General features: G+C 71.2%; 55 protein-coding genes (1 of these 55 only partly in view). 24 read left to right on the forward strand and 31 right to left on the reverse strand.

What is annotated here, in order from left to right; translation table 11 throughout:
• Positions 1–243 precede the first annotated feature (243 nt).
• Positions 244–1134 carry an alpha/beta fold hydrolase gene (locus tag ACIHFD_RS51635; RefSeq protein ID WP_397373177.1) on the forward strand — a complete coding sequence of 297 codons (891 nt, stop codon included), beginning with the start codon at positions 244–246 and terminating at the stop codon, positions 1132–1134.
• A 13-nt stretch (positions 1135–1147) separates the two neighbouring features.
• Entirely contained in the window at positions 1148–2059 is a 912-nt protein-coding gene (locus tag ACIHFD_RS51640) for an oxygenase MpaB family protein (protein ID WP_397373178.1), read from the forward strand.
• On the opposite strand, the gene ACIHFD_RS51645 is transcribed toward ACIHFD_RS51640, so the two are convergent.
• The 4 genes from ACIHFD_RS51645 to ACIHFD_RS51660 all read right to left on the reverse strand — a co-directional run bounded on the left by ACIHFD_RS51645 (position 2010) and on the right by ACIHFD_RS51660 (position 5795).
• Positions 2010–3194 carry an MFS transporter gene (locus ACIHFD_RS51645; RefSeq protein ID WP_397373179.1) on the reverse strand — a complete coding sequence of 395 codons (1185 nt, stop codon included), beginning with the start codon at positions 3192–3194 and terminating at the stop codon, positions 2010–2012. The two genes, ACIHFD_RS51640 and ACIHFD_RS51645, sit on opposite strands and share 50 nt — an antisense overlap.
• Before the next feature lie 104 nt (positions 3195–3298).
• Entirely contained in the window at positions 3299–4225 is a 927-nt protein-coding gene (locus tag ACIHFD_RS51650) for a PD-(D/E)XK nuclease family protein (RefSeq protein WP_364241977.1), read from the reverse strand.
• A 148-nt stretch (positions 4226–4373) separates the two neighbouring features.
• The gene (locus tag ACIHFD_RS51655) at positions 4374–5084 is read right to left on the reverse strand and encodes an MBL fold metallo-hydrolase (protein WP_350725460.1); all 711 of its coding nucleotides are present in this window, start codon (positions 5082–5084) and stop codon (positions 4374–4376) included.
• 57 nt (positions 5085–5141) lie between these two features.
• Complete coding sequence (locus ACIHFD_RS51660; protein ID WP_350725461.1) at positions 5142–5795, reverse strand: DUF6758 family protein; 654 nt, start codon at positions 5793–5795, stop codon at positions 5142–5144.
• A 47-nt stretch (positions 5796–5842) separates the two neighbouring features.
• On the opposite strand from ACIHFD_RS51660, the gene ACIHFD_RS51665 reads away from it, so the two are divergent.
• Positions 5843–6238: an NUDIX hydrolase gene (locus ACIHFD_RS51665; protein ID WP_397373180.1), complete on the forward strand. Its 396-nt coding sequence runs from the start codon at positions 5843–5845 to the stop codon at positions 6236–6238.
• Between the two features lie 58 nt (positions 6239–6296).
• Here the strand turns inward: ACIHFD_RS51665 and ACIHFD_RS51670 are convergent, their stop codons facing one another.
• Together ACIHFD_RS51670 and ACIHFD_RS51675 are read right to left on the reverse strand one after the other, a co-directional pair.
• Positions 6297–9056, reverse strand: a complete 2760-nt coding sequence (locus ACIHFD_RS51670) for a hypothetical protein (protein ID WP_397373181.1) — start codon at positions 9054–9056, stop codon at positions 6297–6299.
• Between the two features lie 304 nt (positions 9057–9360).
• Positions 9361–10344 carry a lysostaphin resistance A-like protein gene (locus ACIHFD_RS51675; RefSeq protein ID WP_397373182.1) on the reverse strand — a complete coding sequence of 328 codons (984 nt, stop codon included), beginning with the start codon at positions 10342–10344 and terminating at the stop codon, positions 9361–9363.
• 100 nt (positions 10345–10444) lie between these two features.
• Here ACIHFD_RS51675 and ACIHFD_RS51680 point away from each other — a divergent pair, with 100 nt between their 5' ends.
• The gene (locus tag ACIHFD_RS51680; RefSeq protein WP_397373183.1) at positions 10445–11158 is read left to right on the forward strand and encodes a hypothetical protein; all 714 of its coding nucleotides are present in this window, start codon (positions 10445–10447) and stop codon (positions 11156–11158) included.
• The gene (locus tag ACIHFD_RS51685) at positions 11155–11697 is read left to right on the forward strand and encodes a DUF6529 family protein (protein ID WP_350725471.1); all 543 of its coding nucleotides are present in this window, start codon (positions 11155–11157) and stop codon (positions 11695–11697) included. Before ACIHFD_RS51680 ends, ACIHFD_RS51685 begins: the two co-directional genes overlap by 4 nt.
• Here ACIHFD_RS51685 and ACIHFD_RS51690 read toward each other — a convergent pair.
• Entirely contained in the window at positions 11687–12619 is a 933-nt protein-coding gene (locus tag ACIHFD_RS51690; protein WP_350725473.1) for a CoA ester lyase, read from the reverse strand. The genes ACIHFD_RS51685 and ACIHFD_RS51690 overlap by 11 nt on opposite strands.
• Before the next feature lie 128 nt (positions 12620–12747).
• Between ACIHFD_RS51690 and ACIHFD_RS51695 the strand changes: the two genes are divergently transcribed.
• Positions 12748–13119 carry a hypothetical protein gene (locus ACIHFD_RS51695; protein ID WP_397373184.1) on the forward strand — a complete coding sequence of 124 codons (372 nt, stop codon included), beginning with the start codon at positions 12748–12750 and terminating at the stop codon, positions 13117–13119.
• 60 nt (positions 13120–13179) lie between these two features.
• On the opposite strand, the gene ACIHFD_RS51700 is transcribed toward ACIHFD_RS51695, so the two are convergent.
• Positions 13180–14133 carry an EamA family transporter gene (locus ACIHFD_RS51700; RefSeq protein WP_350725477.1) on the reverse strand — a complete coding sequence of 318 codons (954 nt, stop codon included), beginning with the start codon at positions 14131–14133 and terminating at the stop codon, positions 13180–13182.
• A gap of 96 nt (positions 14134–14229) precedes the next feature.
• Between ACIHFD_RS51700 and ACIHFD_RS51705 the strand changes: the two genes are divergently transcribed.
• Both ACIHFD_RS51705 and ACIHFD_RS51710 read left to right on the forward strand, forming a co-directional pair.
• Positions 14230–15450, forward strand: a complete 1221-nt coding sequence (locus ACIHFD_RS51705; protein ID WP_355197175.1) for a magnesium transporter MgtE N-terminal domain-containing protein — start codon at positions 14230–14232, stop codon at positions 15448–15450.
• Positions 15431–15898: a DUF1003 domain-containing protein gene (locus tag ACIHFD_RS51710; protein WP_355197177.1), complete on the forward strand. Its 468-nt coding sequence runs from the start codon at positions 15431–15433 to the stop codon at positions 15896–15898. The genes ACIHFD_RS51705 and ACIHFD_RS51710 overlap by 20 nt, the downstream gene beginning before the upstream one ends.
• On the opposite strand, the gene ACIHFD_RS51715 is transcribed toward ACIHFD_RS51710, so the two are convergent.
• Positions 15882–16343, reverse strand: coding sequence for a MarR family winged helix-turn-helix transcriptional regulator (locus tag ACIHFD_RS51715; protein WP_397373185.1), 462 nt, complete (start codon positions 16341–16343; stop codon positions 15882–15884). The genes ACIHFD_RS51710 and ACIHFD_RS51715 overlap by 17 nt on opposite strands.
• Before the next feature lie 160 nt (positions 16344–16503).
• On the opposite strand from ACIHFD_RS51715, the gene ACIHFD_RS51720 reads away from it, so the two are divergent.
• A complete protein-coding gene (locus ACIHFD_RS51720) occupies positions 16504–17640 on the forward strand; it encodes an Mrp/NBP35 family ATP-binding protein (RefSeq protein ID WP_397373186.1) in 1137 nt (378 codons plus the stop codon).
• Between the two features lie 522 nt (positions 17641–18162).
• Here ACIHFD_RS51720 and ACIHFD_RS51725 read toward each other — a convergent pair.
• The 4 genes from ACIHFD_RS51725 to sigE form a co-directional block, all read right to left on the reverse strand.
• Positions 18163–18528, reverse strand: a complete 366-nt coding sequence (locus ACIHFD_RS51725) for a sec-independent translocase (RefSeq protein ID WP_364242007.1) — start codon at positions 18526–18528, stop codon at positions 18163–18165.
• A gap of 443 nt (positions 18529–18971) precedes the next feature.
• Complete coding sequence (locus ACIHFD_RS51730; protein WP_397373187.1) at positions 18972–20726, reverse strand: trypsin-like peptidase domain-containing protein; 1755 nt, start codon at positions 20724–20726, stop codon at positions 18972–18974.
• A 179-nt stretch (positions 20727–20905) separates the two neighbouring features.
• The gene (locus tag ACIHFD_RS51735) at positions 20906–21430 is read right to left on the reverse strand and encodes an anti-sigma factor (RefSeq protein ID WP_350725489.1); all 525 of its coding nucleotides are present in this window, start codon (positions 21428–21430) and stop codon (positions 20906–20908) included.
• The gene (gene sigE, locus ACIHFD_RS51740) at positions 21430–22062 is read right to left on the reverse strand and encodes an RNA polymerase sigma factor SigE (RefSeq protein WP_350725491.1); all 633 of its coding nucleotides are present in this window, start codon (positions 22060–22062) and stop codon (positions 21430–21432) included. Before sigE ends, ACIHFD_RS51735 begins: the two co-directional genes overlap by 1 nt.
• 172 nt (positions 22063–22234) lie before the next feature.
• Between sigE and ACIHFD_RS51745 the strand changes: the two genes are divergently transcribed.
• Entirely contained in the window at positions 22235–22873 is a 639-nt protein-coding gene (locus ACIHFD_RS51745) for an O-methyltransferase (RefSeq protein ID WP_350725493.1), read from the forward strand.
• Positions 22874–22957: 84 nt separating this feature from the next.
• Here the strand turns inward: ACIHFD_RS51745 and ACIHFD_RS51750 are convergent, their stop codons facing one another.
• Positions 22958–24361 carry a leucyl aminopeptidase gene (locus ACIHFD_RS51750; RefSeq protein WP_350725495.1) on the reverse strand — a complete coding sequence of 468 codons (1404 nt, stop codon included), beginning with the start codon at positions 24359–24361 and terminating at the stop codon, positions 22958–22960.
• Between the two features lie 78 nt (positions 24362–24439).
• On the reverse strand, positions 24440–24607 hold the full coding sequence (locus ACIHFD_RS51755) for a DUF3117 domain-containing protein (protein WP_020545024.1): 168 nt from the start codon (positions 24605–24607) through the stop codon (positions 24440–24442).
• Between the two features lie 160 nt (positions 24608–24767).
• Here ACIHFD_RS51755 and ACIHFD_RS51760 point away from each other — a divergent pair, with 160 nt between their 5' ends.
• Genes ACIHFD_RS51760 through ACIHFD_RS51770 form a run of 3 tightly spaced genes read left to right on the forward strand, consistent with a single transcriptional unit; the run spans position 24768 to position 28638 of the window.
• Positions 24768–25565 (forward strand): PaaX family transcriptional regulator C-terminal domain-containing protein, encoded by a 798-nt coding sequence (locus tag ACIHFD_RS51760; protein ID WP_355197185.1) that lies wholly within the window; start codon positions 24768–24770, stop codon positions 25563–25565.
• Positions 25562–26338, forward strand: a complete 777-nt coding sequence (locus tag ACIHFD_RS51765; RefSeq protein ID WP_397373189.1) for an enoyl-CoA hydratase-related protein — start codon at positions 25562–25564, stop codon at positions 26336–26338. Before ACIHFD_RS51760 ends, ACIHFD_RS51765 begins: the two co-directional genes overlap by 4 nt.
• A complete protein-coding gene (locus tag ACIHFD_RS51770) occupies positions 26335–28638 on the forward strand; it encodes a polysaccharide lyase 8 family protein (protein ID WP_397373190.1) in 2304 nt (767 codons plus the stop codon). Before ACIHFD_RS51765 ends, ACIHFD_RS51770 begins: the two co-directional genes overlap by 4 nt.
• Here the strand turns inward: ACIHFD_RS51770 and ACIHFD_RS51775 are convergent.
• The 6 genes from ACIHFD_RS51775 to ACIHFD_RS51800 form a co-directional block, all read right to left on the reverse strand.
• Positions 28598–29119 (reverse strand): DNA-3-methyladenine glycosylase I, encoded by a 522-nt coding sequence (locus tag ACIHFD_RS51775; RefSeq protein WP_397373245.1) that lies wholly within the window; start codon positions 29117–29119, stop codon positions 28598–28600. The genes ACIHFD_RS51770 and ACIHFD_RS51775 overlap by 41 nt on opposite strands.
• A 29-nt stretch (positions 29120–29148) precedes the next feature.
• On the reverse strand, positions 29149–29919 hold the full coding sequence (locus ACIHFD_RS51780) for a hypothetical protein (RefSeq protein WP_397373191.1): 771 nt from the start codon (positions 29917–29919) through the stop codon (positions 29149–29151).
• 82 nt (positions 29920–30001) lie between these two features.
• Positions 30002–30586 carry a TIGR00730 family Rossman fold protein gene (locus tag ACIHFD_RS51785; protein WP_350725504.1) on the reverse strand — a complete coding sequence of 195 codons (585 nt, stop codon included), beginning with the start codon at positions 30584–30586 and terminating at the stop codon, positions 30002–30004.
• An 11-nt stretch (positions 30587–30597) separates the two neighbouring features.
• Positions 30598–31395, reverse strand: a complete 798-nt coding sequence (locus ACIHFD_RS51790) for a TIGR00730 family Rossman fold protein (protein WP_397373192.1) — start codon at positions 31393–31395, stop codon at positions 30598–30600.
• A 201-nt stretch (positions 31396–31596) separates the two neighbouring features.
• Positions 31597–32652, reverse strand: coding sequence for a succinyl-diaminopimelate desuccinylase (gene dapE, locus ACIHFD_RS51795; RefSeq protein WP_397373193.1), 1056 nt, complete (start codon positions 32650–32652; stop codon positions 31597–31599).
• Positions 32652–33485 (reverse strand): 2,3,4,5-tetrahydropyridine-2,6-dicarboxylate N-succinyltransferase, encoded by an 834-nt coding sequence (locus ACIHFD_RS51800; RefSeq protein WP_319709156.1) that lies wholly within the window; start codon positions 33483–33485, stop codon positions 32652–32654. The genes dapE and ACIHFD_RS51800 overlap by 1 nt, the downstream gene beginning before the upstream one ends.
• Before the next feature lie 38 nt (positions 33486–33523).
• Between ACIHFD_RS51800 and ACIHFD_RS51805 the strand changes: the two genes are divergently transcribed.
• Positions 33524–34345, forward strand: a complete 822-nt coding sequence (locus ACIHFD_RS51805; RefSeq protein WP_397373195.1) for a hypothetical protein — start codon at positions 33524–33526, stop codon at positions 34343–34345.
• 6 nt (positions 34346–34351) lie between these two features.
• Here the strand turns inward: ACIHFD_RS51805 and ACIHFD_RS51810 are convergent, their stop codons facing one another.
• From ACIHFD_RS51810 to fdxA, 3 genes are all read right to left on the reverse strand, one after another.
• Positions 34352–35008, reverse strand: coding sequence for a DUF4178 domain-containing protein (locus ACIHFD_RS51810; RefSeq protein ID WP_397373196.1), 657 nt, complete (start codon positions 35006–35008; stop codon positions 34352–34354).
• 91 nt (positions 35009–35099) lie between these two features.
• Complete coding sequence (dapC, locus tag ACIHFD_RS51815) at positions 35100–36170, reverse strand: succinyldiaminopimelate transaminase (RefSeq protein ID WP_350725514.1); 1071 nt, start codon at positions 36168–36170, stop codon at positions 35100–35102.
• A 208-nt stretch (positions 36171–36378) separates the two neighbouring features.
• On the reverse strand, positions 36379–36705 hold the full coding sequence (gene fdxA, locus ACIHFD_RS51820; protein WP_080047500.1) for a ferredoxin: 327 nt from the start codon (positions 36703–36705) through the stop codon (positions 36379–36381).
• 105 nt (positions 36706–36810) lie between these two features.
• On the opposite strand from fdxA, the gene ACIHFD_RS51825 reads away from it, so the two are divergent.
• The 7 genes from ACIHFD_RS51825 to cysS all read left to right on the forward strand — a co-directional run bounded on the left by ACIHFD_RS51825 (position 36811) and on the right by cysS (position 46482).
• Complete coding sequence (locus tag ACIHFD_RS51825) at positions 36811–37041, forward strand: hypothetical protein (protein WP_364242039.1); 231 nt, start codon at positions 36811–36813, stop codon at positions 37039–37041.
• 17 nt (positions 37042–37058) lie between these two features.
• The gene (locus ACIHFD_RS51830) at positions 37059–38129 is read left to right on the forward strand and encodes an ABC transporter substrate-binding protein (protein WP_397373197.1); all 1071 of its coding nucleotides are present in this window, start codon (positions 37059–37061) and stop codon (positions 38127–38129) included.
• Between the two features lie 102 nt (positions 38130–38231).
• A complete protein-coding gene (locus tag ACIHFD_RS51835) occupies positions 38232–39008 on the forward strand; it encodes a methyltransferase domain-containing protein (RefSeq protein ID WP_355197206.1) in 777 nt (258 codons plus the stop codon).
• A gap of 115 nt (positions 39009–39123) precedes the next feature.
• Positions 39124–41391, forward strand: a complete 2268-nt coding sequence (locus ACIHFD_RS51840; RefSeq protein WP_397373198.1) for a hypothetical protein — start codon at positions 39124–39126, stop codon at positions 41389–41391.
• Between the two features lie 4 nt (positions 41392–41395).
• The gene (locus tag ACIHFD_RS51845) at positions 41396–43213 is read left to right on the forward strand and encodes a UvrD-helicase domain-containing protein (RefSeq protein ID WP_397373199.1); all 1818 of its coding nucleotides are present in this window, start codon (positions 41396–41398) and stop codon (positions 43211–43213) included.
• Positions 43214–43263: 50 nt separating this feature from the next.
• On the forward strand, positions 43264–45108 hold the full coding sequence (locus ACIHFD_RS51850) for a sigma factor-like helix-turn-helix DNA-binding protein (RefSeq protein ID WP_397373200.1): 1845 nt from the start codon (positions 43264–43266) through the stop codon (positions 45106–45108).
• 18 nt (positions 45109–45126) lie between these two features.
• On the forward strand, positions 45127–46482 hold the full coding sequence (cysS, locus tag ACIHFD_RS51855; protein ID WP_397373201.1) for a cysteine--tRNA ligase: 1356 nt from the start codon (positions 45127–45129) through the stop codon (positions 46480–46482).
• 74 nt (positions 46483–46556) lie between these two features.
• On the opposite strand, the gene ACIHFD_RS51860 is transcribed toward cysS, so the two are convergent.
• Positions 46557–47789, reverse strand: a complete 1233-nt coding sequence (locus tag ACIHFD_RS51860; RefSeq protein ID WP_397373202.1) for a serine hydrolase domain-containing protein — start codon at positions 47787–47789, stop codon at positions 46557–46559.
• Positions 47790–48102: 313 nt separating this feature from the next.
• On the opposite strand from ACIHFD_RS51860, the gene ACIHFD_RS51865 reads away from it, so the two are divergent.
• Together ACIHFD_RS51865 and ACIHFD_RS51870 are read left to right on the forward strand one after the other, a co-directional pair.
• Positions 48103–50589, forward strand: coding sequence for a penicillin acylase family protein (locus tag ACIHFD_RS51865; RefSeq protein WP_397373246.1), 2487 nt, complete (start codon positions 48103–48105; stop codon positions 50587–50589).
• Positions 50590–50676: 87 nt separating this feature from the next.
• On the forward strand, positions 50677–51528 hold the full coding sequence (locus ACIHFD_RS51870; RefSeq protein ID WP_397373203.1) for a hypothetical protein: 852 nt from the start codon (positions 50677–50679) through the stop codon (positions 51526–51528).
• 71 nt (positions 51529–51599) lie between these two features.
• Here ACIHFD_RS51870 and ACIHFD_RS51875 read toward each other — a convergent pair whose 3' ends face one another.
• The 6 genes from ACIHFD_RS51875 to mshB all read right to left on the reverse strand — a co-directional run bounded on the left by ACIHFD_RS51875 (position 51600) and on the right by mshB (position 54967).
• Positions 51600–52022: a hypothetical protein gene (locus ACIHFD_RS51875; RefSeq protein WP_364242060.1), complete on the reverse strand. Its 423-nt coding sequence runs from the start codon at positions 52020–52022 to the stop codon at positions 51600–51602.
• Between the two features lie 314 nt (positions 52023–52336).
• Positions 52337–52603: a hypothetical protein gene (locus ACIHFD_RS51880; RefSeq protein ID WP_397373204.1), complete on the reverse strand. Its 267-nt coding sequence runs from the start codon at positions 52601–52603 to the stop codon at positions 52337–52339.
• 3 nt (positions 52604–52606) lie between these two features.
• Positions 52607–53026 (reverse strand): hypothetical protein, encoded by a 420-nt coding sequence (locus ACIHFD_RS51885; RefSeq protein ID WP_397373205.1) that lies wholly within the window; start codon positions 53024–53026, stop codon positions 52607–52609.
• An 85-nt stretch (positions 53027–53111) separates the two neighbouring features.
• Positions 53112–53594, reverse strand: coding sequence for a flavin reductase family protein (locus ACIHFD_RS51890; RefSeq protein ID WP_397373206.1), 483 nt, complete (start codon positions 53592–53594; stop codon positions 53112–53114).
• Between the two features lie 39 nt (positions 53595–53633).
• Positions 53634–54050, reverse strand: coding sequence for a DUF6113 family protein (locus ACIHFD_RS51895; protein WP_397373207.1), 417 nt, complete (start codon positions 54048–54050; stop codon positions 53634–53636).
• A gap of 11 nt (positions 54051–54061) precedes the next feature.
• A complete protein-coding gene (gene mshB / locus ACIHFD_RS51900; protein ID WP_397373208.1) occupies positions 54062–54967 on the reverse strand; it encodes an N-acetyl-1-D-myo-inositol-2-amino-2-deoxy-alpha-D-glucopyranoside deacetylase in 906 nt (301 codons plus the stop codon).
• A gap of 72 nt (positions 54968–55039) precedes the next feature.
• Between mshB and ACIHFD_RS51905 the strand changes: the two genes are divergently transcribed.
• Positions 55040–56547 carry the 5' portion of a prolyl oligopeptidase family serine peptidase gene (locus ACIHFD_RS51905; protein ID WP_397373209.1) on the forward strand. The gene runs 556 nt beyond the window's last position, so 1508 of the gene's 2064 nt are visible here — the first part of the coding sequence; the start codon lies at positions 55040–55042; its stop codon lies off the right edge, out of view.

Below are 56547 nucleotides of genomic sequence, written 5' to 3' on the forward strand. Positions count from 1 at the left end.
GCCGCCGCGGCCGGGGGGGGGGGGGGGGGGGGCGCCGGGGGGGCCGGGGGGGGGGGGGGGGGGCGCCCCGGGCGGGCCCCCCCCCCCCCCCCGGGCGCCCCCCCCCCTTCTGGGTAAGAGGCCCGCGGGCCCTCCTGAGGCGCTCTGGGCGCGTCCGGGGGGCTTCCGGCGAGGAGCCGCATTTGCCCTGCGTGATGCCCATGACGGTGTCGAGCCGCTGACCTCTGGGTATTGTTGCCTCACGTGAGTACGCCGCGATTCCTCGATCTGCCTCCTGGCGTCGCACCACAGAAGATCGAAACGCCACAGGGCACGTTCGCGGTCCTGGAGGCCCTCCCGGTCAGTGGTGTGATTGAGCGCTGGCCCGCCCTCCTGGTCCCCGGCCTGACAGGCAGCAAGGAGGACTTCCTCGCGGTGCTGATGACCCTGGCCCACTCGGGACGCAGGGTGATCGCCGTCGATCTGCGCGGCCAGTACGAGACACCGGGCCCCGACGACCCCGCCGCCTACACCTGCCCCGCGCTCGGCGCCGACGTCGACGCGCTCGCCCAGATCATCGGCGGCGGCGACCCCGTTCACCTGGTGGGCCACTCGTTCGGCGGCCTGGTGGCCAGGGAGGCGGTGATCGACGGGCGCACGAGGTTCGCGTCGTTCACGCTGATGGGGTCCGGGCCCTCGGGCATCGAGGGCAAGCGGGCGGTCAACGGCCGCAAGATCATGGAAGAGGTCCAGGCGTTCGGCCTGGAGCACGTGTGGCACCACCGGCTGGAGCCAGAGGCGCTGTCCAACGACGTGTCCGACGAGATCCTGGCGTTCCTGCGCAAGCGCCTGCTCACCAACTCGCCGACCGCGCTGGCCTGCATGGCCGAGCAGGTGCTGGGCATGCACGACCGCACCGACGAGCTGCGCCAGGTCGAGGTGCCCACGCTGGTGCTGTACGGCGAGCACGACGACGGGTGGCCGCCCGACGCGCAGTCGGAGATGGCGGCCAGGCTCGGGGCCGAGTCCGTGGTCGTGCCCGGCGCCGTCCACTCGCCCGCCGTCGAGGCGCCGGAGACGACGGCGGCGGCGCTGGTGAGGTTCTGGAACGCGGCCGAGAAACACTATTTGGACACCAGGTCCAATGCCATGTAATTCTTTACTTACTATGGCGAACATCGAGGACATCGTCGCGCAGCCACCGCAGAGCGCGACGTGGCAGGTGCATCTCGACCGGTCGATGTGGGTGGGTGGCGTACGCGGTCTCATGCTGCAGGCGCTGCACCCGCTGGCCATGCGCGGTGTCTGGCAGAACTCCAACTTCCAGGAGGACCCGTTCGGGCGGCTGCGCCGCACGGCCGACTTCGTGGGGCGGGTGACGTTCGGCAGCCCGGAACAGGCCGACGAGATCGGCAGGCGGGTGCGCGGCATCCACAAGGCGCTGCGCATCCACGATCCCGACACCGGCCGGACCCATCGGGTGGACGATCCCGAACTGCTGCTGTGGGTGCACTGCGCGGAGGTGTCGTCGTACCTGGAGGTGGCCAGGCGCGGCGGGCTGGGCCTCACCGAGCGCCAGGCCGACCGCTACCTCTACGAGCAGCGCAAGAGCGCCGCGTACGTCGGCCTGCACCCCGAGGACGTGCCCGGCTCGTGCGCGGAGATGGACGCCTACTTCAAGCAGGCGCGCGCCGGTCTGCGCGTCACGGAGGAGGCGGCCTCGGCCGTGCGCTTCCTGATGTGGCCGAGGCTGCCGCACGAGCTCAGGCTCCTGTCGGCGGGCAAGCCCGCCTACTTCCCGTTCGGCGCGCTGTGCTACTACACGCTGCCGGACTGGGCCAGGCGGATGTACGGGGCGCTGCCGGAGGTGCCGCGCGCGACGGTCACGGCCGCGCTGAGGGCGTTCAGGCTGGGGATGAACTCGCTGCCGGAGCCGGTGCACGACCACGCGTTCATGCCGGCCACGAGGGAGATGCTGCGGGCCGCCAGGGGGCGTCTCGGCGCGGCCGGGTACGACGTGAGCAAGGGGCTCAAGGGCCTGACCGATCCCCGCCGGTGGCCGCGGGAGCCGGCCGCCTGACCGGCAGGAGCGTGCCGCCCACCAGCACGACCGCCGACACGGCGGCCATCGTCCATCCGCTGCGGCCCATGCCCCCGCCGTCGAACAGCACGCCGAGCAGGGTAGACGCTGTTGCGGCGCCCACGTACCTGGACGACTGGAAGAACCCCACGGCGACCCCGGTCTCGCTCCTGTCCGCGTGCACGAAGACCAGCGAGTTGAGCCCGAACTGGCTGAGCGCCGACGCCACCCCCAGCAGCCCCGCCGCCACCAGCACCAGCCAGACGGGGCCGACGGCGGGGACCAGGCAGGAGCCGGCGAGCAGCAGCGCCGCGCTGGCCACCAGCACGGTCCGCATCCCCGCCCGCGCGGCCAGCGCCACCGCGACCGGCGTCATGACGATCGCCAGCCCGGCCATGGGGAGGACCAGCAGGCCGGCGATGTGGGCGGGCAGTCCCGCCGAGCGCTGCGCCCACAGCGGCACCACGAAGAACGCCGAGTAGAACACCACGTTGACCAGGGAGAACTGGCCGCAGGTGGCCAGCAGCCCGGGCCTCAGCCGGGGCAGCAGGGCGTGTTTGGCGCCGTCCACGCGGACCTTGGGCAGCCAGCGCAGCGCCGCGGTGAGCGCGATCGCCGCGAGCGGGACGTTGACCAGGAAGATCGCCCGCCAGCCCCACAACGAGACCAGGAATCCGCCGAGCACCGGACCGGCGGCGGCGCTGGCGGTGAGCACCATGGAGATCGTCGCGATCACGCGCGGCGGCGGCCTCCCGTCCTCGCCCGGCATCACGGCCTGCACGATCGCCATCCCGGCGGGCATCGTCGCGCAGCTCCCGAACGCCTGCAGCAGCCTGATCCCGACCAGCGCCGGGTACGAGGGGGCCAGCGCGGCCAGCACGCCCGTGACGGCCATCGTCACCAGCCCGGCGCAGAACACCAGCCTCGGGCCCAGCCTGTCGGCCAGCGTGCCCATCACGGGCGGGACGAGGATGCCGGCCAGGTAGAACCCGGCGGCCAGCCACGTCACGGCCGCGATGCCCACGTGGAACTCGGCCTCGATGCTGGCCAGGGCCACGGCGATCATGGACGAGTTCAGGGGATTGAAGAGTGTGCCCAGCGCCACTGCCGCGGGTAACCGCCCGATAGGTGCCACTTTCCCGTCATTACCACTGTTCTCTGCGGGAAACTGGGCATCCCTCGGCAAAAGCCATCAGCCGAGGCGAGCGGTCCCCTCCGCCGCTCGCCCCGGCAGGCGGGTCACTCGGCGAGGCCGTCCCACGCGTTGCGGTCGGGGGCCGCCGACCGGCCCTCCGGGCAGTGGCGGCGGAAGTCGCACCAGGAGCAGATCGGGCCGGGGCTCGGCGCGAACAGCTCGTCGATCTCGTCCGGCACCGCCGCCGGTCCGACGGACGGCCGCTCTCCCGAAGCGGTGCGCGAAGCGGCGGAACCCTTTTTGGCGGGCGCGGGCACGAGCGCGCGGTAGCGCTCGTCGGCCGCCGACGCCTCCGTGGCGACGTCCTCGGCGCGCCCGATGTGGCGGGCCAGCGACTCCTCGGTGTGCCGCCACTCCAGGATCTCGCCGGTCGGCAGGTGGTGGAGCTCGACCGTACGACAGGGCGTGCGCATCATCGTGGAGGCCGCGACCGCGTACACGGCCAGGGCGAGGGACGAGCGGGCGTCGTCCTCGGTGAGCGGCCGGCGGCCGGTCTTGTAGTCGACCACGACCAGCTCGTCACCGCGCCGGTCGAGCCGGTCGATGCGGCCGGAGAGGGCCATGACCTTGGTACGGGTCGCGACCGTGCGCTCGACGCCCACCGGATCGTCACCGGGATCCAAGGTCGCGACGTATCCGGAGACGAGGTCGCGGGCCCGGCCCAGCCAGTGGGCCGACTGCTCGACGTCCCTGAACCCCTCGGCGATCCACCCGTTCGTGACCAGGATGGCGGCGGTCAGCGGGGTCCTGCGGTCGTACGGCTCCCGCCACCACCCCGCCAGCGCGTTGTGCACGCTCGCCCCGACGCTGTTGTGCGCCCACGCGGGGCCCTTGGACGGCTGCGGCCGGTCCAGGTAGCTGAACCGGTAGCGGCGGCGGCAGTCGAGCCACGCGTTCAACCGCGACGGCGTGCACGAGTAGAGCCGCCGCGGCATCCCGTCCAGCGGAAGCTGCCCCTGAGCCGCGCTCATGGCCTCCACCTCGTGAAGGCGCTCCGCGTGTTCATGGCCTCCACTCCGTGGAGGCGGGCTCGGTCGCTGGGGAGCCGCCGCCTTCCCTCGTCGCTCTGGTCGCTACGCTCCCGCCGCTCCTCAGTCCAGGCGGCGGCGCTCCCTCGCGTCACTCGTCGTCGGGGTCGAGCTTGATCCCGGAGAGCTTGGTCCCGTCGGTCAGGGGGCCGTCGTCGGCGCTTTCCGTACGGGTCAGCGAGCCCGACACCCAGTCGTCGAAGTGCGGCTCGAGGTCGCCGATCGTGACCTCGTCGCCGTGGGCGGCCAGCACCCGCGTGTCGGCCGGCAGCGTGAACAGCCGCCCGCCGATCGAGGTCAGCTGGTCGGGCAGGGCGGGGTATTCGCCGCCCAGCTTGCCGGGCCCGTCGGCCTGCAGGGCCTTGCCGGTGAAGACGGCCCCGAGCCCCTCGCAGTAGAGCGACACTCCGCCGGGTGAGATGCCGGGCGTCTCCATGACGTCGAGCTGGACGTCGGCCACACCGAAGATGCCGTCGTCCTCCATGTCGATGTCGGGCCAGGTCTCCCGCCAGGTCTCCCGCCACAGCGGCTTGTCCTTGGGGTGCAGGGCGACCACGGCCTCGTCCCGGCTGGCCACCTCGATGGCCGCGGAGACGTGGTCGGGCAGGCCCGCCGTGCAGATGACGGCCAGCACTTCCCGCTCGCCCACCTGCTCAAGGATCTTCTCGGCGTCACGCGCCGCGTCGATGACGATGACTTCGTCGTCGTCACCGATGATCCAGGTGTTGTTCTCGACCTTGTGCTCGGTGCCGTCGATGTCGACGACGCCCTCGGTCACCACTCGCTCGATACGCGCTGTCACGCCTCCGAACTCTAGCCCGTCTGCATCAGAGCGCGAATCAGGAGCGTGAAAGCGCGCCTAATCCTCGAGCCGGGGCGAGAACGCACCGAACGGCACGTCCAGCTCGTGATCGCGGACGTCGAGCAACGACAGCTCGGCGAGCGCGATCATGCAGCCGGCGTCGGCCGGCCACGCGATGGCCCACAGCCAGTTGCCGAGCGCCTCGCCCGCGTAGACGGCCCGGTCGTCGGCCCCGTCCACGCACCACAGCGCGGTGGGATGCCCGAGCACGCCGATCTTGGCGTTCGGCGGCCCCGAGTCGAACCCCTCGCCCGGGTCGGGGCCGTCCAGCCCGGCGAACGCCGCGCCGAGCCCGATGCCCGGCTCCTCCGCGATGACGAGCAGGTCGGCGGGGCCTTCCGTCAGCGACGGCCCCGTCAGCGCGACCACGCTGGCCCGGGCGCCGGTGCGCTCGTCACCGACCTCTCCGAAGCCGGTCACCAGCCAGCCGGCGGGCAACGGCCACGGCAGCCACACGGGCACCACGGCGCTCTTGCGGATGGCCTCCAGCGCCGTACCGGTCGGCGGCCACGGAGGCTGGTAGGGCAGGACATCACCGTGCGCGTCGCATCGGTAGGCGCTCGACCACGCACTCGGCCCGTGAAGCGGGCCAAAGCACCGTGGACAGGTAGGAGCCGCTCTCACAACTACCCACGGTGCTTTCTCCGGCACCGGCCCGTCAAGGCCGCTTCCCGTTGTCCCGTCGTAATCTTGGTCATGTGCGCGTAAATTGTGTCGGCGCGATTATTTTCGACTCCTCTGACCGGTTGCTCCTTATCAAGCGGGGACGTCCGCCGGGCGAGGGGCTGTGGTCCATCCCCGGTGGCCGCCTGGAGGCCGGGGAGACGGACGCCGATGGCGTGCGGCGCGAGGTGCTGGAGGAGACCGGGCTGCGCGTGGAGGTGGGCCGCCTGGCGGGCACGGTGGACCGCCCCGGCCTCGGCGGGGCCACGTACGTGATCCGCGACTACCTCGCCACCGTGACGGGAGGCCTGCCCGTGGCCGGGGACGACGCCGACGACGTGCGCTGGTGCGGCACGGACGAGCTGGCGCGGCTGCCGCTCACCGCCGGCCTCCTGGAGTCGCTGACCGACTGGGGCGTGCTGCCCCGCTGACACGGCCCCATCCGCCCGGCCCCGGCTGGAGCGGCGCCTGAAGTGGCACCGCTCGGGCCTACCGGTTCGAGGTGAGGCTGGAGGTCCAGAGGATCAGGTGGTCGGCGTTGTACGTGGTGGACCGCCCGAGCGCCACGACCTCCGACCCCGACACGGCCACCGCCGTCAGCCACTGCGCGCCCTGGCCGGCCAGCCGGTCCTTGGTCAGCGCCATGCGGTTCCACGACAGGCCGTCCTGCGAGGTCCAGGCCGCGCTGTCGCCCTCTCCGGGCACGCCGTGCCAGCCCACGGCCACCAGCCCCTCGTCCGCCGCGGCCAGGTCGTACACCGCCGCCGCCTGGTCCGCGGGCAGCCAGGCCGTCTGCCAGGTCGAGCCGTCGTCGTCCGAGACCGCCGCGAAGGCGCGCCGCGAACCTCCCGACACGGCCGTGCCGACGGCCACCAGCTTGTCCTGATAAGTCGTGACCCGTCGTAGCCCGGCCGACGTGGCGTCCGGCGGGACCACACGCTTGCGCGCGCTCCAGTTCACGCCGTCCGAGGAGTGCCAGACCACGCTGCTCTCCTGGTCGGCCCCGCCCGAGCCGCCCACGGCCACGTAGCCGCCGTCCCCGGTGGCGACGGCGTCGTAGATCCGCACCCCGGAGCCGCCCTGCGGCAGCTTCTTCGACCTGGTGAACTTGCGCAGATCGGGGGTGAACCACATGGCGGCGCTCGTCGCGCCCATCTGGTCCTTGGCCTCGCCGGCCAGCACGTAGCCCTCCTTGCCGGCCGTCACGACGTGGGTTTCCAGGGAGGGGGCGTTCGGGTCGCGGGCAAGGTCGCCGGTGACGTTCACCTTCTTCCAGCTCTCCCCGTCGGCGGAGGTGACGAGGAGCGGGTCGGTGAGGGCCACGTTCGTCTCGGTCGAGCCGACGGCCAGCCAGCCGCGGCCGCCGTGCGCCACGTCCTCCAGCGTCTGCTTGCCCGGGCCGCCGAGGCTCATGGACTTCCAGCTCACCCAGTCCCTGATCGTCCACAGGCCCGCGTCGCCGGAGGCCGAGCCGACGGCGACGTACCGGCCGGCGAAGCCGGCCAGCGCGTTGGTCTCGCGGGCGATCCTGGTCAGGCCCTCGACCTGGCCGAGCTGGACGCGCGAGGCGCCGTCGCGCGGGGGCGCGGCCATGAGCACGAGCTGGTTGTCGACGTCGGACACCGCCTGGTCGCCGCCGGCGAACAGGGTGCCGCCGTCGGCGATCGTGAACCCGCGCAGCGTCGCGCCCGGCAGGTTGCCGAGGTCGGTCCGCTTGCTCCACGAGCGCCCGTCGGCGCTGGTCAGCACCGAGTAGCGGCCCAGGCCGGCCTGCGTGATCGCCGCGATGCCCGACGGGTAGGAGATCAACGTCTCCACGCCCGTGCTCTCGCCGCTCAGGCCGCCGATGGAGCCGCACTGCGACCACTGAGCCCCGGTCGGCGAGCAGTAGACGCGCAGGTCACCCGTGAACGTGGGGAAGCGCGTCGGCACCAGCACGAACCTCTTGGGCGACACGGCCACCATCCCGGTGTGCGGCGCGACCTCGGGCAGCTGGAACGCGGTCGCCTGCCAGTCCCGCCCGCCGTCCGCCGATCGGAGCACCCGCGATCCCTCGCCGACCGCGGGGTCTCCGATGGCGACGACCGTGTCGCCCTTGGCGACCACCGCCTTGATCTCGCGTACCTCCAGCTCCCGGGTCTCCACCCGCTCCCAGGTCCGGCCGTCGGCGGAGCGCCAGGCCGCGGGGCCCGAACCGCCGTCGTCTCCCGTCGTGCGTCCCACGGCCACGAAACCGGAGGCGGTCCTGGCGATGTCGTTGATCTGGTCACCGGCCCTGAACGCGGCCAGGCCCGCCGCCTCCACGGCCGTCCAGCTGAACCCGTCGGTGCTGGTCCACAGGCCGCGTTCGCCGGACACGCCGTCGCCGCCGCTGGCCAGCCAGCGGCCGCCGCCGCCGACGACCCGCTGGACCGTGGGGGTGGAGGCGCCGTTCACCTGGCCGAGCTGCCAGGTCTTGCCGCCGTCCGGCGAGAACAGGAAGAGCGGGCGCGGGGTCGGGCTCGTCGTGTCGCTGCCGACCGCCACGACCGCGCGGCCCACGGACGTCATGTCGTTGAGCTTCTGGTTGGCGCCCTCGCCCGCGGCCGGCACGGTGAACAGCTCGTCCCCCGAGCGCCCCGTGCCCGCCTCCAGCCGCAGGCCCGGGGCCTCGTCCGAGGTCCACTGCCACACGAGCACGCCGGCGGCCACCAGGATCGCCACGGCCAGGGTCAGGGCGACGGGGGTGGACCTGTTGCGGCGGCGTACGGGGCTGGACCTGCGGACGGCGGAGGGCGCCGGGCCTCTGTGGTGCCGGCCGCTCGACCCCTGGCGCGCCCCGTCGGTGGCGACGAGGAGGTCCGGCCTCGTGGGGCGGCCCGCCGGCGGGCGCCCGACGCGCCGTACCTCGGGCTCGCCGTCCTGTTCCGGGGCCTCGGGGACCTCTGGGACCTCTGGGGTCTCGTCGTACCCCGTCGGCTCCTCCGCGGGCTCGGCGGGCTCGGGGACGGGATACACCAGCCGGTACGGCGGCGCGGGCCGGGACGACCGCTCGGGGGCGGGCTCCGCGTCCGGCTCGGACCGTTCGGGCGCCTCCCGCGGCGGATGGAGCGGGGTGCCCGCGACGAGCTTGTCCGGGCGGTTGACGACGCGGCGGGGGCGGCGGCGCGGCTCGACCTCGGGCTCGGCCGTCGGCGAGCTGTACGGCCGGCGCCCCTTGGGCGGCTCCTGCGGCTCGTCGTCCGGAATGGGGGCGGCGAACGGCGGCATGCCCCAGGGCGAACTCAGCGGTAAACCCCTGGCCCGATCGTCGGTGGGACCCGGCGGCGAATGGCTGATCCTCGGTTCTTCGGAGGAATGCGGTTCAGAGGCGCCCTCGGGACGAGGTTCGTCGTCTTCCGGCGGTCGCCGTGGCGGTTCGCTGGGGCCGGAGGCCACGCGCCGTACCTCCTATGGGGTCGAACGTCGTACGGGTGGAACGAGGACGCTGGTCCGTTCCACAGGACCAGACCAGCATGACTCAGCCGGAATAGCGAGACCTCTCTAGCGAGATTCCCGGCACCCCAGGACCGATTTATTCCGAGATAGTGTTAATTGACTGTTTTTTGGCTAGATACAACACACCAAACGCATACACCCCGAGCTGCACCACCGTTCCGGACAACGCCTGCCAGGGCACCGGCACCTTTCCCTGGTCCAGCGCGTCGGCCAGATGCCCGGCCGCGGCGGCCTGCCCGAAGGCCAGCAGGTTGTTCAGCACGTGCAGGGAGATCGCCGACTCCAGCCCTCCGGTGCGCACCGTGAGAAAGCCCATCACGACCCCGAACCCGAACACGTCCACGAGCCCCGCCCACGAATAGCCGTGCAGCGACATGAACAGCGCGGAACCGAGCACGATGGACCAGGCCGGATTCCGTATGTGCGCCCCGACCGCCTGCACGAACCAGCCGCGGAAGACGTACTCCTCGGCGGCCGCCTGGAACGGCACCAGCAGCACGATCACGACGAGCGCGGGCAGGAACCCCGACCATCCGCCCCAGCCGAACAGGTCGGCGTCCTCGCCGGCCGCCGTCAGCGCGAGCGCCTGCGCGCCCTGCCCCAGCAGCAGGGCCAGCACCGCCAGGCCCGCGCAGGTCAGCAGCCAGCGCCAGCGCAGCCGCCCGGCCACGGACGAGAGCGTGCCGGGGCGCCTGCGCTGGACGAGCGCCGCGGTGCCGTACACGAGGGGCAGCACGGGCGCGAGCGACAGCAACACCACGACCAGCGAGAACACCGGATCGCCGAACAGCTGCCCCTCGGCCTCCAGCGGCGCGGGGATCCCGAGGAGCAGCGACATCACCACGCCGGCCCACACCACCACCGCGCCGATCACGACGAACCCGGTGGCGACGACCAGCGTGCCCACGATCGCCCGCCAGGGCCGGGTCGCGGCATTCCGCGCCAGGTGGTCGTAACTCGCACCGATGGGCGTCGGCAGGAACCAGGGCGGCGGCTGATACGGATGGACCGGCGGCTGCATGCCGTAGACGGGCGGCTGGTGCCCTGGATTCTCCTGCATCTATCCATTCTGTCCGCGCGATGCGCAATAGTTCACAGACGGCCCACCGATTTAGGCGGATGCTCGGAGACGTACGGCATTTCGACCCTGGGAGCAGTCCATGTCAAGGCTGGGACCTGTCATCACCCTCGCGGCGGGAGCAGTGCTCGCCGTGGGGCTGGGTGTCGCCAGCGTCACCGCGACACCGGCGGCCAACGACGAGGCCGCCAACACCGCCGCGGAGGCACCGTCGGCGGGCGAGACCACCGCGGCCCCGTCACGCTCATCGGAGGCCGAGGCGGACGCCACGCCCTCGCCTCAGCGAACAGAACCGAAGAAGATCGCGAAGGCGGACTACGGAGGCTACGTCAAGGGCAACGGCGGCCTCATCGCGATCTCGATCAGAGACGGCAAGGCCGTCGCCTACTTCTGCGACGGCAAGGCCGAGGCCTGGTTCAAGGGCAGCGAGTCCGACGGCGAGCTGCAACTGACCGGTCTCGGCAGCGCCAAGGTCACCGCCGAGCTGGGCGGCGGCCGGGCCAGGGGCTCGGTCGCGTTCGGCGGCAAGAAGTGGACCTTCGTCGCGCCCACGGTGGTCAAGCCGTCGGGCCTCTACCGCGCCACCGCGCTCGTCAGGGGCGCCAAGCTCCGGGCCGGCTGGATCGTGCTGAAGAACCCGGGAGGCGGCTATACCCAGGTCGGCGCCGCGTTCGAGGGCGACACGCAGGTGCCGATCCCCCAGCTGCGGGACGACCAGCCCACAGCGCCCGTGACCGTCGGCGACACCACGATCCAGCCTGAGGACGTGGACGGCTTCATCGAGGAGATGCAATGACCGCCGTACCCCAGCAGTCCCGCGGCCTGACCCCGCTCCTCGTTCCGCTGCTGGCCGGCGGCCTGGCGGCGCTCGCGCTCGGCGTCTACGGGCGCGTGCACACGCCCACCGGGTTCGCCGTGGGCGTGGCCGGGTTCTCCGGCGCGCTGCCGATGAAGGCGTGGCTGACGACGGGGGCGTTCGTGCTCGCGATCGTGCAGGTCGTCTCGGCCCTGTCGATGTGGGGCAGGCTCGGGGTCACGATCCCGCCCGGCGTGCACCGCTGGTCGGGGCGGATCGCGTTCCTGCTCACGATCCCCGTCGCCTTCCACTGCCTCTACGCCCTGGGCCTGCAGTACGACGTGCCGCGAGTGCTCGCGCACTCGCTGCTCGGCTGCTTCTTCTACGGCGTGTTCACGGCGAAGATGCTGGCCCTGCCCAAGCACGACGCGCCCGGCTGGACGCTGCCGGTGCTCGGCGGGCTGGCGTTCACCGCGCTGATCGGGCTCTGGCTGACGTCGTCGTTCTGGTTCTTCACCGCCATCGGCATCAAGGTGTGAAGCTCTTCGTACGCCTCAGCCCGGCGGCCCGCCCCTTGGCCGCCACGACGAGCGCCATCTTGCGTGAGGCCTCGTCGATCATCTCGTCGCCCAGCATGGCCGCGCCGCGCTTCTCGACCGAGGTGTAGTACTCGTACGCCTCCAGGATGAGCTCGGCGTGGTCATAGTCGTCCTGCGACGGCGAGAAGACCTCGTTGGCCGCGTCCACCTGGGCGGGATGCAGCACCCACTTCCCGTCGAACCCGAGCGCCGCCGACCTCCTGGCGGCCCGTTTGAAGCCCTCGACGTCCTTGATCTGCAGGTAGGGCCCGTCGATGACCTGCAGGTCGTGCATCCTGGCCGCCATGAGCAGCCGCATGAGGATGTAGTGGTAGGCGTCGCCCTCGACGTAGCCGGGCGGCTGCTCACCGACGACGAGCGTCCGCATGTTGATCGACGCCATGAAGTCCGCCGGCCCGAAGACGAGCGCCTCCAGGCGCTTGGACGAGCCGGCGATGGCGTCGGCGTTCACCAGGCCTCGGGCGTTCTCGATCTGCGCCTCGATGCCGATGCGGCCCACCTCGTACCCCATGGTCTTCTCGATCTGGGTGAGCAGCGTGTCGAGCCAGACGACCTCGGTCGGGTCCTGCACCTTGGGCAGGATCAGGCAGTCGAGGAACTCCCCCGCCCCCTCGACGACCTCGATCACGTCCCGGTACGTCCAGTGCGTCGTGAGGTCGTTGACCCTGACCACGCGCGTCTTGCCGGACCAGTCGCCCTCGCGGAGCGCGGTCACGATGTTCTTGCGCGCCTCCTCCTTGGCCAGCGGCGCGACCGCGTCCTCGAGGTCAAGGAAGACCTCGTCGACGGGCAGGGTCTGGGCCTTCTCCAGGAACCTGGGGTTGCTGCCTGGCACGGCGAGCACGGAACGGCGTGAGCGCATGCGCACACGCTACTGGCCCGGCCAGGTCGCTCCCATGCGGGCCTCGATCTCGCGGGAAACCTGGGAGATCGGCTCGTTCGCCTCGGAGCGGCTCGGGTCCTCGCGCTGAACGGACTACAGTCGAAGCTGTGAGCGACGACACCGCGGCCATCGAGGAGGGCGCCAAGAAGTCCGGCATCCTCTGGCTCACCCTCGACCGCCCCCGCCTGGCCTGGCACACCTGGCACGACGGCGCGATCTACCTGGTGACGGGCGGCGAGGAGCAGGCGCTGCCCGGCATCGACGCGCTCGACCGGGTCCACGTCACGCTGCGCAGCAAGGACAACGGCGCCAGGCTGGTGGAGTTCGAGGCCGCGGTCGCGGTCGTCGACCAGGCCGCGGCGGCCGACGCCGTGGCCGCGCTGGCCAAGGAGCGGCTCAACGCCCTCGACAGCGAGCACCTCATCGAGCGCTGGGCCCGCGACTCCACGGTCCTGCGCCTCACCCCCGACCGCCGCTGACGAGGCCGGCTCCTGGCCGCGCCTCGAGGGTCAGCCTCTGACGGCGACGGGCTTCGAGGGTCAGCCTCTGACGGCGACGGGCTCCGCCTCGACCTCCGCCGCCGGTGACGGCGAGGGGCTCGCCGTGGCGGTCTGGGCGAGCAGCGCGCCGGACAGCACGAGCAGGCCGCCCACGATCTGGAAGACGCCCAGCGTCTCGCCGACCAGGGCCCAGGCCACCACCGCGCCGCCGATGACCTCGAGCGAGGCGACCGTGGCCCCCACCGCGGCCGACAGCCGCCGCACGGCGTTCACACCCAGGATGTACGCGATCACGGTCGCGACCAGCACCATCCACAGGTACGCGCCCAGCACGGGCAGCGTCCGGCCGCCCTCCGGCGCGACGGTGGCCGTGAAGGCCGCCCACGGGATGTCCCACGGCCGGGCGAACGGGATCAGCACCACGGCCGCCCCCGCCATCCCCCAGGCGATGAGGCCGAGCGGGTCAACATCGTCGCCGAAGCTATCGTTCATCAGGAAATATCCGGCGCAGCACGCCCCGGCCAGCAGGCCGAGCACCAGGCCCAGCGCGTCCAGTCGCATCCCCTGCCACGCCTCGACCACGATCCCGAGGCCCAGGACCGCGACGACCGCCCCGATGTAGGCCGCCCGCGCGAGCCGTACTTTCCGTACGAACCGCACCCAGGCCACCACCATCACCGGCGCCATGAACTCCAGCAGCAGCGCGATCCCCACCGGCAGCCGCGTGATCGCCACGAAATACAGCGACTGCACCCCGGCCACCGCCATCACCGCGTACAGCCCGAAGAACGGCAGCCTGGACCTGGGGATCCGCAGCGCCTGGGGCTTCACCACGGCCAGCACGGCCAGCAGCAGCAGCCCCGCGCCCGCCATCCGCGTCCAGACGGCCTCGATCGGCGCCAGCCCGGCGGTGATCAGGTACTTGGCCATCGGCCCGGAGAACGCGAAACACCAGGAGGACACGAAGGCCAGCCCGAGCCCCGCGTACCTCATCGCCCACCACCTGGGCAGTAATCACCGTTAAGCACGTTTGATACTGACATGAGAGGCGTCCGGGGCGCAATGGGGCAGCACTGTTAGCCTGGCCACGTGAAGATCTTCGTGGCCCGGCTGCCGGGCACCCCGGTCTTCGACCCCGCGGGCGACCAGATCGGCCGGGTCAGGGACGTGGTGGTCGGCCTGCGCATCGGCCTCCGGCCCAACGTGCACGGCCTGGTGGTGGAGGTGCAGCCGCGCCGCAGGGTGTTCCTGCCCATCACCCGGGTACGCCGCATCGAGACGGGGGCCGTGGTCTTCACCGGGCGGCTCAACATGCGCAGGTTCGAGCAGCGCGCCACCGAGACGCTGGTGATCGGCGAGATGCTGGACCTGGGCGTCACGCATGAGGGCGAGCCCATGACCGTCTACGACGTGGCCATGGAGGAGATCAAGCCGTCCCACTGGGAGATCACCCAGGTGGCCCTCTACAAGGGCAGGCGGCGCGACCCGCGGATCGTCGAGTGGGAAGAGGTCTCCGGGTTCGACAGGCTGCAGAAGGACCAGGGGGCGGCCGGGCTGATCTCCGCGTTCGAGTCGCTGCGGGCCGCCGACATGGCCAGCGCGCTGCACGAGCTGCCGAGCAAGCGGCGCATCGAGATCGCCCGAGCCCTGAACGACGTGCGGCTCGCCGACGTGCTCGAAGAGCTTCCGCCCGACGACCAGATCTCCATCCTCGGCACGCTGGAGCCCGAGCGGGCGGCCGACGTGCTGGAGGAGATGGGCCCCGACGACGCGGCCGACCTGCTGCACGACCTCCCGGAGGACCAGGCGGCCAAGCTGCTGGCCCTGATGGAGCCCGGGGAGGCCGCCCCCGTGCGGCGCCTGCTGACCTACCCTGAGACCAGCGCGGGCGGCGTGATGACCAGCGAACCGGTCATCCTGCCCCCCACCGCCACGGTGGCCGAGGCGCTGGCCCACATCAGGCAGCAGGACCTCACGCCCGCCGTGGCGGCGCAGGTCTACGTGGCCCGGCCGCCCACCGAGACGCCGACGGGCACGTACCTGGGCGTCTCGCACTTCCAGCGGCTGCTGCGCGAGCCGCCGTCGACGCTGCTCGGCGGCGTGATCGACCCGTCGATCGACCCGATCAGGCCGGACTTCACGCTGCGCGCGGTCACCCGCTACCTGGCGAACTACAACCTCGTCGCCGCCCCGGTCGTGGACGAGCTGGGCCGGCTCGTCGGCGCGGTGACGGTGGACGACGTGCTCGACCACATCCTGCCCGAGGACTGGCGTGAGGGGACCGACGATCATGACGACCGAACGGCTTGACGAGCCCCGGGCTCTGCGCCGCTCGCTGCGGCCGCACTACGACCCGGAGGCGTTCGGCCGCCTGTCGGAGCAGATCGCCCGCTTCCTCGGCACCGCGCGCTTCATCGTCTACATGACCGTGGTCGTCGCGATCTGGGTCATCTGGAACGCGTTCACGCCGCCGAACCTCAAGTTCGACCCGTATCCGTTCATCTTCCTGACGCTGATGCTGTCGCTGCAGGCCAGCTACGCCGCGCCGCTGATCCTGCTGGCCCAGAACCGCCAGGGCGACCGGGACCGCATCCAGTACGAGCAGGACCGCGAGACCGCCGACCGCAACCAGGCCGAGATCGAGTATCTGACCCGCGAGATCGCGGGGCTGCGCCTGGCGCTGAACGAGCTGGCCACGCGCGACTACCTGCGCGCCGAGCTCGGACGCCTCGCCGAGGAGCTCAAGGAGAGTCGCTGAGGTCCAGCTTGGCGACCATCGCCCGGACGCGGGTGATCTCCTCCGCGCCCAGCAGGTCGAGGAACTGGGTCCGGACGCCGCGCAGGTAGGTCGGGGTGGCCTCGGCCAGCCGCTCCGCACCGGCGTCCGTCAGCACGGCGAACAGCCCGCGGGCGTCGTTCGCGCAGGCCTCCCGCGACACCAGCCCGTCCCGCTGCAGCCGGTCGATGAGCCTGGTCAGGCCGCTGCGGGAGAGCAGGACACGGCCCGCGAGATCGTTCATGCGCAGCCGCCGCTCCGGCGCCTCGGCCAGTTGCACGAGCACCTCGTACGAGGCCAGCGGCAGGTCGTGGGCGACGAGCAGCTCCGCCTCCAGATGCCGGGTGATGCGCACCTGGGCGCGCTGCATCATCCGCCAGACCGCCAGCTCCTCGGCGGTCAGGCCCTCGTCGCGCAGAAGAGTCACGGAGTAACCTTAGGACGTTGTTGCACAGACATCTAACAGCACGGATTAACTCAGTGGGGCCGCCGGTTCATACCATGGAGGGGCATCCTCACTGGCGTCCTGCGCCTGTCACACATATACCGACAAAGGAGGGACGGCACTCCCTCGTGCCGAGACTTCGATGGCACCTACCCAGGAACAGGTGACGGCGGCTCTCGCCAACGTCATCGACCCCGAGATCCGTCGCCCGATCACGGACCTCGACATGGTCAAGAGCATCGATATCGCTCCCGACGGCGTGGTGCGCGTGGGCATCTTCCTCACCGTGGCGGGCTGTCCGCTGAAGGACACCATCCGCCGCGACGTCACCAACGCCGTCGCCAAGCTCGACGGCGTGGCGGGCGTCCAGATCGAGCTCGATGTCATGAGCACCGAGCAGCGCAAGCAGCTGCAGACCAAGCTGCGGGGCAACCGGGGGCCGGAGAAGGAGATCCCGTTCAACCAGCCGGGCTCGCTGACCCGCGTGTTCGCGGTGGCCAGCGGCAAGGGCGGGGTCGGCAAGTCGTCCGTGACGGTCAACCTGGCCGCCGCGATGGCCTCCAACGGCATGAAGGTCGGCATCGTCGACGCCGACATCTACGGCCACAGCATCCCGCGCATGCTGGGCGCCGCCGAGCGGCCCACCAAGGTCGAAGACATGATCATGCCGCCGGTGGCCCACGACATCAAGGTCATCTCGGTCGGGATGTTCAAGCCGGAGGGCAACACGCCGGTGGTCTGGCGCGGGCCGATGCTCGACCGGGCGCTCCACCAGTTCCTGGCCGACGTCTACTGGGGCGACCTCGACGTCCTCCTCCTCGACCTGCCCCCGGGCACGGGCGACATCGCGATCTCGGTGGCGCAGCGGCTGCCGACGGCGGAGATCCTGGTCGTGACGACGCCGCAGATGGCCGCCGCCGAGGTGGCCGAGCGGGCGGGCTCGATCGCCGCGCAGACGCACCAGCAGATCGCCGGCGTCATCGAGAACATGGCCTGGCTGCCGTGCCCCCACTGCGACGAGCGCATCGCCGTGTTCGGGGAGGGTGGCGGCCAGACGGTCGCCGACGCGCTCACCCGCACGCTGGGCGCCCGCGTCCCGCTCCTGGGCCAGGTCCCGATCGACCTCCGGCTCCGCGAGGGCGGCGACGAGGGCAAGCCGCTGGTCCTGACGGAGCCCGACGCACCGGCGGCGGCCGAACTCCGCAATATCGCCTCCACCCTGAGCAAGCGCTCCACCAGCCTCAAGGGCCTCCAACTCGGCCTCTCCCCCAACCGCTGATTTTCGGCGCTTGCCTGATTTCCGGCGCCCGTCCCCTGGGCGGGCGCCGTTCTCAGTCCCCCTCGGGGTCCTTCACGGCTACGCACGGCGAGCATCCACGCCGTCCTTGAGCTTTGTCCGGCTGCGCACAACGGGCAGCACTCCCGCCGTTTTCAGCGCCCGTCCTTCGGATCCTTTACGGCTGCCACGGCGAACATCATCCGCGCCGCCCTCAGTGCCCGTCCTTCGGGTTCTTTACGGCTGCGCACGGTGGGCGCCACCCACCGACCCGGGTGACCGGCCTTCCAGGGGAACGCTTACCGGCTTCCCCGGCGCGCCTCCGCAACGGGCAGGCGTGACCGGCTGGGTGGTCAAGAGCGTTGACCAGGCGCGCCCGAGAGGGCGCGGAGGACCCTCAGAGGGCCATATGAGCGCTTGTGGGCGACGCCGGCCCCAGGGGACGGGTGGCGGGTTGTTTGAGCCCTCGTGTGCCGTCCGGGAGGCGGCGGGCCGTATGGACGGCGACGAGCCTTCCCCGGCCCGTCAGGTGGCCTCTGAGTCGTAAGGGGGAATCTCCCCGTATCCGAGCTCGTCCACCGGCTCGGGCGAGTACGGAGCCGTCGTGGCGGGCTCCAGCTCCCGAGGCTTGTTGTCGTTCCAGTCGTCCTCGAGGTCGTCGAGCAGGTGCTTGCGGACGAAGTTCCTCGGGTTGAGGTCGGCGGGGTCGAAATTGGCGAACTCCGGGCCCAGCCCGGAACGCAGGTCGTCACGCGCGTTGTTCGCCATCCGGCGCAGGTTGCGCAGCGTCTTGCCGGCCTGAGATGCGGCCTGAGGCAGCTTGTCGGGACCGAAGACGAGCAGCGCGATGACGATCAGCGCTCCGATCTCCATCCACCCGAGTCCGAACACCGTGAGCTCCTACCGCAGTCCAATCACTCCGAGGACAACCCCGGCCTATCCACAGACTAAGGGCTCCCGGGCGTAGGTCGGTCGTCCACCCTCGGTCATATCACCGACATTCCCCGCATACACCCCTTCGGCCCTGGTCAACGCGTCTACCACCCAGCCGGTCGCACCGTCCGTTACGGCGGCGCGGCGGGGAAGCTGGTGAGCGTCTCCCTGGAGGGCCGGTCACCCGGGTCGGCGGGTGGTGCCCGCCGTGCGCAGCCGTAAAAACCCGAAGGACGGATACCAAAGGCGGCGCGGGTCGTCCCACCGTGCGCGGCCTTCAAAACCGAAGGACGGACACCAAACTGCCCGCGCCGCCATGAAGAACCCGAAGGACGGACACCGAACCGCCCGCGCCGCTGTGAAGAAACGCACAGGGCCGCCGCCAAGGACGGCCGGGCGGATCAGGACGGCGTCGGGGTGGGCTCGTCGTCGGCGACCACGGTGAGGGTGGCGGTGCGTTCTTGGCCGGCGCGCTGGTACTTGATGGTGATCTTGGCGCCCGGCGCCTTGCTGCGGATCAGGGCGATCAGCTCGTTCCCGTCCTGCAGGGTCAGCCCGTCGATCTCCAGGATGACGTCGCCCGCCTTCAGCCCGGCCTTGTCCGCCGGCCCGTTGGCGTCCACCGGCTGGCGGCCGCCGCTGGGAGACGACGCGATCTTCACGCCCTGGCCCTTGTAGTCCTTGTCCAGGACGACGCCGATCCTGGGCCGCTTGGCCTTGCCGGTGGTGATCAGCTCTTCGGCCACGCGCCGCGTCTGGTTGACGGGGATCGCGAAGCCCAGGCCGATGCTGCCGCTCTGGCTGTTCACCGAGCGGCCGAGGGTGGCGATGGCCGAGTTCACGCCGACGACCTCGCCCTTGCCGTTCACCAGCGGGCCGCCCGAGTTGCCCGGGTTGATGGCGGCGTCCGTCTGGATGGCGCTGATGTAGGCGGGCTCCTCCGTGCCGGAGCCCGTCTCGTCGCCCGCGATGACCGGACGGTTGAGCGAGCTGACGATGCCCGTCGTCACCGTGCCCGTGAGGCCCAGCGGGGAGCCGATCGCGATGACCGGGTCGCCGACCACGACCTGGTCGGAGTTGCCGAGGGTGATCTCCGGCGTCCCGAACGTGTCCTCGGGCTTGATCACGGCCAGGTCCGAGCCGGGGTCGCGGCCCACGATCTTGCCCGGGGTGGTCTTGCGGTTGTTGAACATGATCCGGATCTCGCCGCCCTTGGCGGCCAGCGCGACGACGTGGTTGTTGGTCACCACGTAGCCGTTCTTGATCAGGAAGCCGGACCCGGTCGCGCCCTCGGTGGTGGTGCCGGCCTCGATCGAGACCACGCTGGGCAGCACCCGCGCGGCCACGCCCGCCACCGATCCGGGCTCCCGGTTGGCGGCGCCGCCGGTCGGCAGGGGGCCGAGGCTGTAGCCGGGGTCGTTGCCGTCACTCGGCTTGGTGAGCAGGTAGGTGCCGACGCTGCCGAGCAGCGAGGCCACCAGGGCGATGGCCACGGCGGTCGAGACGAGCAGGACCGTGCCCGGCCCGCGCCTGCCCCCCGAGGAGCCCGCGTCCGCGCCGGGAGGCGGCGGCGCCCAGCCCGCGCCCAGGGGAAGCGCCTGACGGGGCGGTGGCGGCGGAGTGTTGGCGCCGGTGGGACCGGACGGGGAAGGGCCGCCGAACAGCGGGCTCTCGTAGGCACGCGTCCCGTTGTCCGGCCCGCCGCCATGCGTCGGACCGCTCCCATAGGACGGACCGCTCCCATACGACGGACCGCTCCCGTAGGACGGAGCGCTCCCATACGAGGGGCCGCTTCCGTAGGAGGGGCCGGTGCTCTCGTAGGAAGGGCTTCCGAACGCGGAGCCGCTGTCGTAGGAGGCGCTGAACGACGGGCCGCTGCCCTCGTGACTGTACGAAGGGCTCTCGTAGGAGCTCGGGGAGCCGAACGAGGGACTGGTGAACGTGGGAGCGCCGGAGGTCGGGCCACCGTACGGGGGGACACCCGAAGAGGGGCGACCCGACGGGTCGCCCCAAGAGGTGCCGAACGAGGCGGGCGGCTCAGGCAACCGGCCGGCCTGGTCAGGCGAGTCGTCCGCGGGCAGGAAGTCCGGCCGCCCCTGTGGTTCGGGGTAGTCCGACGGCGTGCGTCCTTCGGTGGGGCGCGTCTCGTCGGTCATCTAAGTCTCACCACTCCTTGGCTCGGCCACCGCAATCCTCGCTCTTGCGGCATACGAGGGTCATAAAGCATTTGTCAGGAATCGCTTGTGACAAATCCCGAACCCAGATCGTATGCCCAGCGCGCTGCCAAGTACGCCAAGTCCAAGTCTCCCAGGCATAACCGGAGGTCAACCCCAGGTCAAGGAGTGGCTGTCGAAGGCGCGCCCGCCGGCGAGGTGCGCGGCTGCTGGAACAGCTCCACCGGCGGCGCCGGGTTGTTCTGTCCGACGCCGGTGGCCGCGAAGAAGGTGCCGAGCGCGACGGCCGCGGAGACCACCCCTACGGCCACGTAGGTCGAACGCCGCCTACCGCCACGACCAGGGCCCGAGGCCCCACCAGTGGCGTCCCTCCGCGGGCGGTTGTCCAGCGGAGCGATGGTGTGCGGCCCAGGGATGGGCACCCCGCCGAAGGTGCGGGACGGAAAAGGGCGCTCCCTCGGCGGCAGCGGGCCGCCCGGCTCCGCCATCCGGAGCAGGGACATCGTCAGATCGGCCGGCATCGCCGGCCCCTCCAGGGAGCGCAGGCGCGACTTCAGCGCCCGCACCGACTCGACCTCTTGCCGACAGTCGGCACAGAAGGTCAGATGAGCCAGCGCGCGCTCGCGCTCGGTGTGGTTGAGTTCGCCGTCCACGAGCGCGGACACGCGTTCTCCAAGATGAGCCATCAGAATTCCTCCCCACGGATCACGGTCGGGGGGAGTTGAGAATTACGGGGGGCTCGATGATCGAGTGCCTCCCGCAACTGCGCCCGGCCACGGTGAATACGGCTTCGGACCGTACCCAGCTTGACGCCGAGCGTGGCCGCGATCTCCTCGTAAGAAAGGCCCTCGATGTCACACAGCACGATCGCGGCCCGGAACTCGGGGGCGAGCGCGTCGAGGGCGGCCTGGATGTCGGGCTCCAGGTGGGCGTCGTCGAACGCCTGCGCCGGGGACGGCTCACGGCCACGCAGCCGCTCGGCGGCGTCGTCGGCCAGCCCCTCGAACCTGATGCGCTGCTTGCGCCGCGCCATGTCGAGGAAAAGGTTCGTCGTGATCCGGTGCAGCCACCCCTCGAACGTGCCCGGGGTGTAGCTCGACAGCGACCTGAAGACGCGGACGAAGACCTCCTGGGTGAGGTCTTCCGCGTCGTGGACATTGCCGGTCAGCCGGTATGCCAGCCGATACACGCGTGCGGAGTGAGTCCGCACCACTTCCTCCCATGTGGGAGGTGTCCAATCAGACGACACGGGAGCATCCGCCTGGTGGTCGCTTTCGTCCACCAGAACTCCTCTCTTTGGGACCACCGCTACCGCCATAGTGCCTGGTTTCGTCCCTTCGTGCGCACTGCCTGCCTTCCGGACCGGCAAAGCCCGTTTAAACCTGCAACGCCTTAGGTCCCTCCTGAGTTCCCGTCCTGGCGTGTCTCCCCTAGGCTGCGATCGGTGCCAATCACGTGGACCAATCGCACGAAAGCGGGGGAGGCGGCCGATGACCAACCCGGTGGAGGCCACTCTGGCCTATGCGGAGCAGTTCCATCAGGAAGATGAGCTCCTGCACACGGCGCGACAGCGCGGGCTGGAGATGGGGGCCACACCCATCCTTCCCGGCGGCGGGGCGGCACTGTGCTTCCTCGCCACCGCCGTCAACGCCAAATCCGTCGTCGAGATCGGCACGGGATGCGGCGTCTCGGGGCTGTGGCTGCTGCGCGGCATGCGTACGGACGGGACGCTCACGAGCGTGGACGTCGAGCCCGAGCACCAGCGGCTGGCCAGACAGGCGTTCGCGGAGGCGGGCTTCTCCGGCGGGCGGGTGCGGCTCATCTCGGGCCGGGCGCTCGACGTGCTGCCGCGGCTGTCGGACGGCGGCTACGACATGGTGTTCGCCGACGGCGCGAGGCAGGAGTACGCCGACTACCTCGCCGAGGCGGTCCGCCTGCTGCGCGTGGGCGGCATCGTGGCCTTCGGCAACATGCTGTGGCACAACCGGGTGGCCGACCCCGCGCAACGCGACACCGACACGGTGGCGCTGCGCGAGGTGGGCAAGCTGGTGCAGTCGGACGACCGCCTGCGCTCGGTGCTCATGCCGCTGGGCGACGGCCTGCTGGCCGCCATCAAGATCGCCGACTAGCCGCAGGCGAGTCACTCGGGCGGAGCGCCGCCTGCGCGAGCCGGCCGGCCCCGGTGGGCCGCCCAGCCGCGAGCGAGCCGGCTGCTAGGCGCGGGTGAGCCACTCCAGCAGGAGGCGGACGCCGAATCCCGTGGCGCCCTTGGTCAGCGTGCCCTCGTCCACCGTGCTGCGCCCGACGCCGGCGATGTCGAGGTGCGCCCACGGCCGCCGCCCCGCGAACTCCCGCAGGAACAGCGCCGCCGTGATCGACCCGGCCCCGAACCTGGACCCGGCCTCGACGTTGGCCAGGTCGGCGATCGACGACTCCAACGCGGGCGTGTAGTCCTCGATCAGCGGCATCCGCCACAGCCGGTCGTCGCTCACCTGCCCGGCGTCCAGGAGCCGTTTGGCCAGCGCGTCGTCGGAGGCGTAGACGGCGCCGACGTTGCGGCCGAGCGCCACCGTGATCGCCCCGGTGAGGGTGGCGATGTCCACGACCTCGTCGGGGTCGAGGACGGCGTCGGCGTAGGCGAGGGCGTCGGCCAGCACCAGCCGGCCCTCGGCGTCGGTGTTGAGCACCTCGACCGTGCGCCCGCCGTAATGCTTGATCACGTCGCTGGGCCGCTGCGCCGTGCCCGAGGGCATGTTCTCGGCGGAGGCGATCAGCCCGGTGACCCGTACGGGAGCGCCCAGCTCGGCCAGCGCGCCGAGCACGGCGATCACCACCGCGCCGCCCGCCATGTCGGTCTTCTGGGTCTTCATGTTCTCGTTGGGCTTGAGCGACAGCCCGCCCGAGTCGAACGTGATCCCCTTGCCCACCAGCACCACGTGCCGGTCGGTGGGCTCGGCGGGGGTGTAGGAGAGCTGGATGAGGCGGGGCGGGCTGGCCGAGCCCCTGCCGACCGCGAGGATGCCGCCGAACCCGTCGGCCTGCAACTGCTCCTCGTCCCAGATCCGCGCGGGCACCCCGACCTCGGCGGCCCGCTCGGCCAGCCACGCGGGGTTCTTGACGGAGGAAGGCGTGTTGGCCAGGTCGCGGGCGAGCGCCACCGCCTGCGCCACGACCTGCGCGCGCCGCACCTGCGCCGCGTCCGCGCCCGCGAGGGCCAGCGCCCGCACCGGCTTCTTGCCCCCGTTGCCGATCTTGAACGAGTACGCCGCGAGCAGCGCCGCCTCGGCGAACGCCGCCACGTCGCCGTCGGGCGCGACCACGGTCAGCGTGTCCCTGCCCCTGGCTCTGCGGGCGAGCGCGGCGCCGGCCTTGCGCAGGGCACGCGGCGAGCCGTCGCCCACTCCGTAGAGCAGGACGCGGCCGACACCGCCGCCCCTGGCCACGGGAACCTCGACGATCTCCCCCGCCTCCCCCTTGGCCTCGTAGTGGGCCAGCAGGTCGGACACCGGCAGGTGCAGCTCGACCTCGGGGCTGAGGGTGGAGTCAAAGGGAACGGCCAGCAGCTCGGCTCCGTCGGGAACCTGGGCGACCACCGACGCAGTGGTCTCAATGGGCACGGATTCTCTCCTCGAACGTCAGCGACCCTGGCGCCGGATTACGCCAGGGTCGTGGAAAAGGTGGTCTTTCGGGAGCTCTCAGCCGACGACGTTCTTCAACGCCTCGCCGAGCGCCTTCGCCTCGTCGGCGGAAATCTCCACGACGAGCCGGCCGCCACCCTCCAGGGGGACCCGCATGACAATGCCGCGCCCTTCCTTGGTGACCTCGAGCGGACCATCGCCGGTCCGCGGCTTCATCGCCGCCATGCGTGCATCCCTTCCTGCCTTGGGCTCCCGCGGCCCGCGATTTCCGACCGCCCGTGGGGGGTGGTCGGCGCATTCACGTCTTCTGTGATGTCCTATTCTCCCGCATCGAGAGCGCTCATGGGTAACGATCTCCTCCCAGAATGCGTTGTCGAGCCGTGCGATGGCGTCCAAACTGGACTTCGTGCACGCTCGCGCCGCTCTGTTCGATCTCTATGGAGACCACCTGCGCTCGCGCGGTGGACAGGCGTCCGTCGCCTCGCTCGTAAGGCTCATGAAACCCCTGGAAATAGCCCCTCCCGCCGTCCGCACCGCTGTGTCACGAATGGTGCGCCAAGGGTGGCTGCGGCCGGTGAAACTGCCGCAGGGAGCCGGCTACGGACTGACCCCGAAATGCGGCCGGCGCCTGGACGAGGCCGCGCTCAGAATTTACCGAGCCGGGACGCTGACCTGGCACGGCCGGTGGCACGTGATCGTCTTCGCGCCGGTGAAGGAGCGGCCGCGCAGGGAGCGGCTCAGGGCCGACCTGGCCTTCCTCGGGTACGCGTCCTTGTCCGAGACGACGTGGATCGGTCCACGATCCTCGATCGAGCTGGACAACCTGCTCGACGGCGAGGGGGTGCGGGCCGACAGGTTCGACTCGGCGCTGGAGGGCGACCCGCGGGAGCTGGTTGCCAGGGCGTGGGATCTGACCGCCATCGGCGAGGCGTACGAGCACTGGCTCGCCGAGGCTGTCACGCTGATCAGCACGCTGCCCGAGAGAGCACCGGCGGACCAGGTGTTCGCCACCAGGAGCAGGCTCGTGCACGGCTGGCGCAACTTCCTGTTCCGCGACCCGGGCCTGCCGCCGGAGCTGCTGCCCGCGGGCTGGCCGGGCGAGAAGGCCAGGGCGTACTTCGAGCAGGAGGCCGCCCGGCTGCTGCCCGCGGCCGCCGCGTTCGTCGAGAGGGAGTTACTTTGATCCGCTATGACGTGGCCGACACGGTCGCCACCATCACGCTCGACCGCCCCGACGCCATGAACTCGCTGACCGCCGAGACCAAGGACGCGCTCCTCGACGCGCTGCGCCGCGCGGCGGGCGACGCCGCGATCAGGGCCGTGCTGCTGACCGGCTCGGGCCGGGCCTTCTGCGCGGGCCAGGATCTGCGCGAGCACGCCGGCAACCTGGAGGCGGGCCGCGGCCTGGCCGACACGGTCCGCGTCCACTACAACCCGATCGTGGAGCTGATCACCACCATGGCCAAGCCGGTGGTGGCCGCGGTCAACGGCGTCGCCGCGGGCGCGGGCGCGTCCCTGGCCTTCGCCTGCGACCTGCGGGTGGCCTCGGAGAAGGCGAAGTTCGCGCTGGCGTTCGCCGGCATCGGCCTGGCGCCCGACTCGGGCGCCTCCTGGACGCTGCAGCGCCTGGTCGGCCGGGGCCGCGCGGCCGAGCTGCTGCTGCTCGGCGAGCCGCTCGACGCGGCCCGGGCGCTGGAGCTGGGCCTGGTCACGCGCGTGGTGCCCGCCGACGACGTCCTGAAGACCGCCCACGAGCTGGCCGTACGCCTCGCGCACGGCCCGACCCTCGCCTACGCCGCCACCAAGCGGGCGCTGGCCTACGCCGCGACCCACTCGCTGCCCGACTCGCTCGTCATGGAGGCCGACCTCCAGGACGAATGCGCCGCCACCCTGGATCACCTGAACGCCACCCGCGCCTTCCTCGCCAAGGAACGCCCGACGTTCCGCGCCGAGTGACGTCCGCACCGGACCCGGCCGCGCAGAACCCGGCCGCGCAGGAGACGGCCGCGCAGGAAGCCGCCGCCGGAGGCGGGCCCGCGTTCGATGTTCTCCGCGCGGGCGCGCTCGGCCTGCTCACCGGCGGCGGGATCGACGTCTCCGATCCGGTCTACGCCGGGCCGCTGGCCAGGCTGAGCGGGACCGCAGGCGGCCTGCTGGCCTCGATGGCGCCCGGAACGCTCTGGCCGGACCTGCCGCCCGCCGGCGGCCCCGGCAACGTCACAGGCAGCTACGGCCGCCTTCGGCGGATCACCACGGCCTGGGCCACGCCCGGCACCGCGCAGCACGGCGACGACGCCGTCGCGGCCCGGGTGGTGGACGCGCTCGATGTGCTCCACGAGCACCACTACAACGAGCGGCTCCCCGAGACGGGCAACTGGTGGTTCTGGGAGATCGGCACGCCCGCCCACCTGACCCGGTTGTGCGTGCTGCTCGGCGACCGGCTCGACGCGGCCAGGCTCGACGCCTACCTGACGGCCGTGGACCGGTTCTGCCCGGATGCCGACCGAAGGACCGGCAACCCGCAGGCGGGCGAGAGCGGCGCCAACCGGGCCGACAAGGCCTCCATCGTCGCCTTCCGCGGCATCGCGGGGCGCAGCGCGGACAAGCTGGCGCTGGCCCGCGACGGCCTGTCGGACGTGCGCGACGGCGGGCTCAGGAGCGTCTTCCGCCATGTCGAGTCCGGCGACGGCTTCTACCGCGACGGGTCGTTCATCCAGCACGAGTGCGTCGCGTACACCGGCTCCTACGGCCTGTCTCTGATCATCGCGGTCGCCGAGGCGCTCGCGCTCCTGGACGGTTCGCCGTGGCAGGTCCGCGATCCGGGCCTGCCCGTGGTCCTGGACGCGGTCGAGCGGTCGTACGCGCCGTTCGTCCATGACGGGCTGCTGATGGACACGGTCAGGGGGCGGGCGGCCACGCGGCAGGCGTTCTCCGACGCCGTGGCCGGCCATGGCCTGATCGGCGCCGTCCTGCTGCTGGCCCAGAGCGCGCCCGAGCCGTACGCCGGCCGCTTCCGGGAGCTGGCCAAGGGGTGGATCGAACGTGGCAAGGCCCGCCCCTACCTGGAGCACGCGGACGTGCCGGATACCCGGCGGGCGGTCGCGCTGCTGCGCGACGTGAACGTCGAGGCCGCTCCCGGGCCCGTCGGGCACTTCGTGTTCCCCTCGATGGACCGGATCGTGCACCGGCGGCCCACCTGGTCGTTCGCGCTCAGCCTCTCGTCGCGCCGGATCGCCGCGTACGAGGCGATCAACGGCGAGAACCTGCACGGCTGGTACACCGGCGACGGCATGACCTACCTCTACACGAGCGACCTGGGCCAGTTCGGCGAGGGCTTCTGGCCGACGGTGGACCCGTACCGGCTGCCCGGGACCACCGTCGACGACCGCGAGCGCGCGGACCTCTCCTTCCGCGCCCACTGCCCGCCCGGCGCGTGGGCCGGCGGCGCGGTGCTCGACGGCCGGTACGGGGCCGCCGTCATGGAGCTGACGAGCGAGGGCGCGGGCCTGCGGGCGCGCAAGTCGTGGTTCTTCCTCGACGCGGCCGTGGTGGCGCTCGGCAGCGGCATCACCGGCTCGGACGGGCGCGGGGTGGTGACCGTGGTGGAGAACCGGGCCACGGACGCGCGGCCGCACGTCGGCGACGGCTGGGCGCACCTGCCCGGAGTCGCGGGCTATGTGCTGGACGGCGCTCAGTGCGCCGTGGAGACGCGTACGGGCAGGTGGCGCGACATCAACGCGGGCGACGACACCGGCGGCGCGGTCGAGCCCGTCACGCGGCGTTACGCGAGCCTCTGGATCGACCACGGCATCGACCCCGTGAACGCCTCCTACGCGTACACGGTGCTGCCGGGCGCGGCGCGCGAGCAGACCCGCAGGTACCGCGGGCGGCGTCCCGTGCGGGTGGCCGCCAACACCGCCGAGCTGCAGGCCGTGCGGGCGCGGGGGCTGCTCGCGGCCGTGTTCTGGACGGCCGGGACCGTCGGGGAGATCGCGGTGGACGCGCCGTGCGTGGTGATCGTGCGGCGGGCCGGCGGGCGGGTGGCCGTGGCGGTGGCCGACCCGAGCCGGACGGTGGACGTCGTGACGATCACGTTCGACCACCCGCTGGGCGGGCTCATCAGGGCCGACGACACCGTCACGGCGCGGGCCGGGGAGACGACCGCCGTGACCGTCGAGCTCGGCGGGTCACTCGGCGCGACCCACACCTTCGAGCTCAGCGCGAACGGGCCACGCAGCCCTCGATGTGATCGTTGACCAGGCCGATGGCCTGCATCAACGCGTAGGCCGTGGTCGGGCCGACGAACCTGAAGCCGTGCTTCTTCAGCTCCTTGGCCAGCGCCTTGGAGCCGGGCGTGGTGGCGGGCACGTCGGCCATGCTCTTCGGCACGGGGGCCTCCGGGTCGGCGTAGCGCCACACCAGGTCCGACAGGCCCTCGGAAAGGTCGATGGCGGCCTTGGCGTTGCCGACCACGGCCTCGATCTTGGCCCGGTTGCGCACGATGCCCTCGTCGCCGAGCAGGCGCTCCACGTCCTGCTCGGTGTACGCGGCCACCTTGACGATCGAGAACCGGTCGAAGGCCGCGCGGAAGTTCTCCCGCTTGCGCAGGATCGTCAGCCACGACAGGCCCGACTGGAACGCCTCCAGGGCCACGCGCTCGAAGACCGCGTCGTCGCCCGTGAGCGGGCGGCCCCACTCGTCGTCGTGGTAGGCGATGTAGGCCGCGTTGCCCGCCATGCCCGTCCAGGAGCACCGGATCAGCTCGGTCACGGGCGCCCGTCCCCGTCCTTGGCCAGTGGCGCGGCCTGCGTGGTCTCCGCGCCGTCCTTGGACTCGCCCACCGGCTCGGAGACCACGTCGTCCCCGACGGTCTCGTCGAGCTTCTCGTCCGGCTTCTCATCGACGGAGGGCTCCACAACGGCGGCGGCCTCCTCGGCCGCTGCGGTTTCGGCCGCTGCGGTTTCGGCCGCTGCGGTCTCGCCGTCGGGAGACTCCGCCTGGGCCTGCTCGTCCGGAGCGGCCTCCGAGGCGGGCTCGCCGTCGCCCGGCGGGATCCGCCACTCCGGGTCCTCCGGCGCCCGCCGCAGATCCGGCGTGCCGTCCCAGGACACCGTGGCGCCGCTCACCTCCACGGGATCGCCGGACTCCGGCAGCTCGCGCGCCACCGCCGGGGCCTCCGGGGCGTGGTCGGTACGCAGCCCCGCCCCGGGCGCGGCGTAGATCTCCTGGCGCGCGTGCAACCGGCTCGACAGCAGCTCGGAGACCCGCTGCTCCAGCACCGCGATCCGCGTGTCACGCGCGCTGATCGCGTTGGCGGCCCTGCGCAGGGTCTCGTCGACGCTCGCCGTGTGATAGCCGACCAGATTGACCGGAAGTTGGAGCGCCATGAAGTCGACCGCCGTCAACTGTCCGGGCTCGGGCAGGTCGAGAGGCGGCACATCCGGCGGGAACTCGGTCAGCTCACCGCCCCTACCGAGGGAGACCAAGACCACACACGCCAAGATGGCGATGGCGGCGATGGCGAGAATGACCAGCACATTGGCATCGTACTCACACCATCGGGGCATGAGGTCCCGCACTTGCCGCAGTCCGTGCGTCTCCGGGCGGTGAGCGCGCCGGTCAGCCGACCGCCTCGCCGAGTTCGGCGACGCTGGGCCGAACCGGCTGCGGACGCGCCTCCAGGTGGGCGAACGCCTCCTCCACCGTGGAGGTCCACGAGATCGCGTCGAAGACGTCGGGCCGGGTGAAGCCCTCGTCGTACAGGTGGTTCATCAGCTGCTTGAGCGGGTCGTACAGACCCCAGGGGTCGAGGATCACCAGGGGCCGGTCGTGGATGCCGAGCACCCGCGCGGTCCAGATCTCGAAGAGCTCCTCCAGCGTGCCGATGCCGCCGGGCAGCACGAGGAACGCGTCGGAGCGGGCGTCCATGATCCCCTTGCGCTCGCGCATGTCGGTGGTGACGATCAGCTCGTCCGACTCCTCGTCCGCCACCTCGACGTCCACCAGCACCTGCGGGATCACGCCGATCGTGCGGCCGCCGCCCGCCCGGACGGCCGAGCCGACCGCGCCCATGCAGGAGACCGTGGCGCCGCCGCTCACCAGGGTGTGCCCCCGCTTGGCGAGCTCGGCGCCCACGTGTCCGGCCAGATCGATGTACTTCTTGTCGATGTTCAGGCTGGAGGCGCAGTAGACGCAGATATTCACATCCAGGAAGCCTACTGGGGCTCGGCGTACTGGGCCGCGGCGGCTTCCAGCTCCTCTTCGCGCTGCCTGGAGCGGGCCAGGTCGGCGTCCACGATGATGCGCACGGCCTCGTCCACGTCGTCGGTGAGGGTGATCAGGTCGAGGTCCTGGGCGGCGATCTTGCCGGTGCCGAGCAGGGTGCTCTTGATCCAGTCGAGCAGCCCGCCCCAGAACTCCGAGCCCATCAGGACCACGGGGAAGGAGGTGACCTTGTGGGTCTGCACCAGCGTCAGCGCCTCGAACAGCTCGTCCAGCGTGCCGAAGCCGCCGGGCAGGGCGATGAAGCCGCACGAGTACTTGACGAACATCGTCTTGCGCACGAAGAAGTAGCGGAACTCGATGCCGAGGTCGACATAGTCGTTCATGCTCTGCTCGAACGGGAGCTCGATGCCGAGCCCGACCGACATCGCGCCGTCCACCTCGCTCGCACCCCGGTTGGCGGCCTCCATGACACCCGGGCCGCCGCCGGTGATGACCGCGTAGCCCGCCTCGGCCAGCGCCTGGCCGAGCGCGCGGCCCTGCCGGTAGTCGGGCGCCCCGTCCCCGGTGCGCGCCGAGCCGAAGACCGTGACCGCCGGCGGCAGCTCGGCGAGCTGGCCGAACCCCTCCACGAACTCGGCCTGGATCCGCAGCACCCGCCACGGGTCCATGTGGACCCAGTCAGAGGGCCCCTGGCGGGCGAGCAGGCGCTGGTCGTGCGTGGAGCTGGGCACCAGGCGGCCGCGTACGACCGCCTGGCCCTGACGGCGTTCAGGACGTGACTGTTCCATGCTGGTCACGCTAGCCCTCTTCGGGCGAGATGGGCGTCCTGAGCGCGAACACCGCAGGTCAGACCGGTGAACCCAGCCTCTAAAAAATCTTGGAAAAACCAGGGAACCGTATTTCGACCCCCCTGCGTCTAACTGCACGAGGGTGCTGCTCGGGACTGAAAGTGGTCTTCCCCGCCAAATGGCCGGCGAGGAAGGCCACTTTCATTTTGTGAGCCAGTTGAGCATGGCCCGCTCGCTCTCGACGATCTTCGACAGCGACACGTACTCGCCCTGCTGGTGCGCCAGGTTCGGATCCCCGGGCCCGTAGTTCACGGCGGGCACCCCCAGCGCGGAGAAGCGGGCGACGTCCGTCCAGCCCAGCTTGGCGCGCGGCGTGCCGCCGACCGCCTCGGTGAAGGCCGCCGCCACCGGGTGCGTCAGCCCCGGCCTGGCCCCGGGCGCGGCGTCGACGAAGCTCACCTCGAACCCGTCGAAGACCTCGCGTACGTGCTCCTGCGCCTGCTCGATCGTCAGATCGGGAGCGAACCGGTAGTTGACGGACACCACACACAGGTCGGGGATGACGTTGCCCGCGACCCCGCCCCGGACGCCGACCGCGTTCAGGCCCTCGTGGTATTCGAGGCCGTCGACCACCGGCAGCCGCGCCTCGTACGCGTTCAGCCTGGCCAGGACCGGCTCGATCCCGTGAATGGCGTTGACCCCGAACCACGACCTGGCGCTGTGGGCCCGCTTGCCCCTGACGGTGACCTCGGCGCGCAGCGTGCCCTGGCAGCCGCCCTCGATCGTCCCGTCGGTCGGCTCCATGAGCACCGCGAAGTCGGCCGCCAGCCAGTCGGGGTGGTCCCTGGCCACGCGGTTGAGGCCGTTGCGCTCGGCCTCGACCTCCTCGCAGTCGTAGAAGACGTACGTGACGTCCTTGTTCGGAGCGGGGACGGTGGCCGCCAGCTTGAGCGCGACCGCCACGCCGGCCTTCATGTCGGACGTGCCGCACCCGTAGAGGAGGTCGCCCTCCACCCGGCTGGGCAGGTTGCCGGCGATGGGGACGGTGTCGAGGTGCCCGGCTATCAGCACCCGCTCGGACCGGCCCAGCTCGGTGCGGGCCACGACCGTCTCGCCCGACCGGTCGACCTTGAGGTGCGGCAGCGCGGACAGCGCCCGCTCGACCGCGTCGGCCAGCGCCCGCTCGTCGCCGCTCACCGACTCGATGTCCACGATCGCCGCGGTCAGCGCGCGTACGTCCTGCGTGAGATCAAGCATCAGGTGTTCACTCCGTGTTCGCGCAGCACGTCGTTGAGCGCCGCCTTGTCGTGTCGCTGCCCCGGCTCCAGGCGCTTGAGCACCAGCACGCACGGCAGGCCGAACGTGCCGCCGGGGAACTCCTTCTGCCGGGTGCCGCCGACGGCCACGCACCACGCGGGGACGTGGCCGCGCGCCAGCTCCTCGCCGGTCTGCACGTCGATCACCGGGATCGAGCCGGACAGGATCGTCCCGGCGCCGACGACCGCGCCCTCGCCGACCCGGGCGCCCTCGACGATCATCGAGCGGCTGCCGATCAGCGCGCCGTCCCCGACGACGACCGGCACGGCGTTGGGCGGCTCCAGCACGCCGCCGATGCCCGCCCCGCCCGACAGGTGGACGTTCTTCCCGATCTGCGCGCACGAGCCGACGGTGGCCCAGGTGTCCACCATGGTCCCCTCGTCCACGTACGCGCCGATGTTCGTGAACGACGGCATCAGCACCACCCCGGGCGCCAGGTACGAGCCCCAGCGGGCGATCGCGCCGGGCACCACGCGCACGCCGTCGAGCGAGCTCTTGAGCGGGACCCGGTCGTGGTGCTGGAAGTCGCCCACCTGCGAGCGCGCCATGCCGAGCACCTTGAAGCTGAGCAGGATGGCCCGTTTGGCGCGTTCGTCCACGACCACCTCGCCACCCTCCAGGCGCGCGGCCCTGGCCTCGCCCCTGTCGAGCAGGTCGACGGCGCCGACGATCAGCCGGCGCGCCTCGGCGTCGGCCGGCGACAGCTCCGCCCGGCGCTCCCACAACTCGTCCACCACCGGGGAAATCGGTGAGGTGGTGCTCACGTCACTCATGGCCACGGAGCTTATCCGCCACGGGTAGGTTCTTCAGGGTGCGCCTGCGCTTCTCCCGTGGAGTCATCACCATCGCGATCATCGTCGTCGTGCTCGCCGTGGGCATCTCCGTGGGGCTCTTCAACCTGCTGAAGAAGACCAAGCCGCTGGCGGTGGCGCCGGAGCCGCACTGCACCGTGCGCACCCCGCTCGGCGAGCGCGAGCTCGACTTCGAGCAGGCCGAGATCTCCGCCACCATCGCGGCCGTCGCGGCCCGCCGCCGGCTGCCCGAGCGGGCCCTCGTGATCGCGTACGCCACGGCGCTGCAGGAGTCCAAGATCTACAACCTCCCCGACGGTGACCGTGACTCGGTGGGTGTGTTCCAGCAGCGGGAGTCGCAGGGCTGGGGCACCAAGAAGCAGATCATGGACCCCGTCTACGCCACGAACAAGTTCTTCGCCGCGCTGGAGAAGGTCAAGAACTACCGCAAGCTCCCGGTGGCCGAAGCGGCCCAGGAGGTGCAGCGCTCGGCGGGCGGCTACGCGTACGCGCAGCACGAGCCGGAGGCCAAACTGCTCGCCGCCGCCTTCACCGGGCGTGTCCCGCGCGCCGTCCACTGCTGGTACCCGCCGGGCAAGAAGACCCCGGCGCCGCAGCCCCGTACCGCCGAGGCCCGCAAGCAGCTGGCCAGGGCTCTCGGCAGCACGGCCGTCACCTCGGAGCGGCGCGGCTGGCTGATCGCCGCCTGGTCGGTGTCCTTCTCGCAGAAGTACGCGCTGCGCCAGGTCGGGTACGCGGGGGCGACGTGGAAGAACGACGACAAGCTCGAGAACTGGCAGACCGCCGGCAAGGCCGGCACCACCCAGGTCGAGCTCTCCTGAGCAGGGTCAGGAGGCGCGGCGGACGATGGTGATGGAGCCCGGCGGCAGGGGCTGGGCGTAACTGGCCGTCCACGACTGCCCCTGGATGCGTTCGAACGACAGCAACCGCCCGTCCGAGGCGCGATAGTCCGCGAAGTCCAGCAGGCCCCGGTCAGGATGGCCGGTGTCGCCCTCGCTCCGGAACGCCGCCGTGCCCCGCTCGATCGGGGAGAACTCCACGCCCTCCATCACCAGCGTGCTCTTGGCCGGAACCATCCCCTGCGTGGGCACGTCCGTCCAGAGCTGGACCTCCAGATGGGGCGTATCACCCTCGTGCGCCTCGACGGAGAGCCACTGGAAGTGGCGGGCGCTGTCCCGGAGGAGGTATTCGACCCACTGCTGCCCCTGCCAGGAGACGAACAACGCGCCGAGCACCCGGCGGGGAGATCCATGCACCTCGATCCGGTCGCCGACCCGGATCGTGCGAGGGTCGGTGTAGTCGGTGCCGGCATGCCCGGGCGCGCTCACCGGCGCCGGCAGCGGGGTCTCGATGGGGGCGACCTCGACCGGCGGCGCGCTCGTACGGCCCTTCCTGTCCTGCCGCATGGTGGCCAGAAAAGCCCCAAGCAACAGAAGGACGGTGGCGATGCTCAGCCCGAGTACGACCATGGAGGTCATGCTCATCGATCAGCTCGCTCCACTCGCGGTCTGCCTCGGCAAAAGCCCTTATCAATTTATGCGTGTCAGCCGGATTGCCCGGCTATGACGCGCGATCCTACTGGAGGCGGCGCACCGCCGCACCGATCCGCTCATCAGTCGCGGTAACCGCGATGCGGATGTGCCGCTCACCTGCCGATCCGTAGAACTCGCCGGGCGCGACCAAAATGCCGATTTCGGAAAGCTTCCCGACCTGATCCCAGGCGCTCTGCCCGTTCGACGCCCAGAAGTAGAGACCGGCCGTCGAATGGTCGATGTGCCACCCCGCCCGCTCCAGCGCGGGCCGCAGCAGGGCACGGCGGGCGGCGTACCGCTCGCGCTGCAGGTCGGCATGCTCGTCGTCGCCGAACGCGACCGTCATGGCGGCCTGTACGGGCTGGGGCATGATCATGCCGGCGTGCTTGCGCGTCTCCAGCAGTCGCTTGACCAGGACGGGATCTCCCGTCACGAACCCGGCGCGGTAGCCGGCCAGGTTGGAGCGCTTGGAGAGCGAGTGGACCGCGAGCAACCCCTCGTGGGAGCCGCCGCAGACGTCGGGATGGAGGATCGAGATCGGCTCCTCTTCCCAGCCGAGCTCGATGTAGCACTCGTCGGAGGCCACGACGGCGCCGCGCTCACGGGCCCAGGAGACCACCTTGCGCAGGTGTTCGGCGGGCAGCACCCGGCCCGTGGGGTTGCCCGGGGAGTTGACCCAGATCAGGTCGACGCGCTCGGGGCCGAGCGCGAGCGTGCTGTCGGAGGCCGTGCCCACCGCTCCGGCCAGCCGGGCGCCCACGTCGTAGGTGGGGTAGGCCAGCTCGGGGAAGACCACCCGCCCGGCGCCCAGGTAGGTGGGCAGCCAGGCGACGAACTCCTTTGAGCCGATCAGCGGGAGCACGTCCTGCTGGTCGACGGAGACGCCGTGCCTGCGCCGCAGCCACCCGGCCGCCGCCTCGCGCAGCGCCTTGGTGCCGTGCGTGAAGGGGTAGCCGGGGCTGTCGGCCGCCTGCGCGAGAGCGTCCTGGACGATCTGCGGCACGGGATCGACGGGCGTGCCGATCGAGAGATCGACGATGCCGTCGGGATGTGCGAGCGCGCGCTCCTTGTACGGCTCCAGCCGGTCCCAGGGGAAGTCGGGCAACTTGTTCACGGTTCTCCAGGGTTGTGCGTGTTCATGGCCTCACTTCGTGAGGCGACTCGGTCGCTGGGGAGCCGTCGCCTTCCCTCGTCGCTCTGGTCGCTACGCTCCCGCCGCTCCTCAGTCCAGGCGACGGCGCTCCCTCGCCCGTACTCAAAAAGCGCACGCCGACGGGGCGCATCCGGCCCGGATGCCCCCGTACCCGGCGTGACAGGATCGGCTAGTGGTCCTCACCCTGCGGCGGCAGGGCGGCCACCACTGGGTGGTCCTTGTCGATCTTCCCGACCTTCGAGGCTCCACCGGGCGAGCCGAGGTCCTCGAAGAAGTCCACGTTCGCCTTGTAGAAGTCCTTCCACTGCTCGGGAAGGTCGTCCTCATAGAAAATCGCCTCGACGGGGCATACAGGCTCACACGCGCCGCAGTCCACGCACTCGTCGGGGTGGATGTAAAGCATGCGCTCGCCCTCGTAGATGCAATCGACGGGGCACTCCTCGATGCACGCCTTGTCCAGGACGTCCACGCAAGGCTGCGCGATGACGTAGGTCACCTCGAGCTCCTTCTTCTCCGCACCATGGCATGTCTCTGACCGCGGTTTGCTACGCCCTAGTATTGCCGTGCTTGCCAGCTGGCCGAAACGGAGGGTGGCAAAGTCGTGGCCGCACGTCTCATCATCGCGATCACAAATCAGGATATAGGCGCACGCATCACCACCCGTAGGCGCGTTCCCGGGGGATTTCGAGATGCGGTGGGCATCCTCGTGTCGTGGGAGGACGGACTACTCAAAGTTCGCAAACGAGACGGCACGGTGGTGGAGATCCCGGAGGAGACGCTGGTGGCCGCCAAGGTCGTTCCGGCCGCGCCTCCTCGACCTGAACGAATGTAACGGTAAGTATTCGTTGTGTGACCGTACGTACCTGCGCCGCCGTAGCAGCCATCCTCGCCAGCGCCGGATGCGGCGCGTCGTCCACCCACTCCACCTCTTCCCAGCCCAAGAATCTGCCGCCGGTCAACGTCCAGGCGAGCTCCATGAAGGCCGGCTTCGCCACCATGGACCGGCTGGTCGAGGCCGCCAAGCGTGAGGGCCAGCTCAACGTGATCGCGCTGCCCCACGACTGGGTGAACTACGGCGAGATCATCGAGACGTTCGCCGACAAGTACGGGCTCAAGGTCAACGAACTGGAGCCGGCCGCCGGCAGCAAGCGCGAGCTCGACGCCGCCGCGCAGCTCAAGCCCGACGTCTTCGACCTGACCCTGGACGTGGCCGTCTCCGGGGCCGACCGGTTCGCCCCGTACAAGGTGCAGGGCTGGCAGGACCTGCCCGACGACGTCAAGGACCCGTCCGGCGCCTGGTACGCCGCCTACGGCGGCTTCATGTCCATCGGGTACGACCCGCGCGAGGTCAAACCCCCCGCCTCCTTCGCCGACCTGCTCAATCCCGGCTACCGGGTCGCGCTCGACGGCGACCCGCTGCGCTCGGACGGGGCGTTCGACGGCGTGATGGCCGCCTCCATGCGCTCGGGCGTGCCGCAGCCGTCGCAGGGGGTGGCGCTGTTCGCCAAGCTCAAGCAGGCCGGGCGGCTCACCGACCTGGCCAAGGCCAACACGGTCATCGCCTGGGACCACCTGAACGCGGCCCGCAGCGCCGCCCACTCCGACGCGTGGAAGGTCACGATCCCCAAGGACGCGCCGCTCGGCGGCTTCCACATGCAGGCCATCAGCAAGGCGGCCCCGCATCCGGCCGCGGCCCGCCTCTGGCAGGAGTTCCTGTTCTCGAACGAGGGCCAGAACCTCTTCCAGAAGGGTTTCGCCCGCCCGGCGCGCAGTGAGGCGATGCTCATGAAGGGCACGCTCGACGCCGAGCAGGCCGCGAAACTTCCCAAGGCTCCGGGCCCGCCGGTCCTCATGACAATCCCGCAGGCAGACGCGGCGAAGGCGTATCTCAGCCGGGAATGGACGAAGAGTGTCGGATGAGCCCGATGTGACTTGATATGTCGTAGGGACGTTCAGGCTCTAAAGTGAGCAGACAGCACGGCCAGGGGGGCCCGTTGTCTGATCGAATGTGAGCTGATCGTCTTGCGATATGACACACCGAGCTTGGAGCGGTGGAACAGTCGCGCCTACGACAGCAGCTTCGGCTACGTCTCCACTCAGGGCGCGCCACTGGTCGACCTGCTGGATCCGCGGCCCGGCGAGCGGGTGCTCGACCTCGGCTGCGGCACGGGCGTGCTCACCTCGCAGATCGCCTTCAGGGGCGCGGACGTGCTGGGCATCGACGGCTCCCCCGCGATGATCGAGAAGGCCCTCGCGCAGTACCCGGGGATCAACTTCATCGTCGGCGACGGGCACGACTTCAACGTCGTGAACCCGTACGACGCGGTGTTCTCCAACGCGGCGCTGCACTGGATGAGCCGCGACCCCGGGCTGGTGATCGCGCGCGTGCGCGAGGCGCTGACGCCCGGCGGGCGTTTCGTCGCCGAAATGGGCGGGGCCGGCAACTGCGCCGAGCTGACCGCCGCGATGCTGACGGCCTGGCGCGAGTACGGCCTGCGCGAACCCGATCTTCCGTGGTACTTTCCCTCGCCTGCCGAGTACGCCCGCCGCCTCGAGCAGGAGGGGTTCGTGGTCAGGCTGCTGGAATACTTCGACCGGCCGACCCCCCTGGACGAGTGCCCCGGCGGGGCCGCCGACTGGGTGCGCATGTTCGCCTCGTCGGTGCTCGAAGGACTCCCGCCGGAGATCGTGGAGCCCCTGCTTCATCGTGTGAACGAGTTGGCCGCGCCCGCGCTTCGCAGGGAGACTGGCTGGATGGCCGACTACGTGCGTCTCCGCTTTGCCGCTGTTCGGCGTTGATGCGTTGTACATGATGCGTAGGGCTGATTTGCCGGACTATGGTCTGTTCCGTGGGCGGCGAGATTATGGCTGCACCGCTGCGGCGGCGGCGTGAGGGGCTGGTGAACGGAACGGGATGAACTTCTGCCTGAGCGACCTCGTACCACCGTTGAGGTGGAGCGACGCCACGACGATCACGCTGCTCACCGGGCAGCCGGAGCTGCCCGACGCGTGGTGGCGCAGTCTGCCCATGCCACACGTCCTGGCGGCCATCGGCCCCGAGTCGCTGGGCGAGCTGCTGACGGAGATCGCCCTGGAGCACTGGCCCGCTGCGGCGGTGGGTGACGTCCTGCCGGCGCTGTACGTGCTGGACCCGGAGGAGGCCGACGAGCCCGCCGTCGCGATCGCCCTCGACCGGGCCGGATCGTGGGCCGGGCTGCTGAAGCTGACCAGCAGGGAGCTGGTGGACCAGCCCTTCATCCAGGCCCGTCCGGTGCTGAACACGCTGTTCTCGGCGGTCCTGGTACGCCTGGCGCACCCGCGGACGGCCGAGCCCGCGCACCCGGCGCCGGTTCCCGCCGCGAGCGAGCAGGCGGCGCCGGCCGAGCACTCGCCCGCCGCGGTGGCCGAGCCGGAGCCCGTGGCCGAGGAGCCGGCCCCCGAGCCGGTCGAGGAGCCCGACCCTGTGGTCCGGTTCGCCGCCGTCGGGTCGGTGATCGACGACGACCCCGAGCCTGTCGCCCACTTCGTCCCCGCCGGGTCCGTCATCGACGACCCCGAGCCCGACGAGGACGCGGCCGCTCCCGAGCCCGCCGAGGCCCCGCACGCCGCCGAGGCCGAGCGCCCGGCGGACGAGGAGGCCGTGGCGTCCCACGAGGGCGCACCCGAGGACGTCGCTCCCCAGGAGGACGAGCCCCAGGCCGTCGCGCCGGAGGACGCCGCGGCTCACGAGGGCGTGCCCCAGAGCGCCGCTCCCCAGGAGGACGCCTCCGAGGCCGTCGCTTCGCACGAAGGCGCGCCCGAGACCGACGCTCCCCACCAGGACGCGCCCCAGCAGGACGCGCCCGAGGCCGCCTCGCACGAGGAGGCACCCGAGGCCGTCGCCTCGCACGAGAGCGAGCCCGAGGGTGTCGCTTCGGAGCAGGGCGCGGCCGAGGTCGCTGAGCCGGTGCCGGCCGCCGACGCCGAGCCGGCCGCCGACGAGGCGCCCGACCCTGAGCCGCAACCTGAACCGCAGCCCGAACCGCAGTCCGAGCCGCAGCCCGTGCTCGACGCCGCCGAGGAGCCCGAGCCCGCTCCCGAACCGGCCGCCCAGGAGGCGCCCGAGCCGGAGCCCGCCCAGGTGATCGCCCCCGAGCAGGAGCCCGCCCCGTCGCAGGGGCAGCTGCCGGACCTCATCGAGGCCGCGTTCGCCGGGCTCGACGACAAGAGCTGGGCCGTGGCCCAGAACCGCGTCTTCACCGACGAGCCCTCCGCCGTGGACCAGCTGGCCAAGCTCTTCGCCGTCCCCCCGGCCGAGATCTCCGCCACCGAGGACGAGCTCCGTACCCGCCTCGACCACTGGCTGTCGAGCGAGGAGGCGGCCCCGTACCGGGCCCATCTGGAGGAGCTGCGCAGGACCCTGGGCCCGGCCGCCCACAAGGAGCAGCTCATCGGCGCGGCCGAATGGCACAACGTGGAGATCCGCGCCCTGGAGGTCCCGGCCTGGCAGTTCGTGCTGGCGACGCTGTCCCCCCAGCCGCAGCCCCAGTTGCAGCCGCAGTCGGCGTTCGGCTCGCCCCAGATGCCGCCGCCCCCTCCCGCGGGCCCGCCGCAGTTCCAGGCGTTCACCCCGGCCCCCTCGCAGGTGGAGGAGGCCAACGGCGACTCCGGGGAGCACAAGCCGTACCAGCCGCTGAAGGACGTCTCGCAGACCAGGCGCTGCTTCAGGCAGCCCGACGGACGCTGGTGGCTGCGCATCGACGTGACGGCCGAGCAGCTGGCCGGCGGCGAGTGCACGCTGCCGACGGGGTTCGCCTCGTACCTGGGCCTGTCCCCCGGTGAGAGCCGGACGGTCAGGAGCGCCGCGGGCGAGCTGACCATGACGTGGCACGGCAAGCCGGTGCTCGAATCCATCGAACGCCTCCTGGTGGACGTGGGCGCGCGAGAGGGCGGGCACCTGTTCCTGACGCTGTCGGACGAAGGCGTGCTCAGGGCCCGGCACCTCCCGGTCGCCGCACAGGGCGCCGAGAAGATCACCAAGGCGCTCCGGCTGGTCGGGTACACGGCCCCGGGCGGCACCCGAGATCAGGCGGCCAGGGTGATCGCCACCAGGATCGGCATGACGGGACCGGTCGCGCTCCCCGACCTGCTCACCAGGCTCCGCGAACGCGGGGACCGCGACCTGCTCGCCCTCCTGGACTGAGCCGGTGCCGCGGCTCGCGATCGGCCCTGAGTTTCCCAGGGAGCTCAGCGCACTGGCCCAGCCGGTGCGCAGGGACGCCGTTGTCGCGCTGCGCCGGTTCCTGCTGAACGTGGCCGGCGCCCCGCACCCCCAGCGGGTCAGGGGCTGCCGGGATCCGCGGGTCGCGACGCTGCGGCTGGCCGAGGGCCATCGCGGGGTGGTGGTGCGGCAGCGGGACGTGTACTGGCTGCGTACGGTGCTGCCCGACCCCGAGGCCTGGTCGTACGCGCGACGCTTCAGGTTCGCGGTCAACCCGGTGATCGGCGTGGTCGAGGAGTGGGACGCCGAGGCGCTCGAACGCGTCGAGCCCGCGTTACGCCGATCGGCCAGGTCGTCCGGGCTGTACGACCCGATCTGCGACGGCGACCTGATGGGGCTCGGCCTCGACGTGCACGCGCTGCCGCTGTTCAGGCTGATCACGACCGAGGCCGACGTGGCCGCGCTCGAACCGCTGCTCCCGCCGACCCAGCACGTCCCGCTCGCCGTGCTGGCCCGCGGCGGCACGCTCGCCGAGGCGTGGCGGGAGCTGGACGCCTGGCGCGCCTCCGACGAGGACACCGGGCCGATCGACCCCGAGGACCTGCACGCGGCGCTGCGCCGCAGCCCCGATCGGGCGGCGTTCGTCGCGGACAAGGTGGAGCTGGACCGGGTGCTCGGGCTGCCTGCCTGGTGCACATTTCTCGACCCGCCGCAGCACCGGCTGGCCAGGGCCGCCCGTTTCGAGCAGCCGGTGCTGGTCGTGGGCGGGGCGGGCACCGGCAAGACGGTCGTCGCCCTCCAGCGGGCCGCTCACCTGGCCGCGCACGGGTCGGGGCCCGTGCTGCTCGTGACGTTCTCCCAGGCGCTGGCCGAGGACCTGTCGGCGAAGCTGGATCTGCTGATAGAGGACGAGGTCGTCCGCAAGCGGGTCGAGGTCGGCAACACCGAACGCCTGGCCCTGCGCATCGTGGCCGACGCCGAAGGCCGCCGCCCCGCGCTGGTCGGCCCGGGGGCGCGGACGCTGGCCCAGCTCACGGACGAGGCGCTCCGGCTGCTCTCCCTGGCGACGGGCGACCTGCTCGACGACGTGGACCCGGGGCGCAAGCCGTACCGTCACATCGTCGTGGACGAGGCGCAGGACATCAGCCCGTCGCAGTGGCGGCTGCTGCGCGCCGCGGTGCCGCGGGCCCGCGACGACCTGTTCGTGGTCGGCGACCCGCACCAGCGGATCACCGACACGCGGGTGGCGCTCGGCGCGGTCGGCATCCCCGCCGTCCAGCACACGCTGCGGCTCTCCTACCGGATGTCCCAGGAGCTGCTGTCCTTCGTGGTACGGCTGCGCGGCGGCCCGGCCAGCGGCCTGGTCAAGGGCACGACCAACATGTACGGCTTCCACTCGGCGCGTAACGGCGACCGGCCCATCGTGAGGGCGTACGAGACGCCGGAGTCGGAGCTGGCCGGACTGCGGAGCACGGTCGAGTCGTGGCTGGCGGACGGCGTGCCCGCGGACGAGATCGCCGTCGGCGCGCGCAATCCGCGGCTCGTGCGGGATGCCAGGCGGGCGCTGGACGGGCTGGACGTACGGGCCTCGACGTTCCAACATCTCAAGGGGCTGGAATTCGAGCGGGTGGCGCTCATCGGCGTGGCGGAGGGCGTGGTGCCCGAACCGCCGCCCGAGGAACCCGACGCTCGGGCTCGTGCCCTGCAACGTGAACGGAGCATACTGTTCGTCGCCTGCACGCGGGCTCGTGCGATGCTCTATATCTCCCATTCCGGAAGAGGCAGCCCGTTTTTGTCACTCTAATCACATAGTCTGAACTGCGGATATATCTTCCCTTTGCCGGTTGGACGTCAATGAACCTCAGCCTGAGCGACCTCGCGCCACCCCTGCGATGGACCTCCCCTGGTCAGATCGCGCCGATCGTGGAGGAGCCACAGCTGCCCGAGGCCTGGTGGCAGGCGATCCCCCTCGATCGCGCGTGCGCCATGGTCGGGACGCAGGCCGTGGCCGGCCGCCTGGCCGACCTCGCCGTGGCCTGCTGGGGTCATCTGATGATCGGCGACATCCTCCCGTTGCTGCGTTTCTCCGACCCCGCCGAGGCCGAGCGGACGCCGGAGACGCTGGGCAAGGACGTGGTGCAGAAGCTGTTCACCGGCGTGTTCGAGCGGCTGCTCGAACCGGCGCCCGAGGCCGCGCCCGCGCCGTCCAGGCCGGACAGGCCGCTGCCCGAGCTGATCGACGACCTGTTCGGGGCGCTGGACGACCGGCAGCGGGCCATCGCCCGCGACCGGCTCTACGCCGCGCAGCGGGCCACGCTGGACGAGCTGGCCCAGCGTTTCTCGGTCACGCGGGAGCGGATCCGGCAGATCGAACGTGACCTGCGCGACCACGTGGAGGCCTGGCTCGGCAAGCCGGACGCGTCGGCCCTCGTCGCGCACGTCTCCTGGCTGCGCGGCCGGCTCGGCTCCGCGGTCCCGGCCGACGACCTGCAGGCCGCCGTGCCGTGGCACCGGGCCGAGCTGCGCTCGCTGGGGATCCCGGCGTGGCGGTTCGTGCGTACGCTGCTGACCGGCTACGAGCAGTCCGACGGGTGGCTCGTGGCGGGCGGGGCCGACGAGCTCCGGGAGAAGACGCGGCAGCTGTTCGCCGACGGGCCGCGGCCGCTCGGCGAGGCGGTGGCCATGGTCACCCAGCTCGGCGTGCGCGAGGACGTGGCCGAGCGGTGGATCCTGGCGGTGCCGCAGCTGCGCGTGCTGGGCCAGCACGTCGTGCCGTGGCCGCGCAGCATCAACGAGAAGGCCGAGGCGGTGCTGGCGGTGGCGGGCGCGCCGCTGTCGCCCGAGGAGATCCAGGAGCGCATCGGCGAGGACTACAGCCTGGTCGGCATCCGCAACCAGCTCACCGCCGACGAACGCTTCCGCCGGGTCGACCGCAACAAGTACGGCCTGACGCGATGGGGCGGCGACGAGTACCTGGGGATCAGGGAGATGATCGCCAGGGAGATCGAGCGGGCCGGCGGCGAGGCCTCGGTGAGCACGATCGTCACCAACCTGACCGCCAAGTACGAGGTCAGCGAGAGCTCGGTCCGGGCGTACTCGGGCGGGCCGGGCTTCGAGCGGACGCAGCGGGGCTGGATCCGGGTGGCCGGCACCTCGCCGACCGGGGAGGCGGAGCCGTACCAGCCGCGCAAGGACGTCTCGGAGACGCGGCGCAGCTTCCGCTCCCGCGACGGCCGCTGGTGGCACCGGGTGGACGTCAACGCCGAGCACCTGCGCGGGTCCGGTTCGCCGCTGCCCACAGGTTTCGCGGCGTACCTGGGGATGGCGCCGGGCGGACAGCTCACCGCCTCCACCCCGTCCGGAGACGTGGTGATCAGCTGGCACAACCAGCCGACCATGGGGTCGATCCGCAACGTGCTGGCCGACTTCAAGGCGAGCGAGGGCGACCACGTGTTCCTGACCGTGTCGGACGGGGGCGAGCTGCTGACCCGCTACCTGCCTGCCGCGCCGGTCGGGATGCCGCCCGTGAACCGCGCCCTCTACCTCATCGGCTACACCGCCCCCGTCAGCTCGGAGCTGGAGGGGCTGCGGCTGATCGGGGCCAGGATGGGGATGCCCGACACGGCCGCGCGCGAGGAAGTACTGGGCAGGCTGCGCGAGCGCGGCGACCGGGACATCCTCGGTTTCCTGGGGGGCTGACGCGGCTAGGCTCGGAGGATGCTCCGGATCTACGACACGCGTGCCCGGCAGGTGGAGGAGATCGCCGCGGGGCGGGCGGTGCGCATGTACACGTGCGGGCCGACCGTCTACCGCCACGCGCACGTGGGCAACCTCCGTACGTACCTGCTGTCCGACCTGATCAGGCGGGTGCTCGAACGGCGACGGGTACGCGTGCTGGCCTGCCAGAACATCACCGACGTGGGCCACCTGACCGACGCCGGCTCCGACAAGGTGCTGGAGCAGGCGCGGGCGGAAGGGCGCTCGGTGGGCGAGCTCGCCCGCTTCTACGAGGACGCCTTCAGGAACGACACCTCGACGCTCAACCTCCGACCGCCGGAGCACACGCCCCGGGCGAGCGAGACCGTCGACCTGATGATCGAGCTGATCGCCAAGCTGATCGAGCGGGGGCACGCGTACGAGGTGCCGGACGGGTCGGTGTTCTTCGACGTCCAGACCTTCCCCACTTACGGCGAAATTTCGGGAAATCGCCTGGACTCGCTCAAGCCCGCCCACCGCATCGACGCCGTCGACCCGCGCAAGCGCTTCCACGCCGACTGGGCCCTGTGGAAGCCCTCTTCGGGAGACCTCACGTGGGACTCGCCCTGGGGCCGCGGCTTCCCCGGGTGGCACGTGGAATGCTCGGCCATGTCGCTCCGCTTCCTCGGCTCCAGCTTCGAGATCCACGTCGGCGGGATCGACCTTCGTTTCCCGCACCACGAGGACGAGCGGGCCCAGTCCAACTCGGCGACCGGGCACGAGGTGGTGCGGCACTGGGTGCACGGGGAGCACCTGCTGTTCGACGGCCGCAAGATGGCCAAGTCCACGGGGAACGTGGTGCTGCTGTCGGACGTGGCCGCGGCCGGGCTCGACCCGCTCGCCGTACGCATGGCGTTCCTGGAGCACCGCTACCGGCAGCAGCTGAACCTGACCTGGGACACCCTGCGAGCCGCCGACCGCACGGTGCGGCGGTGGCGCGCCCGGGTGGCCGAGTGGTCGGAGTCACCCAGCGCGCCGATGGCCGCGGACCACGCGGAACGGGTGGAGGCCGCCTTCTCCGACGACCTGGACACGCCATCCGCGCTGCGCATCCTCCGGGACCTGGAACGCGACGAGTCCGTCGCGCCCGGGGCCAAGTTCGAGACGTTCCTGCATCTGGACCAGGTGCTGGGGCTCGACCTCTCGACGGAGATCGGCAAGGCGCGGGTGCTGCCTCCCGGGGCCGGGGAGCTCCTGGAGGCGCGGGACCGGGCGCGGGAGGCCCGGGACTGGGAGGAGGCGGATCGGCTGCGGGAGGAGCTGGCGGAGATGGGGGTACGCGTCGCGGACACCCCGGACGGCCAAACCTGGACCTGACCCCCCACCCAACGCCGCCCCGCCGGCCACCGCCGCGGATCCCGCTCGGGCACGATGCGCCATGCACCGGCAGCTCATCGGGAGAAGGCGGCCAGGGCGATGCGCAGCGTCCTGTCGTTCTGGCCCGATGCCTTGGCGTCGGTGGAGTTGACCGAGTAGACGAGAACCCGGCTCAGGTCACGGGTCGCGCCGACGCCGGCGGCGTAGCCGTACCGCGCGCCGGTCTTGCCGTAGGCGACGATCCCGCCCGGCAGCACGAGCCGCGTCATGCCCGAGGTGTAGACGGCCGGCTGGTTGCCGCATTCGTCGTACATCGTCACGTCCGGGACCGTGAACATCGGCTCCAGTTGCGCGGCCGGCACGACCTTCCCCGAGAACAGCGCCTTGACGAACTTCTCCAGGTCCGCGGCGGTGGAGATGAGATCGCCCGAGGCCCAGGTCGAGGTGACGCTGGTCTCGGTCATGTCGACCACGTGGCCCGGGCCGTAGGCGATGGCGCCGTCGAAGCCCGCGGGCACGGACTGGTAGCCCTTGTGGTGAGGGCCGCGGATGCGGGGCGAGGTGCCGGGCAGGTAGCTGTCCCGCATGCCGAGCGGGCGCAGGATCCTGGACGTGACCTCGTGCTCGTACGAGCGTCCGCTGATCTTCTCGATCAGCATGCCCGCCACGAACGTGTTGGTGTTGAGGTAGTGCTGCCTGGTGCCGGGCGCGAACTCGATCGGGTTACGCACGGCCAGCCCGACGTACTCCTCCGGCGTCCAGGTCTTGAACCGGGTCCGGTAGACCCAGTCGAACGTGCCGGGCAGCTCGGGCGCGGGCAGCCCGCTGGTGTGGTTGAGCAGCTGACCGACGCGGACCTCGGGATAGGAGTCGGGCAGCAGGCCGGGCAGGTAGTCCTGGACGGTTCCGTCGAGTGAGACCTTGCCCTCGGCCACGAGCTGCAGCACGACCGCGGTGGTGAACATCTTGGTCACGCTGCCCGCCCGGAAGCGTACGTGCGCGGAGGCCTTGCGCCGGGTGGTGATGTCGGCCACGCCGGTCACGCCCCGCCATGAGTCCTTCGTACCGCTCACCCGGACGATCGCGGCGGTGGCGTCGGCCGCGGGCAGGTCCTTGATGGACTGCTCCAGCGCGGTGGCGTTGACGGGAGGGACCGGCGCGGCCGGATCGGGCCGGACCACGGCCGGTGGCGGGCAGGCACTCGTCGAGGGGGCCGAGGTAGTGGGGGCCGGGGTGGTGGCGGCAGCTTGGGCGGGCGTCGCCACGAGGAGGGTGGCGAGGGCGAGACCGGCGGCTGACAGCTTCATCGGCGCATCTCCAAGTGAGAGGGGTGCAGGTGGAATGCGCCCATCCTGTCGATCAGCGCTGCCGCCGCGGATCGCCGGTGCGACCGATTTCTCACTCACTCTCACGAGGGAGCGCCGGGGTCGCCCGCGCAACACCCCCGCGCCGTCCTCCGCTCGGCGGACGCGGCGAGTGAGGGAGGGGTGATCGCCCGTAATCAGGCCCCTCAAGTCCTCCTCCCAGGGTTGTGGAAGGCGGCCGGAGTAGTGATCTCGGGCTGACAGACTTAGTGCCAGTTCGGCGGAGATGGAGGTGTCGGTGAGGCCCTACGCGTGGATGCCGCGGCCGTTGCGGTGGTTCGCCCGGGTGCTGTCCGTAGTGCTCGCGCTGGTCCTGGTGCTGGCAGGGGTCCTCGTCTACACGGTGCGGAAGTCGTTCCCGCAGGTGGACGGATCGCTGCGGCTGCCGGGCCTAAACGGGAATGTGGAGATTTATCGGGATAAATACGGAATCCCGCACATCTACGCCGACACCGCAGCGGACCTGTTCACGGCTCAGGGGTTCGTCCACGCCCAGGACCGCTTCTACGAGATGGACTTCCGCCGCCACCTGACCTCCGGCCGCCTCTCGGAGCTCTACGGCAAGGCCACCGTCGAGAACGACAAGGCCATCAGGACCATGGGCTGGCGCAAGGTCGCCGAGGAGGAGCTCCCCGACCTGGCCCAGGACACCCGGGACTACCTGGACGCGTACGCGAGAGGCGTGAACGCCTGGCTCAGCGCCAACCCGAACGCCTCCGACCGCAGCCTCGAATACTCCATCCTGAAGATCCAGAACGGCGCTTACCAGCCGGAGAAGTGGACCGCGGCCGACTCCGTGGCCTGGCTGAAGGCCATGGCCTGGGACCTGCGCTCCAACATGGAGGACGAGATCGACCGGGCGCTGGCGCTGACCAAGCTGCCCAAGGAGCGCGTCGAGCAGCTCTACCCCGGCTACCCGTACGACCGCCACAGCCCGATCGTCACCGAGGGCACCATCGACCAGGGGCGCTTCAACCAGCACGCCGAGCCCCAGCAGCGCGCCGACCGCGCGATCGCCCAGGCCGCCAAGACCCTGGACGCCGTACCGAGCACGATGGGCACGGAGGACCGCGAGGGCATCGGGTCCAACTCGTGGGTGGTCTCCGGCGAGTACACCAAGAGCGGCAAGCCGCTGCTGGCCAACGACCCGCACCTGTCGCCGCAGATGCCCTCCGTCTGGTACCAGGCGGGGCTGCACTGCAGGAAGATCACGGAGGCGTGCCCGTACGACGTGACCGGGTTCACGTTCTCGGGCGTGCCGGGTGTGGTCATCGGGCGCACCGACAAGATCGCGTGGGGCTTCACCAACCTGGGCCCCGACGTGGCCGACCTCTTCCTGGAGCAGGTGCAGGGCGACACGTACCTGTACAAGGGCCAGCAGGTGAAGCTGGAGACCAGGAAGGAACAGATCAAGGTCGCGGGCGGCGCCCCGGTCACGATCACGGTCAGGAGCACCCGGCACGGGCCGCTGATCAACGACGTCATCGGGAGCGCCAAACCCAGCGGCGAGGCCAACGCGGTGGCGCTGCAATGGACGGCGCTGACGCCGGGCCGGACGGCCGACGCCGTCTTCGCGCTGAACAAGGCGGGCGACTGGCAGGAGTTCAGGGCGGCGGCGGCGCTGTTCGACGTGCCGTCCCAGAACCTGATCTACGCCGACACCACGGGCAAGATCGGCTATCAGGCGCCCGGGCGCATCCCCGTGCGGGCCAAGGGCGACGGCACGTGGCCCGTCCCGGGATGGACGGGCGAGTACGACTGGATGACGGCCCCCATCCCGTACGACCAGTTACCTTCGGTGGAGAACCCGGCCGACGGGTTCATCGTCACGGCCAACAACGCCGTCATCGACCCCAAGCGGTACAAACCCCTGCTGACCAAGGACTGGGCGCACGGCTACCGCTCCGAACGCATCCGCGACCGCATCAAGGAAGCGCTCAAGAAGGGCCCGATCGACGCGGCGACCATGTCGGCGATCCAGCAGGACACGTACAACGGCTTCGCCGAGACGCTGATCCCGGCCCTGATGCGGGTGGACCTGGCGGGGCCCAGCGGCGAGGCCAGGCAGTTGCTGAAGACGTGGGACCGCATGCAGGGCCTCGACTCCACCGCCGCCGCCTACTTCAACGCGGTGTGGCGGCAGGTGCTCACGCTGACGTTCGACGACGACCTGCCGGAGGCGGCGCGGCCGGCCGGAGGGGACCGCTGGTACGAGGTCGTCAGACGCCTGCTCGACGCTCCTGACGACCCCTTCTGGGACGACGTGACCACCAAGAACGTCAAGGAGACCCGCGACGACATCCTCCGCCAGGCGCTCGCCTCGGCGTACCAGGAGCTGTCGGACCGGCTCGGGCCCGAGGTCAAGTCCTGGCGCTGGGGCGACCTGCACCAGTTGGAGCTGGTCAACGGCTCGCTGGGGACCTCGGGGATAGCTCCGGTGGAGGCCCTGTTCAACCGCGGGCCGCTGGCCGTGGCGGGGGGCAAGGACGCCGTGAACGCCACGGGGTGGAACGTCCAGAAGGGGTACGAGATCACCGCCGTTCCGTCGATGCGCATGATCGTCGACCTGTCGGACACCGACAAGTCCCGATGGATCAACCTGACGGGCGCCTCCGGACACGCCTTCCACGACAACTACTGGGATCAGGCGGAGGCCTGGGCCAAAGGCGACCTGCTGCCGATGTACGCGAAGCCCGAGTCGATCAAGAAGGCGGCCGTCCACACCCTCAAGCTCACCCCCTGACCGCCCGGGTCGTACGACCGGGGTTGTAGAGGCGATCCAAACCCTGGGCCGACGCGCCGGCCCCCGCCGCCTTGCCACCATGGCGGCATGAATCGCCTCTGGTACCTCATCGGAGTCCTGCTGGTGCTCGCGGGCCTCGTTCACCTGGGCGTGTTCGTCGTGGACGGCGGGCCGTGGGAGGGCGCGGTGTCGTGGCGCAAACCGTTCACGTTCGGCGTGTCGTTCGGGCTGAGCGTGCTGACCCTCACCTGGGTCTCCCAGTTCGTGCGGCTCCGCGCCCGCCCACTCGTGGTCGGCGCCTTCGCGGTGGCGTCCACGCTGGAGGTGGCCCTGATCACCCTCCAGGCGTGGCGAGGCGTCCCGTCCCACTTCAACATGGAGACCGCCTTCGACACGGCCGTTGCGAGGACCCTGGCGGCGGGCGGCGGCGTCCTCGTCGCCATCGGGATCGTCATGACGATCGCCGCGTTCCGTCCCGATCCGGACCTCGCCCCGAGCATGCGCCTGGCCGTACGCGCGGGCTTCGCCACGCTCCTCGCCGCCATGGCGTTCGGCGCCATCATGATCGCCCGTGGCGTCGTCGAGGTGGTGACGGGAAACCAGCAGCTCGCGTACACGGTGGCCACGACTCTGAAGCCCGCGCACGCGATCTTCATGCACGGCGTCCTCCTGCTGCCGGCCCTGTCCTGGCTGCTGTCCCGCACGCTGCCTTCCGAGGGCTCCCGCGTCCGCTGGATCCGCCTGGCCACCTGGCTCTACGTGGCCACCGCCACCGCCGTCTCGGCCCTCGCCCTGGCAGGCGTCGAGCCCGTGTCCCCCTCCACCGCCTCCGTCCTCTGCGCCGGCGCCATCTCCGGCCTGGCCATCGCCTCGCTCATGCTGGGCCGCCTGAAGGGCTCGCCAAGACGCGCTCCCGCACGGCAGGGATCGCCCCACTGAGACCCCTCGGCCTCACTCGCCGCCGCACCGCAGGGACCGCTCCCCTGACACCAGGGGCACGCGTCCCGGCCTCACTCGCCGCCGCTGCGCCGCCGCCACCACAGCCGGGCGCGGGGGTAGCCGCCGTCCTCCAGGTCGGCCAGGCGCTCGAAGAGGTTGTACGTGGCCTGGTTGCCACAGACCATCACCGACACGAGCATCGACAGCAGGTAGAGCGGCAGCATGGGGAGGCCGACGCACCAGGCCCACTGGGTGGCGTGCCGGCCCTCGTGGCGGACGAGTCGATCGGGGAGCGCGTCCCACCTGGTCAGGACGACGTTTCCCACGGTGAACGCCCCCGCGATGGGGAAGCGGTAGCGGTAGCCGAAGGCCAGGATGAGCCCGTCGGGGCCGGGGTTCCTGGTCGCGCCACCGATGATCGAGATCAGCAGACCGAGCGGTGTGGCGAGGTTCACATAGTTCGCCACCCGCCGGAACCGGAAGCGCCTGTCCATGCGTCTCAGTCTTGACCAATCTTGACAAGTCGGAATAATGATCCCCGTCCTGAAATCTCCCACAAGAGCAGGATTATGAGATTCTCCATCCTGGGCGCGCTGCTCGGCACCGTCGCACTGGCAGGAGCCGGCGGAGTGGCGATCACCCAGACGTCAGCAACCGATCCCCTACGATCCACTGACAACCGACCAGGCGCTCTCGGCGCAAACGTGGCGTTAACCACCGTCCCGACCTCGAGTCCGGCACCCACGGAGACTCCCACGATCGGGGAGTACACCGCCACGACGAAGGTAGTCAAGAGGCGAGGCATCTCCTACCTGAATGTATCGATCACAGACGCGCAAGCTGCTCTCTTCTCGATCAAGCAGCGGGTTTGCAAGGGCAGATCCTGCAAGACGACCAGCGTCGACTTCCCGGTGACCGAGGGCTCGGGAGAGTCCACGGAGCGGCTCGGCCGGGGCACGTACAAGAAAAAGGGCAAACCGGCAGTCACCATGACGCCCCTTCCGACGGTGACGGTGAAGGAGCAGATCACGGTCACCGAGCCGGGGCCGACGATCACGCAGACGGTGACGTTCACCTGTCAGCCGAGCGTCGAGCCGAGCATCGAGCCGACGGAGACCCTGCCACCGCCGACGACCGTCCCGACGGAGACCCCTCCGCCGACGACCGGCCCGACGGACACGGTGACGCCCACCGCCACGGGCACGGAGTCCCCGCCGGTCACCGACCCGCCGACGCCGACCCCGACCCTGACTGACAGCGCGACCGAAACTCCCACCGGAACTCCGACCGAAACCCCGACCACGACACCCACCACCGGCCCGACCGAGACATCCACCACGAGCCCGACCGACTCCGTGACACCGACGGAGAGCGCGCCGGGGATCCCCACCTGTCCGCCGCCGGCGGAGGAGACACCGACAGAGCTCCCCTCCGAGACCCCGCCGGACACGCTGACGCCGACCGGCACCAGCGTCCCGACGGCGACTGCGACCACCACGCCGTCGGAATCGACCAGCGCTACCACTCAGTAGCCAGCCGGGAAGCGAGCAAGTGAGCGGGCCAGGCCACGTGCCTGGCCCGACTCATGCCCGCCAGAGGGTCTTGTACTGCCCTTCGTGGTACAGAAGCGGCGCCCCGTCCGAAGGCGTGTCCAGGGCCGTCACCTCGCCCACCACGATCGAGTGGTCCCCGCCGTCGTGCACCGCCGTCGTCACGCACTCCACCGTCGCGATGGCCCCGTCGAACAACGCCACCCCCGACTCCCCCAGGTGATGCGGCCACCGCGCGAGCTGCCCGTTCAACGGCCGGCCCCGGTGGGCGAAGAAGCGCGAGGCGTCCTCCATCGAGGCGGGCAGCACGGAGACCCCCCACACCCCCGCCTCCAGCACCGCGTCGTGGAACCGGGCCACCTTCTCCGCGCAGAACAGCACGAGGAGCGGATCAAGGGAGACAGAAGTGAACGAATTCACCGTCATCGCATGATCGACATCGTCCAGCCTGGTGGTGACGATCGCGACTCCAGTGGCGAAGCGACCGACGACCTTGCGGTAAGTCTCAGGGTCCACTGGCCGCTCGATGGAATGCACGAACGCTACTTTATGCCGCTACATAGAGTTCTTCTGAGGGTACCCATGCAAGAGCCACGATCCCCCCTCTGACGAGGGCGAAAGCAGATAGGCCGCCACAATGGCCGTCAACCCTCCGTACAGGTACACGTACCCGGGCGGACCGTCCGCGATCACCAGATCGCCGGCGCTCAGCTTCAGCGTGAACGGCATCGTGACCAGCAGCCATCCGACCGCCGCCATGAAAGCCCCGAGCTTGCCCCGCATCAGCTTGCCCGCCCCCAGGCACACCGCGAACAACGCCAGCACCCACACGACCGCCGCGATCGGCACGGGCCCCATCTGCCGCACCGCATGCGTGAAGCCGCCCACGACGCCCATGACGACGCCGAGCACGAACAGCATGCCGTACGCCGCTCCGCCCAGCGCCGACTCGACCTGGCTGCGATGTTCCATGTCGCACGAGGTTAGTGGATGCCTGCGAAGAGATCGTTCTCGCGGGTGTACGGTTCGCCGAGACCGCCCGCCTCGATGGGCGGGCCGGGCACGGCGGGTCCGGGCACGCCGATGGCCAGCCGGTAGTGCTCCACGCCCAGGACCTCCTGGCCGATGTTGTTGGACAGCGCGAACCACGGTCCGTCCACGACGATCTGCGTGGCGTGCGCCCGCATGGCCTCCATCTTGGCGCCGATCCACGGGCGGGCGTCGATCTCGGTGGTGACGTCCTCGTCCGCGTTGCCGAACGGCATGTCCTCCACGTCCTCCACCAGGAAGCCGACGTCCGACCCGCGCAGCGCCTCGGTCGTGCGCCGCATGACGGATCGGGCGAGGGCCGTGTGGTAGAACTTCGCGATCTGCCACGGTTCGCCCTCGCCGAAGTCCGGTTTCGCGGCCAGCTCGAACGCTCTGCGCGAAACCCGGTGCGCCTGGATGTGGTCGGGGTGCCCGTAGAAGCCGTTGTCGTCGTACGTGACGAGGACCTGCGGGCGTACCTCCCGGATGACCTTGACGAGCTCCCCCGCCGCCTCGTCGAGGTCGGCGCGCCAGAACGCCTTCGGGTGGTCGTTGGACGCCACCCCCATCATCCCCGAGTCCCGCCAGCGGCCCGGCGCGCCCAGGAAGCGGTGGTCCTCGACGCCGAGCGCCCGGCAGGCGGCGGCGAGCTCGTCGATCCGGTACGGCCCGAGCGCGTCGTCCTGGTCGGCGGCCAGGTGGGCGAGATCGGCGGGAATGACCTCGCCTTCCTCGCCGAGAGTGCAGGTCACGAGCGTGACGTGGGCTCCCTCGGCGGCGTACTTGGCCATCGTCGCCCCGGTGCCGATCGACTCGTCGTCCGGATGGGCGTGTACGAGGAGGAGCCGTCGATCAGTCATAGGGATGAGCGTACCGACGGGCCCCGGACGCCATTGCGCAGGTTCCTCATCGGCGGTGGCAGGATTGGGCGCATGAGCGAGAGCTTCCCGCGACTGTCTGCCAGGACCCGCCGGTTCACCCTCGGAGTGCCCAGGGGCTTCACGATCACTCCGGACGGCGGCCGGGTGGTCTTCCTCCGCACGAAATCGGGCACCGATCCGGTGACGTGCCTGTGGGAGCTCGACACCGACACCCACGTCGAGCGCCTGGTCGTCGACCCCCGTGCGCTCGACGCCGACGAGGAGAACCTGCCGCCGGAGGAGCGGGCCAGGCGCGAGCGCAGCCGGGAGGCGGCCGGCGGCGTGGTCGCGTACGCCACCGACACGGACGTCACGCGGGCCTCCTTCGCCCTGTCCGGCGCTCTCTACGTCGTGGACCTCGCGACCGGTCAGGCGCGCCGGCTGGACACGCCGGGCGCGGTCATCGATCCGCGTCTGTCCCCGGACGGGGGACATGTCGCGTACGTCACCGGCGGCGCGCTGCGCGTCCAGGACCTCGCGTCCGGCGAGGACCGCGCGCTGGCCACGCCGGAGTCGGAGACCGTGACGTACGGGCTGGCCGAGTTCATCGCCGCCGAGGAGATGAGCCGGATGCGCGGCTACTGGTGGGCGCCGTCGGGCGACGCGCTGCTGGTCGAACGCTCCGACGAGGCCCCGGTCCACGTCTGGCACATCGCCGACCCGGCCAACCCCGACCGTCCCGCGTCGGCCCAGCGCTATCCGGCCGCCGGCACGCCCAACGCGGTCACCGAGCTGTTCGTGCTGGGGCTCGACGGGTCGCGGGTCGCGGTGCCGTACGAGGAGGAATACCTCACGACGGCGGCCTGGGACTCCCACGCGCTGTCGATCGTGACCCTGACGCGCGACCAGCGCACGATGCGGCTGTTCACGGTCGACCCGGCGACGGGCGCGGCCACGCTGGTGCGCGAGGACGCCGATCCGGCCTGGGTCGACATCGTGTCCGGCGTGCCCGCGCACCTCGACGACGGGTCGCTGGTGTGGGTGGCCACTTCGGAGGGCGGCAACCGGCTGTTCGTGGGCGACCGCGCGGTCACCCCGCCCACACTGCAGGTGCGGGCGGTGCTCGACGTCGATCACGACAGCGTGCTGTTCAGCGCGAGCGGCGATCCGACCGAGGTTCACCTGTGGACGTGGGACGGTCATTCGCTGCTGCCCGTCTCGACCCGTTCCGGGGTGTTCTCGGGGCGGATGTCCGGCGGCGTGGGCGTCCTGACCGAGCAGAGCCTCGACGCCGAGGGCGTCTCGACCACGGTCGTACGGCGCGACGGCATGGCGGTGCCGATCCCGTCGTTCGCCGAGCGGCCCGGGCTCGACCTGCGCGTCTCGCTCGGCCGTTCCGGCCGTCGCGAGCTGGCCACCGCCGTGGTGCTGCCCTCGTGGCACGAGCAGGGCTCCGGGAAGCTGCCGGTCCTCATGGACCCGTACGGCGGGCCGCACGCGCAGCGCGTGCTCAACCGGCGCGGCGCGTTCCTGGAGAGCCAGTGGTTCGCCGAGCAGGGCTTCGCGGTCATCGTCGCGGA

The sequence above is a fragment of the Nonomuraea sp. NPDC051941 genome (assembly GCF_044593615.1).

Bases quoted from the DNA above. Each gene is read 5' to 3' on its own strand.
- ACIHFD_RS51875 (WP_364242060.1), bottom strand. From the start codon at position 52,022: ATGGACAGGCGCTTCCGGTTCCGGCGGGTGGCGAACTATGTGAACCTC.
- dapE (WP_397373193.1), bottom strand. From the start codon at position 32,652: ATGCTTGATCTCACGCAGGACGTACGCGCGCTGACCGCGGCGATCGTG.
- ACIHFD_RS51680 (WP_397373183.1), top strand. From the start codon at position 10,445: ATGTCAAGGCTGGGACCTGTCATCACCCTCGCGGCGGGAGCAGTGCTC.
- ACIHFD_RS51850 (WP_397373200.1), top strand. From the start codon at position 43,264: ATGAACCTCAGCCTGAGCGACCTCGCGCCACCCCTGCGATGGACCTCC.
- ACIHFD_RS51730 (WP_397373187.1), bottom strand. From the start codon at position 20,726: ATGACCGACGAGACGCGCCCCACCGAAGGACGCACGCCGTCGGACTAC.
- ACIHFD_RS51720 (WP_397373186.1), top strand. From the start codon at position 16,504: ATGGCACCTACCCAGGAACAGGTGACGGCGGCTCTCGCCAACGTCATC.
- ACIHFD_RS51895 (WP_397373207.1), bottom strand. From the start codon at position 54,050: ATGGAACATCGCAGCCAGGTCGAGTCGGCGCTGGGCGGAGCGGCGTAC.
- ACIHFD_RS51735 (WP_350725489.1), bottom strand. From the start codon at position 21,430: ATGGCTCATCTTGGAGAACGCGTGTCCGCGCTCGTGGACGGCGAACTC.
- mshB (WP_397373208.1), bottom strand. From the start codon at position 54,967: ATGACTGATCGACGGCTCCTCCTCGTACACGCCCATCCGGACGACGAG.
- ACIHFD_RS51800 (WP_319709156.1), bottom strand. From the start codon at position 33,485: ATGAGTGACGTGAGCACCACCTCACCGATTTCCCCGGTGGTGGACGAG.
- ACIHFD_RS51775 (WP_397373245.1), bottom strand. From the start codon at position 29,119: ATGGCGGGCAACGCGGCCTACATCGCCTACCACGACGACGAGTGGGGC.
- ACIHFD_RS51865 (WP_397373246.1), top strand. From the start codon at position 48,103: ATGCCGCGGCCGTTGCGGTGGTTCGCCCGGGTGCTGTCCGTAGTGCTC.
- cysS (WP_397373201.1), top strand. From the start codon at position 45,127: ATGCTCCGGATCTACGACACGCGTGCCCGGCAGGTGGAGGAGATCGCC.
- ACIHFD_RS51690 (WP_350725473.1), bottom strand. From the start codon at position 12,619: ATGCGCTCACGCCGTTCCGTGCTCGCCGTGCCAGGCAGCAACCCCAGG.
- sigE (WP_350725491.1), bottom strand. From the start codon at position 22,062: ATGGCGGTAGCGGTGGTCCCAAAGAGAGGAGTTCTGGTGGACGAAAGC.
- ACIHFD_RS51755 (WP_020545024.1), bottom strand. From the start codon at position 24,607: ATGGCGGCGATGAAGCCGCGGACCGGCGATGGTCCGCTCGAGGTCACC.
- ACIHFD_RS51685 (WP_350725471.1), top strand. From the start codon at position 11,155: ATGACCGCCGTACCCCAGCAGTCCCGCGGCCTGACCCCGCTCCTCGTT.
- ACIHFD_RS51810 (WP_397373196.1), bottom strand. From the start codon at position 35,008: ATGAGCATGACCTCCATGGTCGTACTCGGGCTGAGCATCGCCACCGTC.
- ACIHFD_RS51745 (WP_350725493.1), top strand. From the start codon at position 22,235: ATGACCAACCCGGTGGAGGCCACTCTGGCCTATGCGGAGCAGTTCCAT.
- ACIHFD_RS51840 (WP_397373198.1), top strand. From the start codon at position 39,124: ATGAACTTCTGCCTGAGCGACCTCGTACCACCGTTGAGGTGGAGCGAC.
- ACIHFD_RS51790 (WP_397373192.1), bottom strand. From the start codon at position 31,395: ATGGAACAGTCACGTCCTGAACGCCGTCAGGGCCAGGCGGTCGTACGC.
- ACIHFD_RS51700 (WP_350725477.1), bottom strand. From the start codon at position 14,133: ATGAGGTACGCGGGGCTCGGGCTGGCCTTCGTGTCCTCCTGGTGTTTC.
- ACIHFD_RS51870 (WP_397373203.1), top strand. From the start codon at position 50,677: ATGAATCGCCTCTGGTACCTCATCGGAGTCCTGCTGGTGCTCGCGGGC.
- ACIHFD_RS51670 (WP_397373181.1), bottom strand. From the start codon at position 9,056: ATGCCGCCGTTCGCCGCCCCCATTCCGGACGACGAGCCGCAGGAGCCG.
- ACIHFD_RS51640 (WP_397373178.1), top strand. From the start codon at position 1,148: ATGGCGAACATCGAGGACATCGTCGCGCAGCCACCGCAGAGCGCGACG.
- ACIHFD_RS51860 (WP_397373202.1), bottom strand. From the start codon at position 47,789: ATGAAGCTGTCAGCCGCCGGTCTCGCCCTCGCCACCCTCCTCGTGGCG.
- ACIHFD_RS51760 (WP_355197185.1), top strand. From the start codon at position 24,768: ATGGCGTCCAAACTGGACTTCGTGCACGCTCGCGCCGCTCTGTTCGAT.
- ACIHFD_RS51675 (WP_397373182.1), bottom strand. From the start codon at position 10,344: ATGCAGGAGAATCCAGGGCACCAGCCGCCCGTCTACGGCATGCAGCCG.
- ACIHFD_RS51710 (WP_355197177.1), top strand. From the start codon at position 15,431: ATGACGACCGAACGGCTTGACGAGCCCCGGGCTCTGCGCCGCTCGCTG.
- ACIHFD_RS51650 (WP_364241977.1), bottom strand. From the start codon at position 4,225: ATGAGCGCGGCTCAGGGGCAGCTTCCGCTGGACGGGATGCCGCGGCGG.